Origin of the sequence: Actinoplanes sp. NPDC026619 (assembly GCF_040638295.1) — a bacterium.
In the GTDB taxonomy this organism is placed as follows: domain Bacteria; phylum Actinomycetota; class Actinomycetes; order Mycobacteriales; family Micromonosporaceae; genus Actinoplanes.
Window position 1 is genome coordinate 1 of the sequence record NZ_JBEZYA010000007.1, and the last position, 55,695, is coordinate 55,695.

Annotated in this window: 56 protein-coding genes, 2 tRNA genes and 1 other RNA gene (1 of these 59 only partly in view); 27 read left to right on the forward strand and 32 right to left on the reverse strand. The window is 68.9% G+C overall.

Annotated elements, in window-relative coordinates; genetic code table 11:
* Positions 1-87: 87 nt before the first annotated feature.
* Positions 88-678, reverse strand: coding sequence for an ATP-binding protein (locus AB0E90_RS16865; RefSeq protein ID WP_360405522.1), 591 nt, complete (start codon positions 676-678; stop codon positions 88-90).
* 459 nt (positions 679-1,137) lie between these two features.
* On the opposite strand from AB0E90_RS16865, the gene AB0E90_RS16870 reads away from it, so the two are divergent.
* Entirely contained in the window at positions 1,138-1,977 is an 840-nt protein-coding gene (locus AB0E90_RS16870; protein WP_360405525.1) for a phosphoribosylaminoimidazolesuccinocarboxamide synthase, read from the forward strand.
* Here AB0E90_RS16870 and AB0E90_RS16875 read toward each other — a convergent pair.
* Entirely contained in the window at positions 1,974-2,273 is a 300-nt protein-coding gene (locus tag AB0E90_RS16875) for a DUF3040 domain-containing protein (protein WP_360405527.1), read from the reverse strand. The two genes, AB0E90_RS16870 and AB0E90_RS16875, sit on opposite strands and share 4 nt — an antisense overlap.
* 157 nt (positions 2,274-2,430) lie before the next feature.
* Between AB0E90_RS16875 and AB0E90_RS16880 the strand changes: the two genes are divergently transcribed.
* Both AB0E90_RS16880 and AB0E90_RS16885 read left to right on the forward strand, forming a co-directional pair.
* Positions 2,431-3,174 (forward strand): ion transporter, encoded by a 744-nt coding sequence (locus tag AB0E90_RS16880; RefSeq protein WP_360405530.1) that lies wholly within the window; start codon positions 2,431-2,433, stop codon positions 3,172-3,174.
* 20 nt (positions 3,175-3,194) lie between these two features.
* Positions 3,195-5,405 carry an LLM class flavin-dependent oxidoreductase gene (locus tag AB0E90_RS16885; protein WP_360405533.1) on the forward strand — a complete coding sequence of 737 codons (2,211 nt, stop codon included), beginning with the start codon at positions 3,195-3,197 and terminating at the stop codon, positions 5,403-5,405.
* 163 nt (positions 5,406-5,568) lie between these two features.
* Here the strand turns inward: AB0E90_RS16885 and AB0E90_RS16890 are convergent, their stop codons facing one another.
* On the reverse strand, positions 5,569-5,757 hold the full coding sequence (locus AB0E90_RS16890) for a hypothetical protein (RefSeq protein ID WP_360405536.1): 189 nt from the start codon (positions 5,755-5,757) through the stop codon (positions 5,569-5,571).
* Positions 5,754-6,095 carry a hypothetical protein gene (locus tag AB0E90_RS16895; protein WP_360405539.1) on the reverse strand — a complete coding sequence of 114 codons (342 nt, stop codon included), beginning with the start codon at positions 6,093-6,095 and terminating at the stop codon, positions 5,754-5,756. Before AB0E90_RS16895 ends, AB0E90_RS16890 begins: the two co-directional genes overlap by 4 nt.
* Positions 6,096-6,420: 325 nt before the next feature.
* Between AB0E90_RS16895 and AB0E90_RS16900 the strand changes: the two genes are divergently transcribed.
* Positions 6,421-7,311, forward strand: a complete 891-nt coding sequence (locus AB0E90_RS16900) for a helix-turn-helix transcriptional regulator (RefSeq protein WP_360405542.1) — start codon at positions 6,421-6,423, stop codon at positions 7,309-7,311.
* Positions 7,312-7,389: 78 nt separating this feature from the next.
* Here the strand turns inward: AB0E90_RS16900 and AB0E90_RS16905 are convergent, their stop codons facing one another.
* A complete protein-coding gene (locus AB0E90_RS16905) occupies positions 7,390-7,623 on the reverse strand; it encodes a DUF397 domain-containing protein (protein WP_213010842.1) in 234 nt (77 codons plus the stop codon).
* Positions 7,624-7,884: 261 nt separating this feature from the next.
* Here AB0E90_RS16905 and AB0E90_RS16910 point away from each other — a divergent pair, with 261 nt between their 5' ends.
* The gene (locus AB0E90_RS16910) at positions 7,885-8,139 is read left to right on the forward strand and encodes a hypothetical protein (protein WP_360405546.1); all 255 of its coding nucleotides are present in this window, start codon (positions 7,885-7,887) and stop codon (positions 8,137-8,139) included.
* Between the two features lie 178 nt (positions 8,140-8,317).
* Positions 8,318-8,488, forward strand: a complete 171-nt coding sequence (locus tag AB0E90_RS16915) for a hypothetical protein (RefSeq protein ID WP_360405549.1) — start codon at positions 8,318-8,320, stop codon at positions 8,486-8,488.
* Between the two features lie 206 nt (positions 8,489-8,694).
* Here AB0E90_RS16915 and AB0E90_RS16920 read toward each other — a convergent pair whose 3' ends face one another.
* The 4 genes from AB0E90_RS16920 to AB0E90_RS16935 all read right to left on the reverse strand — a co-directional run bounded on the left by AB0E90_RS16920 (position 8,695) and on the right by AB0E90_RS16935 (position 13,323).
* Positions 8,695-9,504, reverse strand: a complete 810-nt coding sequence (locus AB0E90_RS16920; RefSeq protein WP_360405552.1) for an SAM-dependent methyltransferase — start codon at positions 9,502-9,504, stop codon at positions 8,695-8,697.
* Between the two features lie 125 nt (positions 9,505-9,629).
* Positions 9,630-11,192: a diguanylate cyclase gene (locus tag AB0E90_RS16925; protein WP_360405555.1), complete on the reverse strand. Its 1,563-nt coding sequence runs from the start codon at positions 11,190-11,192 to the stop codon at positions 9,630-9,632.
* Positions 11,193-11,338: 146 nt separating this feature from the next.
* Positions 11,339-12,895, reverse strand: coding sequence for an MDR family MFS transporter (locus tag AB0E90_RS16930; RefSeq protein WP_360405558.1), 1,557 nt, complete (start codon positions 12,893-12,895; stop codon positions 11,339-11,341).
* Positions 12,895-13,323, reverse strand: a complete 429-nt coding sequence (locus AB0E90_RS16935; RefSeq protein WP_360405561.1) for a MarR family transcriptional regulator — start codon at positions 13,321-13,323, stop codon at positions 12,895-12,897. Before AB0E90_RS16935 ends, AB0E90_RS16930 begins: the two co-directional genes overlap by 1 nt.
* Before the next feature lie 104 nt (positions 13,324-13,427).
* Here AB0E90_RS16935 and AB0E90_RS16940 point away from each other — a divergent pair, with 104 nt between their 5' ends.
* A complete protein-coding gene (locus AB0E90_RS16940; protein WP_360405564.1) occupies positions 13,428-14,027 on the forward strand; it encodes a helix-turn-helix domain-containing protein in 600 nt (199 codons plus the stop codon).
* Between the two features lie 95 nt (positions 14,028-14,122).
* Here the strand turns inward: AB0E90_RS16940 and AB0E90_RS16945 are convergent, their stop codons facing one another.
* Together AB0E90_RS16945 and AB0E90_RS16950 are read right to left on the reverse strand one after the other, a co-directional pair.
* Complete coding sequence (locus tag AB0E90_RS16945; RefSeq protein ID WP_360405567.1) at positions 14,123-15,559, reverse strand: cellulose binding domain-containing protein; 1,437 nt, start codon at positions 15,557-15,559, stop codon at positions 14,123-14,125.
* A gap of 87 nt (positions 15,560-15,646) precedes the next feature.
* Complete coding sequence (locus AB0E90_RS16950) at positions 15,647-16,234, reverse strand: helix-turn-helix domain-containing protein (RefSeq protein WP_360405570.1); 588 nt, start codon at positions 16,232-16,234, stop codon at positions 15,647-15,649.
* 91 nt (positions 16,235-16,325) lie between these two features.
* On the opposite strand from AB0E90_RS16950, the gene AB0E90_RS16955 reads away from it, so the two are divergent.
* Positions 16,326-17,069 carry a dienelactone hydrolase family protein gene (locus AB0E90_RS16955; RefSeq protein WP_360405573.1) on the forward strand — a complete coding sequence of 248 codons (744 nt, stop codon included), beginning with the start codon at positions 16,326-16,328 and terminating at the stop codon, positions 17,067-17,069.
* On the opposite strand, the gene AB0E90_RS16960 is transcribed toward AB0E90_RS16955, so the two are convergent.
* The 10 genes from AB0E90_RS16960 to AB0E90_RS17005 form a co-directional block, all read right to left on the reverse strand.
* Positions 17,066-17,428, reverse strand: coding sequence for a hypothetical protein (locus AB0E90_RS16960; RefSeq protein WP_360405576.1), 363 nt, complete (start codon positions 17,426-17,428; stop codon positions 17,066-17,068). The two genes, AB0E90_RS16955 and AB0E90_RS16960, sit on opposite strands and share 4 nt — an antisense overlap.
* 9 nt (positions 17,429-17,437) lie before the next feature.
* A complete protein-coding gene (locus AB0E90_RS16965) occupies positions 17,438-18,457 on the reverse strand; it encodes a UDP-N-acetylglucosamine 2-epimerase (RefSeq protein WP_360405579.1) in 1,020 nt (339 codons plus the stop codon).
* A 194-nt stretch (positions 18,458-18,651) separates the two neighbouring features.
* Positions 18,652-19,491: a hypothetical protein gene (locus AB0E90_RS16970; protein ID WP_360405582.1), complete on the reverse strand. Its 840-nt coding sequence runs from the start codon at positions 19,489-19,491 to the stop codon at positions 18,652-18,654.
* Between the two features lie 92 nt (positions 19,492-19,583).
* The gene (locus AB0E90_RS16975) at positions 19,584-20,210 is read right to left on the reverse strand and encodes an ATP/GTP-binding protein (protein ID WP_360405585.1); all 627 of its coding nucleotides are present in this window, start codon (positions 20,208-20,210) and stop codon (positions 19,584-19,586) included.
* Positions 20,188-20,649 (reverse strand): DUF742 domain-containing protein, encoded by a 462-nt coding sequence (locus AB0E90_RS16980; RefSeq protein ID WP_360405588.1) that lies wholly within the window; start codon positions 20,647-20,649, stop codon positions 20,188-20,190. Before AB0E90_RS16980 ends, AB0E90_RS16975 begins: the two co-directional genes overlap by 23 nt.
* Positions 20,646-21,113, reverse strand: coding sequence for a roadblock/LC7 domain-containing protein (locus tag AB0E90_RS16985; protein WP_360405591.1), 468 nt, complete (start codon positions 21,111-21,113; stop codon positions 20,646-20,648). The genes AB0E90_RS16980 and AB0E90_RS16985 overlap by 4 nt, the downstream gene beginning before the upstream one ends.
* Positions 21,110-24,049: an ATP-binding protein gene (locus AB0E90_RS16990; RefSeq protein WP_360405594.1), complete on the reverse strand. Its 2,940-nt coding sequence runs from the start codon at positions 24,047-24,049 to the stop codon at positions 21,110-21,112. The genes AB0E90_RS16985 and AB0E90_RS16990 overlap by 4 nt, the downstream gene beginning before the upstream one ends.
* Entirely contained in the window at positions 24,036-25,106 is a 1,071-nt protein-coding gene (locus AB0E90_RS16995) for a hypothetical protein (RefSeq protein ID WP_360405597.1), read from the reverse strand. The genes AB0E90_RS16990 and AB0E90_RS16995 overlap by 14 nt, the downstream gene beginning before the upstream one ends.
* A gap of 496 nt (positions 25,107-25,602) precedes the next feature.
* Entirely contained in the window at positions 25,603-27,273 is a 1,671-nt protein-coding gene (locus AB0E90_RS17000) for a DUF885 domain-containing protein (RefSeq protein ID WP_360405600.1), read from the reverse strand.
* A gap of 25 nt (positions 27,274-27,298) precedes the next feature.
* Positions 27,299-28,357 (reverse strand): PHP domain-containing protein, encoded by a 1,059-nt coding sequence (locus AB0E90_RS17005; protein ID WP_360405603.1) that lies wholly within the window; start codon positions 28,355-28,357, stop codon positions 27,299-27,301.
* A 31-nt stretch (positions 28,358-28,388) separates the two neighbouring features.
* Between AB0E90_RS17005 and mtnA the strand changes: the two genes are divergently transcribed.
* The gene (mtnA, locus tag AB0E90_RS17010) at positions 28,389-29,351 is read left to right on the forward strand and encodes an S-methyl-5-thioribose-1-phosphate isomerase (RefSeq protein WP_360405606.1); all 963 of its coding nucleotides are present in this window, start codon (positions 28,389-28,391) and stop codon (positions 29,349-29,351) included.
* Here mtnA and AB0E90_RS17015 read toward each other — a convergent pair.
* Entirely contained in the window at positions 29,348-29,920 is a 573-nt protein-coding gene (locus tag AB0E90_RS17015) for a DinB family protein (RefSeq protein WP_360405609.1), read from the reverse strand. The genes mtnA and AB0E90_RS17015 overlap by 4 nt on opposite strands.
* A gap of 37 nt (positions 29,921-29,957) precedes the next feature.
* Entirely contained in the window at positions 29,958-30,932 is a 975-nt protein-coding gene (locus tag AB0E90_RS17020; RefSeq protein ID WP_360405612.1) for a prephenate dehydrogenase/arogenate dehydrogenase family protein, read from the reverse strand.
* Between the two features lie 130 nt (positions 30,933-31,062).
* On the opposite strand from AB0E90_RS17020, the gene AB0E90_RS17025 reads away from it, so the two are divergent.
* A complete protein-coding gene (locus AB0E90_RS17025) occupies positions 31,063-32,196 on the forward strand; it encodes a PQQ-binding-like beta-propeller repeat protein (RefSeq protein WP_360405615.1) in 1,134 nt (377 codons plus the stop codon).
* A gap of 72 nt (positions 32,197-32,268) precedes the next feature.
* On the opposite strand, the gene AB0E90_RS17030 is transcribed toward AB0E90_RS17025, so the two are convergent.
* On the reverse strand, positions 32,269-33,000 hold the full coding sequence (locus AB0E90_RS17030; protein ID WP_360405618.1) for a M23 family metallopeptidase: 732 nt from the start codon (positions 32,998-33,000) through the stop codon (positions 32,269-32,271).
* 198 nt (positions 33,001-33,198) lie between these two features.
* Here AB0E90_RS17030 and AB0E90_RS17035 point away from each other — a divergent pair, with 198 nt between their 5' ends.
* From AB0E90_RS17035 to AB0E90_RS17050, 4 genes are all read left to right on the forward strand, one after another.
* Positions 33,199-33,486 carry a hypothetical protein gene (locus tag AB0E90_RS17035; RefSeq protein WP_360406538.1) on the forward strand — a complete coding sequence of 96 codons (288 nt, stop codon included), beginning with the start codon at positions 33,199-33,201 and terminating at the stop codon, positions 33,484-33,486.
* A 61-nt stretch (positions 33,487-33,547) separates the two neighbouring features.
* Entirely contained in the window at positions 33,548-33,754 is a 207-nt protein-coding gene (locus AB0E90_RS17040; protein ID WP_360405621.1) for a hypothetical protein, read from the forward strand.
* A 92-nt stretch (positions 33,755-33,846) separates the two neighbouring features.
* Positions 33,847-34,374, forward strand: coding sequence for a tRNA adenosine deaminase-associated protein (locus tag AB0E90_RS17045; protein ID WP_360405624.1), 528 nt, complete (start codon positions 33,847-33,849; stop codon positions 34,372-34,374).
* 32 nt (positions 34,375-34,406) lie between these two features.
* Positions 34,407-34,823 carry a nucleoside deaminase gene (locus tag AB0E90_RS17050; RefSeq protein WP_360406541.1) on the forward strand — a complete coding sequence of 139 codons (417 nt, stop codon included), beginning with the start codon at positions 34,407-34,409 and terminating at the stop codon, positions 34,821-34,823.
* 97 nt (positions 34,824-34,920) lie between these two features.
* Here AB0E90_RS17050 and deoD read toward each other — a convergent pair whose 3' ends face one another.
* The gene (gene deoD / locus AB0E90_RS17055; RefSeq protein WP_360405627.1) at positions 34,921-35,637 is read right to left on the reverse strand and encodes a purine-nucleoside phosphorylase; all 717 of its coding nucleotides are present in this window, start codon (positions 35,635-35,637) and stop codon (positions 34,921-34,923) included.
* Between the two features lie 195 nt (positions 35,638-35,832).
* On the opposite strand from deoD, the gene AB0E90_RS17060 reads away from it, so the two are divergent.
* Positions 35,833-35,919, forward strand: a tRNA-Ser gene (locus AB0E90_RS17060).
* A 723-nt stretch (positions 35,920-36,642) separates the two neighbouring features.
* Positions 36,643-36,984, forward strand: coding sequence for an STAS domain-containing protein (locus AB0E90_RS17065; protein ID WP_360405630.1), 342 nt, complete (start codon positions 36,643-36,645; stop codon positions 36,982-36,984).
* Between the two features lie 244 nt (positions 36,985-37,228).
* Here AB0E90_RS17065 and AB0E90_RS17070 read toward each other — a convergent pair whose 3' ends face one another.
* The 3 genes from AB0E90_RS17070 to AB0E90_RS17080 all read right to left on the reverse strand — a co-directional run bounded on the left by AB0E90_RS17070 (position 37,229) and on the right by AB0E90_RS17080 (position 38,051).
* Positions 37,229-37,582 carry a type II toxin-antitoxin system PemK/MazF family toxin gene (locus tag AB0E90_RS17070; protein WP_360405633.1) on the reverse strand — a complete coding sequence of 118 codons (354 nt, stop codon included), beginning with the start codon at positions 37,580-37,582 and terminating at the stop codon, positions 37,229-37,231.
* Positions 37,583-37,596: 14 nt separating this feature from the next.
* Complete coding sequence (locus AB0E90_RS17075; protein WP_360405636.1) at positions 37,597-37,803, reverse strand: hypothetical protein; 207 nt, start codon at positions 37,801-37,803, stop codon at positions 37,597-37,599.
* Positions 37,804-37,963: 160 nt separating this feature from the next.
* Positions 37,964-38,051, reverse strand: a tRNA-Ser gene (locus AB0E90_RS17080).
* Positions 38,052-38,132: 81 nt separating this feature from the next.
* Here AB0E90_RS17080 and ffs point away from each other — a divergent pair.
* The 9 genes from ffs (at position 38,133) to AB0E90_RS17125 (ending at position 49,294) form a co-directional block, all read left to right on the forward strand.
* An RNA gene (gene ffs, locus AB0E90_RS17085) (signal recognition particle sRNA small type) lies at positions 38,133-38,229 on the forward strand.
* A 54-nt stretch (positions 38,230-38,283) separates the two neighbouring features.
* On the forward strand, positions 38,284-41,679 hold the full coding sequence (locus AB0E90_RS17090; protein WP_360405639.1) for a DNA polymerase III subunit gamma and tau: 3,396 nt from the start codon (positions 38,284-38,286) through the stop codon (positions 41,677-41,679).
* 214 nt (positions 41,680-41,893) lie between these two features.
* On the forward strand, positions 41,894-42,202 hold the full coding sequence (locus AB0E90_RS17095) for a YbaB/EbfC family nucleoid-associated protein (protein WP_360406544.1): 309 nt from the start codon (positions 41,894-41,896) through the stop codon (positions 42,200-42,202).
* A gap of 4 nt (positions 42,203-42,206) precedes the next feature.
* Complete coding sequence (gene recR / locus AB0E90_RS17100; RefSeq protein ID WP_360405642.1) at positions 42,207-42,800, forward strand: recombination mediator RecR; 594 nt, start codon at positions 42,207-42,209, stop codon at positions 42,798-42,800.
* Positions 42,801-43,198: 398 nt separating this feature from the next.
* Positions 43,199-44,203 (forward strand): ABC transporter permease, encoded by a 1,005-nt coding sequence (locus tag AB0E90_RS17105; protein ID WP_360405645.1) that lies wholly within the window; start codon positions 43,199-43,201, stop codon positions 44,201-44,203.
* Positions 44,204-44,276: 73 nt separating this feature from the next.
* Positions 44,277-46,052: an ABC transporter substrate-binding protein gene (locus AB0E90_RS17110; protein WP_360405648.1), complete on the forward strand. Its 1,776-nt coding sequence runs from the start codon at positions 44,277-44,279 to the stop codon at positions 46,050-46,052.
* 110 nt (positions 46,053-46,162) lie between these two features.
* Entirely contained in the window at positions 46,163-47,164 is a 1,002-nt protein-coding gene (locus tag AB0E90_RS17115; RefSeq protein ID WP_360405651.1) for an ABC transporter permease, read from the forward strand.
* 13 nt (positions 47,165-47,177) lie between these two features.
* Positions 47,178-48,239, forward strand: coding sequence for an ABC transporter ATP-binding protein (locus AB0E90_RS17120; RefSeq protein ID WP_360405654.1), 1,062 nt, complete (start codon positions 47,178-47,180; stop codon positions 48,237-48,239).
* Between the two features lie 17 nt (positions 48,240-48,256).
* On the forward strand, positions 48,257-49,294 hold the full coding sequence (locus AB0E90_RS17125; RefSeq protein WP_360405657.1) for a dipeptide ABC transporter ATP-binding protein: 1,038 nt from the start codon (positions 48,257-48,259) through the stop codon (positions 49,292-49,294).
* Positions 49,295-49,736: 442 nt separating this feature from the next.
* On the opposite strand, the gene AB0E90_RS17130 is transcribed toward AB0E90_RS17125, so the two are convergent.
* The 4 genes from AB0E90_RS17130 to AB0E90_RS17145 form a co-directional block, all read right to left on the reverse strand.
* Entirely contained in the window at positions 49,737-50,294 is a 558-nt protein-coding gene (locus AB0E90_RS17130; protein WP_360405660.1) for a hypothetical protein, read from the reverse strand.
* Positions 50,288-50,962, reverse strand: a complete 675-nt coding sequence (locus tag AB0E90_RS17135; RefSeq protein ID WP_360405663.1) for an HNH endonuclease family protein — start codon at positions 50,960-50,962, stop codon at positions 50,288-50,290. Before AB0E90_RS17135 ends, AB0E90_RS17130 begins: the two co-directional genes overlap by 7 nt.
* Positions 50,963-51,065: 103 nt before the next feature.
* On the reverse strand, positions 51,066-52,790 hold the full coding sequence (gene leuA, locus AB0E90_RS17140) for a 2-isopropylmalate synthase (RefSeq protein ID WP_360405666.1): 1,725 nt from the start codon (positions 52,788-52,790) through the stop codon (positions 51,066-51,068).
* 185 nt (positions 52,791-52,975) lie between these two features.
* Positions 52,976-53,764 (reverse strand): hypothetical protein, encoded by a 789-nt coding sequence (locus tag AB0E90_RS17145; RefSeq protein ID WP_360405669.1) that lies wholly within the window; start codon positions 53,762-53,764, stop codon positions 52,976-52,978.
* Between the two features lie 197 nt (positions 53,765-53,961).
* Between AB0E90_RS17145 and AB0E90_RS17150 the strand changes: the two genes are divergently transcribed.
* Both AB0E90_RS17150 and AB0E90_RS17155 read left to right on the forward strand, forming a co-directional pair.
* Complete coding sequence (locus tag AB0E90_RS17150) at positions 53,962-55,227, forward strand: aspartate kinase (protein ID WP_360405672.1); 1,266 nt, start codon at positions 53,962-53,964, stop codon at positions 55,225-55,227.
* A 5-nt stretch (positions 55,228-55,232) separates the two neighbouring features.
* Positions 55,233-55,695, forward strand: partial view of an aspartate-semialdehyde dehydrogenase gene (locus AB0E90_RS17155; RefSeq protein WP_360405675.1) — the start only. The gene runs 590 nt beyond the window's last position; the window shows 463 of its 1,053 coding nt (coding positions 1-463); the start codon lies at positions 55,233-55,235; its stop codon lies beyond the right edge, outside the window.

Here is a 55,695-nt window from a genome sequence, read left to right on the forward strand (position 1 = left end):
CGCAACCAAACACGGCCTCAACCTCTACGACGCCCTCGTCCAACTCACGTCCGGCCGACCATGGATCCCCGCAATCAGCTGACCTGATTAGTTACGCGCCAGGTTGTGTCTGAGAGCTTCGGGATCGAGAGCGGTCGCGTGCTTCAAGTGACTGAGCGTGATGCAGGTTCCGTGGTCGTCGGTGTTGGGGATGGTCTGGACCGATCCGGGAAGGGTCAGCGTTCGCACATCGCCTGCGGGCGTCTTGAGTAGTTCGACGTCCAGCGTGACAGTGGTGTATGAACCCCCTCGCCAGGTGTCGACTCTCATGCGTTGAGCCAGACCGAAGCCGGCCAGCTTCCCGATGCCCTTGCGCCCCATCGGCTTTCGGCCGCCCATCTCTGCCTGCCCTGCCGCACGGCGATTGCGGCCGATAACGAGATAGTCGGATTGAAGGCCCTCGTCAGTCATCCCGGCGCCGTCGTCCCGCACCGTTATTTCGTCCTGTTGGCGGTTATATGTCCCGGGTTCCGGAAGGGTGATCTCGACTTCGGCGGCTCCGGCGTCCCACGCGTTCGCCACCAGCTCAGCGAGCGCGGCATCGCGCCGCTTGTACATCTGTACGCCTAGATGTTCAAGCGTTCGACCCATAACCGCGATACTGAAATCTTTCTCGACTGGTGCGCCACTCGACGTCATGCAGTGAGATTACTGGGCACGAAAGGTGTCCGCGGGAGTTGTATCGCCGAGCGGCCACTCTCAGCTTTGGCATCTACGGCCGAGATTTCGATACTGGGTACAAACGCACTCGTGAAGGACGCGAGAGGAGGTCCTTCGAAGATCAGCATTAATCTCGTCCACTGATTCTGTCCTGCGTCTGCGCCGAGTAGATCGGGTTCGACGAGCCCCAGATGGGCGGCGCTGAACGAGTCGCGAGTGCTCGACACCCCCTGCCGAGCGAGAGGCTGTGCGGTCAGGTGCGCCTGCCCTGCACGCGTCTCGGTCAGAACGATCTCGTACGGCCCGCGACAGCGCCCTTACTCACCGCGTCAGTGTGCCGCTTTGATCTCGTCCGCTTGGGGAGCCTTTCGGAACTCGTTCTTTGAGGTCGGCTAGCGTAAAGCAGCAGATTCGGCTGGGTTGGGCTAGGGGGATCACGTGGAGCTGTTGCACTCGGGGAAGGTTCGGGACGTCTACTCGGACGGCGATGACCTGGTGCTGGTCACCTCGGACCGGATCTCGATCTACGACGTCATCCTGCCTACCGCTATCCCGGACAAGGGGAAGATCCTCACTCAGCTCTCGCTCTGGTGGTTTGAGCAGCTCAGTGACGTCATCCCCAACCACGTCATCTCCAGCACCGACGTGCCGGCCGAGTGGCAGGGCCGCGCGATCCGCTGCGAGCGCCTAGACATGGTCATGGTCGAGTGCATTGCTCGCGGCTACCTCGCCGGCTCAGGTCTGAAGGAGTACGAGCGCGACGGCGCCGTCTCGGGCGTACAGCTGATCCCGGGGCTGATCGAGGGCTCCAAGCTCCCCGACCCGATCTACACCCCCACCACCAAGGCGCCGGTCGGCGAGGGTCACGACGAGTTCATGACCTTCGCCGAGGTCGAGGCCAAGGTCGGCAAGGACGAGGCGGAAGAGCTCCGCCGCGTCACCCTCGAGGTCTACCGCCGCGGCCAGGAGGTCGCGGCAACCAAGGGCATCATCATCGCGGACACCAAGATCGAGCTTGGGTACGCCAAGGACGGCACCCTCAAGCTCGGGGATGAGCTGCTCACGCCTGACTCGTCGCGCTTCTGGGCCGCTGACGAATGGGCGCCCGGCAGCACCCAGCGCTACCTCGACAAGCAGTTCCTGCGGGACTGGTCAGGGAAGCTGACGGACTGGGACCGCACCGATCCGGGGCCCGAGATCCCGGAGGACGTCGTCGAGGCCACCCGCAACCGCTACGTCGAGGTCTACGAGCGGCTCACCGGCGATAAGTGGAGCTAGTTCGAGACGCCGGGGCGGCGGCGCGGTGAGGGCCACAGGGTCTCGCTGGTGATGCCGCCTCGTCTCGACATCAGGTGTACGCCGTAGGCGACGCCCACGACGGCCAGCAGCAGGCCGGTCCAGCCGCCGAAGACGATGCACATCGGGGCCGTGGTCCACAGCAGAATTGCCAGCGCCACGTAGAAGTTGCGCTTGGGGCGGGCCAGTCGGTTGGTTCGGCGGGTGAACACCGGGTCGTCCTCGCGCAGTCTGTTCACCAGGCTGTCGAACATTGCCTTCTCGTTCGGCTCGAGCACGAGGGACCACCTCCAGCGACACATCCGCGACGGCCAATGGATTCCCGGCTGGTCGGCGGGAAAAACGCTGGCGTTCGCCATCTGCTGAATGAGTATCAACAGCATCAAAGCGCCGGACCGACCCCAAATACCCTGACATATCAGGCAAACTGCGGGTGTGAGCGAGCGACGCCTGCGCGCCTGGGAGCACGCGACCGCGTACCCGCTGACCGGTCTTTCCTTGCTCTTCATCGCGGTCTACGCCTGGCCGGTGCTGGACCCGGGGATGGATTCGACCTGGCGGAACGTCTGCCAGCTCGGCGATGTGCTGATCTGGGCGCTGTTCTGCATCGAATATCTGGTTCGTCTCCGTCTGGCCGGTAACAAGCACCGCTTCGTCCGCACTCATTGGTTCGACCTGGCGGTTCTGATCCTGCCGGTGCTCCGGCCGCTGCGAGCGTTGCGCCTGCTCAACGCGCTGCGGGTGCTCAACCGGCACGCGGTGGCGTGGACGCGGGGGCGGCTGGCGATCTACGTGATCTGCGCGACCGGCCTGATCGTCCTGATGGCGGCGCTGGCCGTGCTGGACGCGGAGCGCGGGCATCCCAACGGGCGGATCCAGACATATCCGGAAGCGCTGTGGTGGGCGGTCTGCACGATCACGACCGTTGGCTACGGCGATCTCTATCCGGAGACCACCGAAGGACGCCTGGTGGCGGTGGCCCTGATGGTCGGTGGTCTGGGCCTGATCGGGTTCACCACCGGAACGCTGGCCAGCTGGATGGTGGAGCGCCTCTCCGACGCCGATCGGCCGGCCGGCACAGCCACCCGCGCCGACATCGCCCTGCTCCTGCACGAGATTCGCAAGCTGCGGGCGGAGGTGGACACCCTCAAGTCCCGGCAGCCCACCGATGACCCCTGAACAAGATCTAGGCTCAGCTTGTGGATTATGGGCATCCGATCGAGTTCGGCACTTTTATCACTCCGGTCAACGACCCGCCGCAGGCCGCCGTGGAGCGGGCGCAGCTCAGCGAGCAGCTCGGCTTTGATCTCGTCACGTTCCAGGATCACCCCTACCAGGCCGGCTTCCTCGACACCTGGACGCTGCTGACCTGGGTGGCGGCGCAGACGTCGACGATCGCGATCTCCGGCAACGTGCTGAACGTGCCGATGCGGCCGGCGCCGGTGCTCGCGCGGGCGGCGGCGTCGCTTGATCTGCTGTCCGAGGGGCGGCTGGCGCTCGGGCTCGGGGCCGGCGCGTTCTGGGACGCGATGGTGGCGATGGGCTTTCCGCGGCGTACGCCGGCCGAGTCGGTCGATCAGCTTTCCGAGGCCATCGACGTGATCCGGGAGATTTGGCAGGCGGACAAGCGCGCCGCACTGCGGCTCGACGGCAAGTATTACCAGCTCAGCGGGGCCAAGCGTGGGCCGGCGCCGGCCCATGAGGTGCCGATCTGGCTGGGTGCCTACAAGCCGCGGATGCTGCGGCTCGTGGGCGCCAAGGCCGACGGCTGGCTGCCGTCGCTCGGCTACCTGAAGCCGGGGGACCTCGCCCGCGGCAACGCGATCATCGACGAGGCCGCGGCGGCCGCGGGGCGGGATCCGCGGGAGATCCGTCGGCTGTTGAACATTTCCGGTGAGGCGACGGTGGACGAGTTGCTGCCGATGATTCTCGAAGACGGCGTCAGCACCCTGATCATCGGCACCGACGACCCCAATGAGCTGGAGCGATTCGCCACCGAGGTGATTCCGGCGGTGCGTGCGGAGGTGGCCCGAGCGCGGTCGGCGGCCGGTATTTCGGCGGGGCCGGTGCGCAGCGCTGCCGCGTTGGCGGCACGCCGCGAAGGCATCGACTATGACGGGCTTCCCGGTTCACTGACGGCTGTCGAGCCAGGCGATTACGGGTACGCCAAGGTCCGCTCCACCTATATGCGCGGCGGGTCGCCGGGCCTGGTGATCAAGGCGCGCGACGTCGATCAGGTCGTCACCGCGCTCGCGTTCGCCCGGGAGCAGAAGGTGCCGCTGGCCGTGCGCAGCGGCGGCCACGGGATCAGCGGGCGGTCCACGAACGACGGCGGCATCGTGATCGACCTGTCCGAGATGCGCGACATCGCGGTCCTGTCGGAAGACGACCGGCTGGTGCGGGTCGAGGCGGGCGCACGCTGGAAGGATGTGGCGGCGGCGCTCGCCCCGCACGGGTGGGCGCTGTCGAGCGGCGACTACGGCGGTGTCGGGGTCGGCGGGCTGGCCACGGCCGGCGGCATCGGCTGGCTGGCCCGCGAGCACGGCCTCACCATCGACCACATGCGTGCCGCCGACCTGGTGCTGGCGGACGGGTCTCGGGTGCACGTGAGCGAGGCCGAGCACCCGGACCTGTTCTGGGCGGTGCGCGGAGCCGGCGCCAACTTCGGCATCGTCACCGCGTTCGAGTTCCAGGTCGACGAGGTGGAGAACGTCGGTTTCGGCCAGTTCGTCTTCGACGCGTCCGACACGGCGGGGCTGCTGGAGCGCTGGGGCGCCGCGATGGAGGCGGCCCCGCGCGACCTGACGACCAACCTCATCGTCGGCGCGCCGCGCCAAGGACAATCACTTGCCCAGGTGTACGGCGTGGTCAACTCGTCCACACCGGACACGATCATCGACCGGCTCACCCCGATCGCCCGGATCGCGCCGTTGCTCGACCAGCAGGTCCAGCTCGTGCCCTATGCCGGCGTGATGAACGTGCCGGATGCGCCGCACGACGGCCAGGGCGATCCGGTGGCTCGATCGGGGCTGATCGACCATTTGACCCCATCGTTCTGTGCCGCGGCTGCGGCCCTGGTCAACGGTGGTGCCGCCTACTTCTTCCAGATCCGGTCGGTGGGCGGCGCGGTCGCCGACGTGCCGGCGGATGCCACCGCATATTCGCACCGCGCGGCGAACTTCTCAGTGGTCGCATTCGGGGCATCAAGGTCGAGATTGGACGCTGCCTGGGGTGCGCTGGCCTCGCACTTCCGCGGTTTGTACCTTTCGTTCGAGACCGACCTGAGTCCCTCGAGGCTCGCCGACACCTGGCCACCTGCGACTTTGGCCAGGTTGCGGGCGTTGAAGAAGGAGTACGACCCGGCGAACGTGTTCCGCGACAACTTCAATATCGACCCTTTGGGTGATTAGCCTCAGCCGTGTGGCCGCCGGACCCCTAAAACGTCACGGTAAGTAACCGCTGTTCAGGTCTTCGCCGAGCAGGATTCACCCGATCGATGGTCGGCACGGCTGATTACGGACCGCAACGACAAAAGAGCCGGCGCAATCGCGCCGACTCGGGTTGTTTTGCGGGTCAGTGTGGGTGGGTGGAGGTCACCGGACGCTTGGGCCAGGCGGCGCCCGCGCCGCACCCCTCGCACGCCAGCTGGTCACCGCAGGAGGGGCACCAGTCGTTGGTGCGTCTCAGGTACCACCCCAGGGCCACGCCACCGAACAAGCTCAGGAGGCCGACGAGGGCCGCCACCGTTACCGCTCCGGTCATGCCGCGGAACCTCGCACGGGGAGACCGGCCGGCGTCATCCGGCGACCGACGACATTGCGGTCGCGGCGGTCGAGCGGATCGTCCGAGGAACGGGCGCTCACATAGGGAGCGGTGAACGTGTCGACCCCGGTGCCGCGGTGGGCGCCCGGTCGGTAGGTGACGGTCACTGCCCTCGGCGAGGCGGCCTCGATGACTCCGGCTCGCCAGCCGTCCCGGTAGACCCACACCCGGTCGGCCGGGTGGTAACTGTCGGCGGGGGCCACATCGGCGGGATCGCGCTGTGGCGGGGCGGTTGTCGGCGTGTTGGACGGAGGTGGGGACGCCGGTGCCGTGGACATCGAGATGGCCCTCCCAGGTCTCGGAGACTCGGTCGTCGGGTGGCAATGAGCACCACCAGGGACGCGCGTGCAGGCCGAGAAGCCGAACATCAGCACGCAGTGTCAACAGGTGATACGCGTGTGTCAGCTATCATCCTCGCCGACAGAGGCGTTCGCAAGGCCGGATGCACGTGCATTTGCAGCGCGCGGATGCGCCGGGCGTTACCCTCCGGAGATAAGCTGGTGCTGTTTCGTTGTGGACGATCTCCCCTTTAGGATGCTTGGGGCTGAGGCCGGGCAACCCAAAACCGGCCCGGCAGCCCCCAACAGTGATGCAAGGAGTCAGGTGAGCGCGGGTTCGCAGGAGGAGGCACCGGGCAGCGGCCCTACAGTGCTGCGCATCCTGCTCGGCGCCCAGCTCCGCCGCTTGCGGGAAGCCAAGGCGATCAGCAGGGAAGACGCGGGCTGGGAGATCCGGGCCTCGGGCTCGAAGATCAGCCGCATGGAGCTCGGGCGGGTCAGCTTCAAGGAGCGCGACGTCGCCGACCTGTTGACCCTCTACGGGGTCAACGACAGGGACGAGCGTGAGGCTCTGCTCGTGCTGGCCCGTCAGGCCAACAACCCGGGCTGGTGGCAGCAGTTCAGCGACATCCTGCCCGGCTGGTTCCAGTCCTATCTGGGCCTGGAGGCCGCGGCCTCGCTGCTGCGCACCTATGAGGTCCAGTTCGTCCCCGGTCTGCTGCAGACTCCGGAATACGCGCGGGCCGTCATCATGCTCGGCCACGCCGGCGTCACCCCGGAGGAGATGGACCGCCGCGTCGAGCTGCGCCGCCAGCGGCAGCAGATCCTCGACCGGCCGGACGCGCCCCAGCTGTGGGCGGTCATCGACGAGGCCGTGCTGCGCCGCCCGATCGGCGGCATCGACGTGATGAAGGCGCAGATCGAGTTCCTGATCGAGGCGGCCAAGAAGCCGAACGTGCGGCTGCAGATCATTCCCTTCCACGCGGGTGGCCACGCCGCCGCGGGCGGGCCGTTCGCGATCCTCCGCTTCCCCGAGCCGGAGCTGCCCGACGTGGTCTATGTCGAGCAGCTGACGAGCGCGATCTATCTGGACAAGCGCGAGGACGTCGACCAGTACGCGATGGCGATGGAGCGGGTCTGCATCGACGCCGAGCCGCCGAACCACACGCCGGAGATCCTCGGCAAGCTGCTGCACGAAGTCGGTCGCCCAGCCTGATCCACCCCAGGACAGCACTCGGGCCCGCCGGTCACGGCGGGCCCGAGCTTTTATGGCCTGTGCCTTGCGCAGGTCGAGTCAGGCGAGCAGGTTGTCGAAGTCGCCGTCGCGGACTCCACCGAGGAAGGCCTCGATCTCGGCCGGCGTGTAGATCAGGGCCGGGCCTTCCGGGTCCCGGGAGTTGCGCATGGCGACCTCGCCGGAAGGCAGCACCGCGCACTCGACGCAGTTGCCGCTGGGGTTGCTGCGCCGGCTCTTCTGCCAGGTGACACCGTCCAACTGGCCGGCGGGGATGCCGTTAACCGCGTTCATTTGAAGCTCCCTTGGTTTGCTCCGGTCGGGGATCGCCCGGAGGCACTGGTCTCTCGTGGCTACGGCCAGATCACGCGTTGTGCAAATGCACGTGCATTTGGCCTTGCGTACTCACGGGATTGTGAGCATGATAACGCACGTACCAAAACTTAGGGTGTCACTTAGGGTGACATCTTTAAGTGACGGGTCGGTCGCGGAAACGGCGTCTGCGGCCTCGAAGCGAGGCTCCCTGGCGGGGGCGTCCAGCGAGAGGTGACGAGCATGTCGATTCCCAATATCGGGCCGGAGCATGCCGACCAGGGCGACCCCGACGGGGTGGAAACCCACCGTAGGGGCAACCCGCCACTCGTCTACCGAGACGAGCCGCTGACCGACGACGTGGTGGCCGCCACAATGCGTGCCAGTGCCGTCACCCACCGTTTCGGCGGTGTCAGGTATGCCCTGGCCCGCCCCGATGCCACGGCGGTCGATCCGCGTCCGTCGGCCGAGGATGGTGATTCCGACGCGCGCGACTGACCTGGTCCGCTGTGCGCGAGGCCGACGTGCCGGGCACCTCCCCGGTCCGACGGTTTCCGCGCCGACGGCGCTGATCTTCCGCGGCGGCCGGCTCCTGCCGCGGCAGCCGCGCTGGCCCGCACATGAGTTCGCCGAGTCCGACTATCGCCACGGCACTGGCAGCCTTCGGTTACGCATCGTGCACATCGAGTGGGCAAGCTCGGTGGTTCGCGACGGCGTCACCTGGCTCGAGGCGGAGGGCGAGGAGCTCGATCCGGCCGGCCACCCGGCCGGGCGGCGCCAGATTCTTATCCGCGCGGAACGACTACCGGCTCCGCTGGCACGCAAGCGACCGCGATTGCGGGTGTGACTCCGTAACACCTCGCATGGCGCCCCCGACGGGGCGCCGCCCGACGGCCGGTCGGGCGGTCCGGTTCCCCCGTGCCAGGCCGCTCGACCGGTCCCCATGAAGCTTCGCCGGTCGGTCATCCAGTTCGGATGACCGAGGGGATTGGCCGACGAGGCTTTGCACCCATATAACTGGGGGTCAGGGGCCCGCTCGCCCCTGGCCCCCGCCTATGGCTTGCGAGCGACTCCGGCCCAGTAATAGGCGGCTTCCGGGTTCTCCACGGTCGAGTCCGGGCGCCAGCTCGACACCGGCACCAGGCCCGGCTCCAGCATCTCCCAGTCACCGAAGAAGCGGCGGACCGCTTCCTCGGAGCGGGCCACCAGTGTCATGCCGGCGCCGGTCGCGGTGTTGACCGCCTGCTCGACCTCGGCCGGCGCGAAATCGGCCGTCGGGTGGGTGATCGCCAGGCAGCTGCCGGACGGCATCGCGTCGCGCAGCGCGGCGACGAGTGCCCACGGGTCGTCCGAGTCGGCCAGCAACATCAGGATCGCGATCAGGGTGAGGCCGACCGGCTCGCCGAAGGTCAGCGTGTCCTTGAGCATCGGGTCGTCGAGGATCGACCGCGGGTCGCGGATGTCGGCCGAGATGTATTCGCTGCGGCCCTCCGGCTTGCTGACCATCAGGGCCCGGGCGTGCACCAGGACGATCGGGTCATTGTCCACATAGACCACCCGGGACGACGGCTCGATCCGCTGGGCGATCTCGTGCAGGTTGGGCCGGGTCGGGATGCCGGTGCCGATGTCGAGGAACTGCCGGATGCCCTCCTTGGCGACCAGATCACGGGCCACCCGGTGGACGAACTTGCGGTTTTCCCCGGCCATGTAGCGCATGCCGGGGATCGCTTTGATCATCGCCTCGCCGACCCCACGGTCGACCGCGAAATTGTCCTTGCCGCCGAGCCAGTAGTCGTAGATGCGGGCCGAGTGGGGGACGTTGATGTTGACCCCTGGCGGCGCAACCTCTTTGCCCTCACCCACAGCACGGCCCTCCTAGCCACTGACGGCGACCCTCGCCCGACCCGGGTGTGGGTTGACGTCCGTCAGTGTCGTAAAGGGTAGCGGTTCGGCTCGCTCGCCCGAAAACTACGGAGCGGAATCGTTGATCATGCGGCGGACGGTCGGCGGTTTCGACCGGAACCGGTTGCGGATGACACCACGCGGTCGCGTCCGCCGTGCTTGGCGGCGTACAAATGACGGTCCGCAATGGACAGAAGCGTCGCTTGCGTCGGTTTCGAGGTGTCGCCGACGGCGGCCACACCAATGCTCACGGTAACCGGAAGCCCGCAGGTAAGCGGTTTCCAATCGTGACTTTTGATCGCCTCGCGGAGCGCGTCGAGAGCCTCGGCCGCCCGGTCGGTCGGGGTTCCCGGGAGTGCCAGAAGGAACTCCTCGCCACCCATCCGCACCACGAAGCCGCCCGGCGCGATCTCCGCCAGGCCGTGCTCCAGCAGGCGCGCCACCTGCACCAGCACCCGGTCGCCGACGTCGTGCGACAGCCGGTCGTTGATCCGCTTGTAGTGGTCGAGGTCGACCATCGCCACGGTCAGCTCCGGATCCGACTCGATCAGGGCGGGCAACTGCTCGTTGAGGAAGCGGCGGTTGCGCAGGCCGGTCATCGGGTCGCGGCGGGCCTGCTCGCGGAACCGCTCCGCCTCCTGCCGGGCCTCGGCCGTCTCGAACATCGCCTGCCGGGTGCGTGCCTGCGCCTCCCGCTGGAGCGAATGCTGCCGGGTGTGCGCGGCGAAGAACTCCTTGTGCGCCGCGAACGCTTCGGCGAACTCGCCGCGGGCCGCGTACAACTCGGCTTGTTCTTGGTGAAGCCGGACCTGCACGTGGCCGAGCTCGCGCTCGGCGCAGAGGCGCCGGGAGGCGTTGAGGCTGCGCTGAGCGCGGCCGTACGCGCCGAGGCCGCGCTGCGCCCGGGCCAGGGTGAGCAGATACTCGGCCAGCGCGTCGGCGTCGTCCTGGTTGCCGTCGTGATGCCGGTCGAGGCAGGCCATCAGGGTGCGCTCGGCCTCGGCGTACTGCTCGTTCTCGATCTGGATGGCGCCGATCGTGTCGAGCAGGGCGGCGTCGAGCTGGAAACCGTGCTCGGCGGCGTGCAGTTGCAGCCGGGCGGCCACCTGCTGGGCCTGCTCGTGCTGGCCGGCCGCGAACTCGGCGTACGCGAAGTTGTTGAGCACCGCGAGTTGCAGGTCCGGCCGTTTCCGGCGGCGCGCCAGGTCGGCGGCCTGCCGGTAACGCAGCCGCGCGGCGTCCATCGAGCCGGCCAGGCTGAGCGCGTCGGCGAGCTTGGCCCGATGCCAGATCCGCATGTGGTCGGTGGCGGTGTCGTCGAGCAGCTCGACGCTGAGGATGGAGTGCTCGAGGCACTGGGCGACGTCACCGAGGTGCCGGTGGATGCCGGCCCAGACCAGGTGGGTGCGCGCGGTGAGCTGCCGGGCGTCGTGCTCGACCGCCCACTGGTGCACCTTCCAGATCCGCCCGGCCGCACCGGCCAGATCGCCGGCCCGCATGTGCAGGTTGGCCTGGCTCAGCCGGGCGCGCGCCACCAGCAGCTCGTCGCCGAGCTCGGCGGCCTGCCGCTCGATGTCGGCGGCCCGCTCGAGCATGGCGGTCGCGTCCCAGTTGATCTCGTCCTCGAGCTCCAGGAGGGCCGCAGACAATAACTCGCCGTCCAACCCGACACCCCTTCGTATGCGCTCCGTTCTGAAAGGCTAGCTCTGGGTGAGCGGAGATCCCCACGGATAGACACGTGATCCACGTCAAAGGCGGCGCCCCCGTCGAGGGGACGCCGCCTTTGTAGGGGCAATCAGCGGGCGAGGGCTTCGGCCGGGATCTGGGCCTCGTCCTCGGCGCTCGGGGTGGAGTTGGCGGCCTCGGCGAGGTCGACCGTCGAGCGCAGGGCGGTGGGCTTCATGAACAGGGCGGCCACCACGCCGATCACCGCGATGACGGCCGAGATCAGGAAGATGTGGCCGGTGGCGTCACCGTAGGCGGCGCGGACCACGTGCTGGGTGGCCTCGGGCAGGGCGCTGATGTTGAGGCTGCTGCTGCCCGAGCTGGAGGCGCCTCCGCCCAGGTTCGCGGTGACCCGGTGGGCCAGGACGGCACCCAGGACCGAGACGCCGATCGTGCCGCCCAGCGAGCGGAAGAACGCCACCGTCGAGCTGGCCGCGCCGATGTCCTTCAGCGCCACCGTGTTCTGCACCGAGAGCACCAGGTTCTGCATCGACATGCCGACTCCGATGCCGACCAGGGCCATCGCGATTCCGACGTACCAGAGCGGGGTTGTGTGGTCGAGGGTCGACAGGCCGGCGAAGCCGACCACGAGCGTCACGGTGCCGGCGACGATGTAGGGCTTGATCTTTCCGGTACGGCTGATGATGCGCCCGGCGATGGTGGAGGAGACGAGCACGCCGGCCATCAACGGGATGGTGAGCAGACCCGCCTGGGTGGGGCTGTAACCGCGGCCGATCTGGAAGTACTGGCCGAGGAAGACCGCGCCACCGAACATGGCCATGCCGACCGAGAGGCTGGCGATGATCGCGAGGGCGGTGCCGCGCTTCTTGACGATCTCCAGCGGGACCACCGGCTCGGCGACCCGGGACTCGACCCAGATGGCGGCGGCGATCAGGAGAAGGCCGGCGCCGACCATGGCGTACGTCTCCCAGGAGAGCCACGCGAACGAGCTGTCCACGAACGACACCCAGATCAGCAGGGTGCTGACGCCGGCCGCGATCAGGGACGCGCCCCAGTAGTCGATCTTCACGGAGGAACGGCGGATGACCGCGAGGTTCAGGGTCTTCTGCAGCACGACCAGGGCGATGATGGCGATCGGCACGCCGATGTAGAAGCACCAGCGCCAGCCGAGCCACGCGGTGTCGACGATGACGCCGCCGAGCAGCGGGCCGCCGACGGTGGCGACGGCCATGACGCCGCCGAGGTAGCCGTTGTACCGGCCGCGTTCGCGGGGCGGGATCATCGCGGCGATCGCGACCTGGACGAGCGCCTGCACGCCGCCCATGCCGAGGCCCTGGAAGGCGCGTGCCGCGATGAGCTGGGGCGCGGTCTGGGCGAGGCCGGCGACCATCGAGCCGAGCACGAACACGACGATCGAGATCTGGACGAGCAGTTTCTTGCTGAACAGGTCGGCGAGCTTGCCCCAGATCGGGGTGGACGCGGTCGCGGTGAGCAGGCTGGCGGTGACCACCCAGGTGTACTGGGTCTGGCTGCCGTCGAGCGCCCCGATGATCGTCGGCAGGGCGGTGGAGACGATGGTCGAGCTGGCCATCGCGACGAAGAGCACCAGCAGGAGCCCGGAGAGGGCCTCCATGATCTGGCGATGGGTCATGGGTTTGGCGCTCATCAAGCAGCCTCCAGCAAGTCGTGGGTGAAGCGGTGCAGAAGAGTCGAAAAGGTGCGCAGCTCGTCGGGCGTCCAGTCGGCCAGCGCCTCGGACATGCCGCGCTCGTAGTCGGTGAGCACGTGGTCGATGGCGGCGCGACCGGGGTCGGTGAGGGTCAGCACGCAAGCCCGGCCGTCGTTCGGGTCGGCCTCGCGGCCGACGAAGCCGGCTCGGTCCAGGGCGGCCACGGCGCGGCTGACGGTGGACGGGTCGAGGGCGCACTCGGTGGCGAGTTCGGTGACGTGTGAGCCGCGTCCGGCTGCGATGGCGGCGAGCACACCCAGCGTTCCGGCGGGAACGGCGACGACGGGGATGCGCTGTTTGAAGACGCGTACGGCTTTGAGCACGTCACGGAGTTCGGACAGCACCTCCCGGCGGGTCTCGATCATCAGGACCTCCTCGGGGTGGTTGTCACATACAACTATCGACGTTCGCTTCTCATTGCGCAATCTTTCTCATTGAGAAGCGAATCACACGCCGGTACGCTCAACTCATGAGCACGACGGCGGAGCCGGGGCTTCGCGAGCGCAAAAAGGCCGCCACTCGGCAGGCCCTGCACGAGTCGGCAGTCCGGCTCGCCATCGAACACGGCCTCGACCGGATCACGGTGGAGGCGATCGCCGACGACGCCGGTGTCTCCCGGCGCACGTTCTCGAACTATTTCGGCAGCAAAGAGGAAGCGCTGATGTACGGCGACTTCCAGCGGGTCCAGCGGCTGCTCGACGCGGTGCGGGCCCGGCCGGCCGGCGAGGCGCCCTGGGCGGCGCTCACCGCCATCGCCGCCGACTTCAACCGTGAGCTGGGCGCACTCGACCCGGAGCGGGTGGCACAGGGCCGGCTGATGCGCAGCCATCCGTCACTGCTCGCCGCCCAGAACCAGACCTTCGCCGCGGGCGAGCGTGAGCTCACCGCCGAGATCGCGCGCCGTCTGGCCGAGCCCGACCCCAGCGGGGTGCGCGCGCGGATGACCGCCGCCACGTTCCTGGTGGCGATGCGCGTCTCGGTGAACATGTGGCTCGACGCGCCGGCCGGCACGACGCTGTGGAGCATCGCCGAGGAAGCGCTGGCCACGGCCGGCCGCGGCCTGGCATAGGCCGTTTTCGAAACGGCATAGGGCAGAGAAAACGCGGCTCCGGGTTGGGGGACCCGGAGCCGCGTTTCCTTACCTTGTGGGGATGGAGAAATGTCCTAGCCGGTGAAGCCGGCGAAGATCTTGCTGAACTCGAGCGGCGTCTGGGTCACGTTGGTGCACTGGAACAGCGCGCCGCTGCAGGCGTTCTTGTCCCGGTTCAGCTCCCAGAACGAGACGAACCCGAGGTGGTTGGCGTTCGCGAAGGCGATCAGGTCCTTGGCGTCGCTCTGCAGGAACTTGCCCTGGTCGTCGTTCACGCCCAGCATCGGAGTCACGCCGACCATCTTGAAGGCGGCCGCGTCGCTGTTGCCGTACACCTGCTTGATCTGGTCCTTGGTGCTCTTGACCGCCTGGATCGCGAGATCGCCGTAGTCCTGGCCGGAGCGGCCGTAGTCCATCGCCATGATGTTGACCAGGTCGAGGCTGACGCCGGCGTCCTTGGCCGACTTGACCACGTTGACGCCGTCGGCGGTGAGGCCCTCGGGCAGCACCGGCAGGGTCAGCGAGATCTTCAGGCCCGGGTTGGCCTTCTGCAACGCGGCCAGCGCGGTCGAGCGACGGGCGATCGTGGTCGGGTCGGCCACCGCGGCGCCCTCGATGTCGAGGTCGATGTACTTCAGGCCGTACGCCGAGACGACCGCCTGGTACTCCGCCTGCAGCGCCGAGACGCTGGTGCAGGCCTGGGCCAGCTCGATGCCGGTGGCGCCGCCGAACGACACCTTCACGTCACCGCCGGCCGCACGGACCGCGGCGATCTGGTCGGCGAACTGCTTCTGCCGCGGGTCGAACGCGTTGAACCAGCTCGCCTTGCAGCCGACGCTGGTCACGAACGCCAGGCTGAAGGACTTGATGTTGCCGCCGCTGCCCAGCTGGGCGAGCGTGGTCGAGCCATTCGAGAGCAAACCCATGTCGACGTACGGGGCGACGAGCACGTTTCCGCCGGTGGATGGCGGGTTGGTGGTCGGCGGCGACGTCGTCGTGGGTGCCGTGGTCGGGGCCTTGGTGGTCGGCGCTGTCGTCGGCGCGGCGGTGGTCGGCCGCGTCGTGGTCGGCGCGGTAGTGGGAGTCGTCGCCCCACCTCCGCAGGACGCGCCGTTGATGGTGCAGGTGGTCGGGCTGCCACTGCCGGCCACGATGAAGCCGAACTCGACCTTGCCGCCGGCCGGGATGGTGACCGCCCAGCTCGGGTTCTTCGCGGTGACCGTGCTGCCCGAGACGGTGGCCGCGGTGTCCCAGAAGCTGCCCAGCTTCGCGCTCGACGGCAGTCCGAAGACGAGCGACCAGCCGTTGACGGCGGCGCCGGTGCCGTTGGTGATCGTGTACTTCGCCTGATAGCCCGAACCCCAGTCGCTGTCCTTGGCGAAGGATGCGCTGAGGACGCCCGCGGCCGAGGTGGTCGGGGTGGTGGCCGCGACGGCCGCGCCGACGCCACCGCCGACGGCGAGAACGGCCGCCGAGGCATAGATGGCGAGACGCAGACGGCTGCGTTGCATGGGTGACTCCGATCGCAAGGGGTGACGACGGGAGTCGATTCTCGGCCGGTGCGTAGTTAAAGGACCTTGACTAGACCTTAAACATCCTTAAATGACGGCCTTGTCTCCGCCCGGCCGTGGATTTTTCGCCTCCAGGCCGTTGAGGAGCAGGTCGAGCTGGCGCCGCCAGGCACCGGGCTGAGAGCGCTGGATCACCCCGGCGTTGGCCCGCATCAGGAGGCTGATGTCGCGGCGGCTGAAGTCGGGGCGCAGCACGCCGGCGCCGACTGCCCGCGCGATCACCTCGGAGGCGCCCCGCTGGGCGGCGGTGCGCAGCTCGGCCAGCCGCGGGTCGTCGTCGAAGCTCGTGCTGACCAGCAGCTCGGACAGGCCCCGATCGGTGGCCTGCAGCTCGAACAACCGGGTGAGGTAGCCGGCGAAGGCGTCCCACGGGTCCGGCTCGTGCAGGGCCAGCGTGGCGAGCTCGACGTACTCGGTCATCTGGCCGGCGAAGACCTCGGAGATCAGGTCACGCCGGGTGGGGAAGCGGCGGTAGAGGGTGGCGTTGCCGACTCCCGCCCGCCGGGCGATCTCGTCGAGCGACGCGTCCAGTCCCTGGTCGCCGAACACCTCCCGAGCCGCGGTCAGCAGCGCGGCACGGTTGCGTTCCGCATCCGCGCGCAAGCGTTGGGGCATGCGGGACAGGGTACCGACGGGACCGGGGATGCATCCCCGTTTGGTGTTAGGTTTTCCATGATCAACGATGATGCGGGCGCAGGAGGCGTAAATGCAGACCACGACAATGCAGGTCCCGACCGCGGACGGCGCGGCGGAGGCTTACCTCGTCAAGCCGGACGGCGACGGGCCGTTCCCCGGCGTGCTGTTCTTCATGGACGCGTTCGGCCTGCGGCCCCGGCTGGCGGAGATGGCCGAGCGGATCGCCGAGCGCGGCTACGCCGTACTGGTGCCGAATCTGTTCTATCGCAGCGCGTCCGGCCGGCTCGTCACACCGGAGGAGCTGGATGACCCGGAGAAGCGCGGCGCCGCCTTCGCCCGGCTCGGGCCGATGATGCAGGCGCTCACCGCCGAGCGGGTCGCCGCCGACACCGGCTCCTACCTCGACTTCTTCGCCGCTCAGCCGGGCGTCAGCGCCGAGCCGGTGGTGGCGGTCGGCTACTGCATGGGCGGCCGCAACGCGCTGCGGGCGATCGAGGCCCACCCGGACCGGATCAAGGCACTGGGCAGCTTCCACGCCGGGGGCGTCGTCACCGATGCGCCGGACAGCCCGCACCTGGCGGTCGGCAGCGTCACCGGCGAGCTGTACTTCGCGCACGCCGACAACGACAGCTCGATGAACGCCGACCAGATCAAGGCGCTCGAGTCCGCCCTCGAGGACGCCGGCGTCACCTACACCTCGGAGGTCTACGAGGGTGCGCCGCACGGCTTCACCATGAGCGACACCGCCATGCACCACCAGGAGGGCGAACAGCGGCACTGGACCGAACTGTTCGCCCTGCTGGAGCGGGTCTAGAGCTTCGGCTCCGCTTCGTAGAGGCCGGGGAAGTAGCGGTCGATCGAGGCCACGTCGTACACCTGGCGGACCTCGGTGATCCGGCCCTCCGCGACCGCCAGGAACTCGATCATCCGAGCCGTGCCGAACGGCGCCGCGAGGTCGTAGACGATCGCGGTGCCGTCCTCGGCACTCGTCTGCCCGGTCACCGTGATCGAGTCGGCGAAGGCGGCGATGCGGTGCTGCACCTGCAGCAGCTCCTCGTCGTCGACCGGGGCGTCGAGGTTCCACTCCACCTCGACGTCCGGAGCGAGCAGTTTGCGCACGGCGGCCGGGTCGTCACTGATCCACGACCGGGCCCAGAAGCCGACGACGTCCATGGGGCTCCTTCAGCTGCGCACGCCGGCCGGCGGCGCGGCGGGCATCGGGTCGGGGAATTGGCCGCGGCCAAGAATGGCGGCGGTGGCCTGGGCGGCGCGGACGGCGGCCAGGCCGTCGCCGTAGGGGCTGCCGAGCACCGACATCGAGTCCCGCCGCAGCCGGCTGTCCAGCAGCTCGGCGACCGCGTTGACGATCGTGTCGACGCTCGGTTCGACCTGCTTGGCGCTGCCGGCGTGCAGGGCCTCGGTGAGTCCGCGGCCCTCGCCCGGAACCAGCACCGGGACGCCGGCGGCCAGCGCCTCCTCGGCCAGGTCGACGTCGTCGGCGAGCACGATGTCGGCCGCGGCGATCAGGCGCACTCGATCCGGGGTGGACAGCTTGGCGCCGATCACGTCCAGGTCGAAGTAGCGGGCGGCCAGGTCGAGCATCGCCTCGCGTACCGGCCGGTCGTGCTCTTCGTCCACGCCGACCAGCACCACCCGGTTGGGGCGCGGGGTGCCCGCCGCCCGCAGCCGCTCGGCGAACATCCGGGCCGCGTCGACCGCGGTGCCGCCGGTGAGCAGGATGTCGCCGGCGACAACCGACTCGTCCAGCAGGTTCATCGCGGTCAGCGGTGATGCGGTCAGGTGCACGGTGGTGACCTGGGCGAGCAGCCGGCGGTCGGCGTCGGCCGCGTCGGACTCGGGCGATCCCGAGCGGCGCCCGGCGTCCAGGTGCAGCACCGGGATGCGCCGCCAGTACGCGGCGAGCCCAGCCGCGAGATTGTCGCCGCGCACCAGCACGGCGGCCGGCGTGCGCTCGGCCCACAGCTTGTCGTAGGCGGCCAGCGCGGCGGAGAGGCTGTCGGCGGTCGGCAACGTGACGTCCGAGGCCAGGCCGAGCGTGATGTAGGCGCGGGACACGTCGGTGCCGGATGCCAGCAGCACCGGGTCGAGCAGACCCTGGGTCCGCATGGCGGCGGCGACCGGGGCGAGGCGTACGGCTTCGGCGCAGGTGCCGGCGGCGAGGTGGACTGCGGGCAGCGACATGAATTCTCTCTCCGGACCAGCTCGGCAGGACGGCTGGAACGCTATGCAGTCACGGAGTGTGAATCAAGGCCGCATCACTTTATGTGGCCGAACGGCCGAACCCAGACACCTCAGACCGGTCATAACTGGCCAAGATCGGGCATTTGCTAACTACAGAACGTGGTGTCGGCAGGCGATGCCGACACTACGTAGCGTTAGGAAGGAGGGTTGTTGAGCAGCGTCGGATCGTCGCGTAACAGAGCGGCCAGTCGGCGGGCCGCCATCTCGGTCTCCTCCGGCCGTTCCACCTGCAGCGGGATCGGCTTTGGCAGCGGCGTCGGCATGCCACCACGTAGCGGCTGCTGCGGGATCCGGTCGGTGGCCAGCGACTCGGCGTGGATCCGGCGGGTCTGCTCCTGGGCCTGCGGCGGCACCGGCGGCGGCGGGGTGGCGGCGAACGGGTGCGGCGGGTATTCCGTCGGATTGCCCCCGCGTGAGGCCATGCCCATCTCACGCATGCGGGCACCCAGGTCGCGGGAGTTCTCGCCGAGGTCGTGCGCGGCCGGGTACGGAGGCTCGGCCGGCTCGAATGAGCCGTAACGGCGCTCGGCGGTGTCGGACTCGGCGTAGTACCTCTCGCCGTACCCGTAATCGGCCGGGCCGTAGCGGTTCTGGTCGTCGTGGCTCATGTGGTGGGCCGGGGCCGGCGACGCCGGCGGCGCGCTGTACGGGTCGACGACGACGAGCGGGTCTTCCAGATCGATGTCGAAATCGGCGTGCCGGGCAGCCGGCGCTGACTCGGTGGTGGCCACCGGGGTGTCCGCGGACACCTGAACCTGGCCATCGGCGAAGAAGAAATGCAGCAGCACGGGCTCACCGGAGCCCTCGGCGCCGACGGTCACGCCCAGGTGCGGATGACGAGCCACGACCGCGGCGATCGCCTCGACCAGCTCGGAAACCGCCGGCGACGGCCCGGAGGTCTCCCCGGCCGCGCGTCGGCGAAGCTCATCACGGCGCGCGAGCTTGTCGAGCGCGTCGTCCAACCCTCCTCGCACGTCACCGTCCTTCCTAAGCGGGTAGTCCTCCACCACTCTGCCCGCTGGATGGCCGATTTGAAAACCTCGATCTGAGCGACCCCGCGCACACCCTACGTGGACTTCGCACGTATGGCCTTGTCTAGAGCCTGGTCAAGGACTACAAGCAGGGCATCGCGTACGGATGCGCGGAACCGGGCATCGAAGGAGAGCACCGGAACGTCGTCGCGGACGGCCAGCGCCCAGCGCACCTCTTCGAGGTTGTAGTTCATCTGGCCATTGAAGGTGTTCACTCCGACCACGAACGGAAGACCGGCCCGCTCGAAGTAGTCCACCGCCGGATAGCAGTCGTCGATCCGGTTGGTATCTACCACAACCAGCGCACCCAGGGCGCCCTTGATGAGGTCGTCCCACATGAAGGCGAAGCGCGGCTGGCCGGGCGTACCGAAGATGTAGAGCTTCAGCGTCTGGTCGATGGTGAGGACACCGAAGTCCATGGCGATGGTCGTCGTGGTCTTGGTGACGGCTTGGCCGGGATCGTCGATGCCGACCGACGCCGCGGTCATTTCCGCCTCGGTGGTCAGCGGAGCGATCTCCGAGATGGCGCCCACGGTTGTCGTCTTTCCGACACCGAAGCCGCCGGCCACGATGATCTTCACGGGGACCGGGGCCTTCTTCGGCCGTTCGTTGCCGACCCGGGCGGTCCCGCGGATGCGGTCAGGTGATTGCTCGAAGTCCACGGATCACTCGCATGATGGTCTCAGGGTCGGGGGTGTCGTTGTCCAGCACGTGGACGTCCAGTTGGCCGGCGGCCCGCAGGTCGCCGACGAGGATGCGGGTCACGCCCAGGTGCAGGCGTAGCCGGGCGGAGATCTCCGCCACGGACAATGGGTCGCCGCAGAGCGCAACGATGGCGCGCATCTCCGGCGACAGCCGCATAGGTGCAGCGGCGTGGTTGACGGTCACCTGGGTTTCCATCCCGATTGCGGGATCGGCGCCGTCGGTGCGCCCGGACGTGATGACGAACGGGCGCAGTGTCGTGGTCTGCTCGTCGGCCGGCGACATGTCGCCACCGGGTGCGGGGCGGTAGCCGCCGGCCGCGTGCGGGCCAGACTGCAGGAAGGGCCGGACGCTCGGTCGAGCCGGTCGCGCCGGGTCGTCGGGGTCCGGATAGGTCATTGCTGAACGTTGTTTTTCAGTTCAGCGATCAGACGTGGGCTCAGCGCGCCACCGGCACGCGTCGCGAACAACGTCATCTCGTACGCGAGGGTGCCGAGGTTGGCCGACCGGTCCGCGATGACACCGAGCACCGAGCCGGCGCTGATCGCGGTGACGAGGAGGTATCCATCGGCCATGTCGATGATGACCCGGTTGAGCGCGCCCAGCCGGTACCAGCTCGCGGCACCACCGGAAAGGCTCGTCAGACCGGAGACGACCGCGGCCAGGCGCTCGGCGTTCGGCCGGTCCTTGATCGCCGACATCGCCATGAGCAGGCCGTCGGAGGAGACGGCGATGGCTTCGATCACGCCCGCGGTACCGGATGTGAACGAGTCCAGCAGCCAGTTGAAGGTCTTCGCCTCGGCGCTCAGCTGGGGCTGGCCGTAGTTCTGACCGTTGCCGGTTTCCGTGTAGGGGGAAGTCATCGCGGTTGTCCCTCGTGTTGTGGCTGAGTTTCATTCAGTGCGAGTGCGACTCCGTACTCGAACTGCTCCATGAGTGCTCGTGCGGCATCCGGATCTAGCGGAGGTGCCGGAGCGGGCGGAGGCGGCGTGTCTCGCGCGTCCCGCGGCAGGGTCGCACCCGGAACCCGACGGGCGAGGGGTGTGTGACCGGCCGACGGCGGGGCCGTCATGTCGGTCTCGGCGACGTCCCACTGGGCGCGGTTGACGCCGGCTTCGAAGGCGTCGAAGGCAGCGCGGGCGGCTACCGCATCGTTCGGGGACGGTGGCGCGGTAGGCAGTGGCGTGCCCGATTCGGTCGGCAACTGGTTGCCGGGAATCCTCCGGCGCAGCGGGGCGCCGGGGTTTTCCGCCGCCGGCTCAGTCGGCCCGGCCGGCTGATAGGGCTGCGCGTACGGCTCGGGCTGCGCATATGGCTCAGGCTGGGCGTACGCCTGGGGCTGCGCGTACGGGTGCGGCTGCTCGTAGGGGTGCGGCTGCTCGTAGGACGGCTGCTCATAAGACGGCTGCTCGTACGGGTACTGCTCGCCCGTCCGCTGATGCGGGATCAGCGGTGGAGCCGAGGCCGGCGAGTTGTTCCAGGTCGGCTGCGGAGCCTCGGTGGGCGCCTGGTTCCAGGCCGACGGACCGGCCGCGGGCAGCTCCGGCAGCGAGGCCGGCACCCGGCCGGCCACCGGCGCGCCCAGGTCGTACGGCGGCTGCGGGGCAACCGGCTGCTGGTAGACCGTCGGCGGCGACCAGACCGGCTCGGCGTCGTAGACCGGCTCGTCCACCGGCGGCGCGGTCAGCGCCGGACCGGTTGCGTACCCCGCCAGCGCCGGACCGGTCTCGGCCCGGGCCGGGGCCGCGAAGGCGTTCCACGACTGTCCGGACTCGAGCGTGCGGGTGGCCCGCTCGAGCACGTTCGGGTCGAACGGCAGCTGGCTGCCGGGCACCGAGGCACGAGCCGCGGAACCGGCGAGGACCGTGGAGAACTCGGTCGTGTGGTAGCCCGGCATCGGCGCCGGCTCGAACGGCGAGCCCGGCATCGTCATGCTCGGCACCCGGGAGATCAGGTGGCCCGGGTTCAGGTCGACCCAGACCGTGACGCCACCATCGGGGGTGTCGGTCAGGGTCACCTCGATGCCGTGCCGGCGGGCGAGCCGGCCGACCACGAAGAGACCGAGCACTTCGGTGGGGACCAGGTCGAGGCGCTCACGGCGGGTGAGCCGGGAGTTTTCCTCGGCCAGCCGCTCGGGCGTCATGCCGAGGCCGTTGTCGACGATCGCCAGGCGGGCGCCGCCACGCAGCTCGGTCGCCGAGATCAGCACCCGGGTGTGCGGCGGGGAGAACGCGGTGGCATTTTCCATCAGCTCGGCGAGCAGCAGGGTCAGGTCGGCCAGGACGGCCGGCATGACCACGATCTCCTCGGGCACTTCCACGTCGACGCGGGTGTAGTCCTCGATCTCACCGAGGGCGAGACGGACGACGTCGGAGAGGGGCAGCGGCGCCATGTGCTCGTTCGCGCCGGCCGCACCGGAGAGCACAACCAGCGAGGACGCGTTCCGGCCGAGACGGCTGGACATGTGGTCGAGGCGGTAGAGCTCGCCCAGCCGGTCGCTGTCGGTCTCCTTGCGCTCCAGGTTGTCGATCAGGGCGAGCTGGCGGCCGACCAGGTTCTGCGTACGCCGTCCGACGTGCCCGAACATCTGGGCGACGTTGCGGCGGCCGAGCACCTGGCGTTCCACCAGCCGGGCGGCGGTGGTCTGCACCCGGTCGAACGCGCGGGCCAGGTCGCCGATCTCGTCCTGGGCCTCGACGTCGACCGGGTCGAGGCGGATCGGGCGTACCGCCACCGTTTCCGCATCGTCGTCGGCGACGCGTTCGAGCTCGGCCTCGGCGGCGCGGGCGATCCGGTCGGCGGAGCCGGTGAGACGCCGCAGCGGCCGGGCGACCGCGCGGGCCATGAAGATGCTCAGCGCGATAACCAGGAGCAGCAGGAGGAACGAGCCGCCACCGATGAGGAAGGCGTCCCGGAGCGCCGAGTCCCGGTTGTTGGTCACGATGGTGTTCACGTCCGCGGCGACCCGCTTCTCCACGAAGCCACCGAGAACGAGCACCGAGCGCAGCGACGGGAACAGCGTCGCGATCTTGAGCTGGTTGACCGCGGTGGTCGGGTTGATCGCGGCGTCGGCGAGGAAGTCGGAGCCGACCCGGGCGGAGAACGCGTCCTGGGCGCCGAGGTACAGCTTGTACTGCGCATCGGTGAAGAACGCCTGGGCGTTCAGGATCACCTGCTGCAGCTGCACGAGCGTCGAGTAGAAGAGGCTGACGAAGCCGGCGTTCTTGGTGATCGTCGCGACGGTCAGGTAACCGGACGCCTGGCTGATCATGTCGTCGGTGCGCAGCGCCTGGTCGAGTGCGAAGACCTGGCGCCCGACGCTGGTGGTGAGGTCGGCGTTGGAGGAGAGCGCGAGCCCGTCGAACATCGGTGTGATCACGCTGGTGAACTCGGTGACCAGGTCGTTCGGCAGGATCGCCCGGTTGAGCACGTTGAGCCGGGTGTTGTCGAGCTTGGACGCGTTGCGCAGGGCGCGACGCAGTTCCTTGCTGACCGGCTGGTTGCCGCCGTCGCTGACCCGGGCGATCGCGTCGGTGGCCCGGGCGCTCTGCACGGCCAGCTCGGGCTGCTGGATCAGGCCGAACAGGAAGCCGATCGAGAGGAGACGTTCCTCCTGCAGCTCCTGCACGGCCGTGCTGACCCGGGTGGCGAGCTGCACCGCGTCGGAGGTCTTCTGCGCGTCCTGCGCGTCGCTGATGCGCGTGACGATGATCGGCACGCTCAGCGCCACGACGCCGAGAAGGGGTACGAGAACGAGAAGGGCAAGTTTGCCGAGGATTCGGAGTTTACCGAAGAGCACCGGATCGCTCCCGCCGTGTCGGGTCGTTGTCGCCGTAGGCCGGAGTGAGGTCGTACTGACCGCCGTAGGGGGCGGACGCGCGGTTCGCCGGGACGTCGCGGGTCGACTCGCCCAGGCCGGACGCCGGCACCGGCTCGCTGTCGCGACGCCGGCCGAGGATCGGCAGCACCAGGGCGGCGAGCACCAGCAGAACGGCCAGCAGGCCCATCGCCACGGCCTCGCCCCGCTTGTAGCTCAGTGAGCCGGACCGGTCGTCGAGGAGCTTGGCCATCTCCTTGAGCACGACGCCGGCCAGCGCGTTGAGCGAGGTCTGCAGCGCGGTCTGCGCGGTCGACATGGTCGCGACGTTCGGGATGCCACCCGGGTTGGCGCCACGGGTCATCGACTCGATGCCGCGGCGGAAGGAGTCGAGCGTGTTGACCAGGCCGCCGCTCAGCGTCGGGCTCTTGGTGTTGTCGACCGCGGCCTGCAGGCTGGAGGTGAGGTCGTCGACCGAGTCCTGCACGGCGATCACCTCTTGGCCGAACTGCAACGCGAGGGTGGCCTTGGCCGCTCCGGTGGCGGCCTGGAGAGCCTGTGCGTAGTCGGCCATCCGGCTCACCCGGACCACCGTGGTCGGCATGTCGATGGCGGCCGCCTGCTGCAGGTTCGACAGGTCGCTGTCCGGGTCGCGGTTGAGCTCGGAGTTGCGGCGGACGGCGCCGTAGAGCGCGAGGGCGAGGTCGGTCACCTCGATGTGCGCCGTGAGGATGGTGACGGGGCCGCCGGTGGCCTTGGGCAGCTTGGCGATCTTCGCTTGCAGATCGGTCCAGCGCTCCTTGGTCTTGAGGTCATCGCCGAGGCTCGCGTCGACGGCGGAGACCTTGGAAACGGCGGCCGCCAGCGAGTCCGGTGGGGCGGTGACGCCCTGCAGCGCCGAGGACTGCGACTCGGCGAGCGCGCTGACCAGCGGGGCGAGGGCGGTGATGTATTCGACGCCCTTCTTCTCGAGGTCAGTTTGGGAGCGCTGGTCCGAGTTCTGCTGCCAGACCCGTCCGAAGAGGACAGCGGTCGGCACAAGTACCAAAACCGTCAAAATCACCGCGAGAGCGGAACGTAAACGGGTTCGCCGGCTGTTCATTGCTTTCGTTCCTCCGCCATGCAACACGCGTGAGCCGTTGTGCCGGCTACTGTCCGTAGCCGGATAAGCGCACGGATCCGGGCCAATCTATCCGAGAAATCCTCACCTGGAGCCTTTCCAAGGGTCAGAGTTCGCTCGGCTGATCGGGGGATGCGGCCCCGGCCGTCGTGCGTTTGTAGCGCGCGTCTGAAACGACCCTCGGGGAGACCGAAGTCCCAGCACAGGGCGGTTCCACAGCCCGACTGCTTACCGCGGAGATGCTAACGGCATAGCGGGCGCTCGAAAAGATACGAGATTCGCTATAGGTAACGATTATGGCTCGAAACGCCATTCACTTAGGGTAGTCATCCGATTGCGGAACGCTCTATGCAAAGCAAAGCGAAAGACAAATCGGGCTTTTCCCCAGGTTAACGCAGGGAAAAGCCCGATTTGATCAGAGACGAGCGAGAGCCTTACGGAGGGGGTCGAGGCCGAGCGAACCGAGGTTGAGTGCGTCACGGTGGAACGACTTGAGATCGAAATCAGCGCCCTTGCGCTGTTTCGTCTCCTCCCGCGCCTGCATCCAGATCCGCTCGCCCACCTTGTACGACGGCGCCTGCCCCGGCCAGCCGAGGTAACGCTTCCACTCGAAGCGCAGCACCTTCTCGTCCATCCGGGTGTGCGCCCGCAGGAACTCCCAGCCCAGCTCCGGCGTCCAGCGCTCGCCCGGGTGGAAGCCGAACGGGTTGTCCCGCGGGATCTCCAGCTCCAGGTGCATGCCGATGTCGACGATGACCCGGGCCGCGCGCAGCGCCTGGCCGTCGAGCATGCCGAGCTGATCGCCCGGGTCTTGGAGATAGCCGAGCTCGTCCATCAGCCGCTCGGAATAGAGAGCCCAGCCCTCGCCGTGCCCCGAGCACCAGCAGAGCAGCCGCTGCCAGCGGTTGAGCCGGTCGGCCCGCAGCAGGGTCTGGCTGACCTGAAGGTGATGGCCGGGCACGCCCTCGTGGTAGACGGTGGTGACCTCGCGCCAGGTGGAGAACTCGTTGACGCCCTCGGGCACCGCCCACCACATCCGGCCGGGACGGGAGAAATCCTCGCTCGGGCCGGTGTAATAGATGCCGCCGTCGCTGGTCGGCGTCAGGCAGCACTCGATCTTGCGGGCCGGTTCCTCGATGTCGAAGTGGGTGCCGTTCAGGTCGGCGATCGCCTTGTCGGCCAGCGCCTGCATCCAGTCGCGGAACGCTTCCTTGCCCGGGATCCGGCGGGCCGGGTCGGCGTCGAGCACCTTGACGGCCTCGGCCACCGAGGCGCCCGAGCCGGCGATGGCGACGGCGCAGACATCCATCTCACGCTCGAGGCGGTCCAGCTCGGCGAAGCCCCAGAGGTACGTCTCCTGCAGGTCCACCTTCGCGCCCAGGAAGTTTTGCGACGCCAACTCGTAACGCTCGAGGCCGGCCGCCTCCTTCTCGCGGCCGCGCGGCGCCAGTTCCTCGCGCAGGAAGGTCGCGAAGCCGGCGGTGGCCGCGGTCGCCGCGTCGGCGCCCCGCTCCAACTCGGTGGCGAGCGCGCCCTGCGCGTCGAGCCGGCGGGCCAGCCCATGGAAGAAGTCGTCGCGGGTCGGGTCGGTCCACGCGTCGCACTGCTCGGCGACCGCCACCAGCTGCGCCCGGGCGCTCACCCGGCCGGCTTCGAGCTCCTCGCGCAGTGTCGTCTTGTACTGCTCGATGGCGGTGCCGAACGCGTTGAGCCGGGTCGCGATGTTGGAAACCGCCTCCTCGCCGTCGGTGGCCATCACGTCGAAGACGCCGCGCAGCCCGTGCAGGCCGCTGGTGATCACGCTGATCGCGCTCTTGGTGTAACCCGCGTCGTAGGTGGCCAGATCGAGCCCGAGGCGTTCCAGCATGGCGTCCTTGGCCACCTGCTCGGACTCGTGCTCCGGCTCGATGAGGTCGAGCTGGGTGATGGTGCGCCGAGTCAGCTCGGCCTGAGCCTCGAAGCCATCGGGAGATAGGTCGTCGGTCTTGTCGTCGTGACCGGCGATGCCCACGTAGGTCGCCCCGGTCGGGTTGAGCGTCGCCCAGTCCTCGACGTAACGCTCGGCGAGGTCGTCAATTTGTCCCACGAAGCGACACTACGGGACCGGGCGGTCACTTGTGTGCCGCGGTCCACTCCAACAGGCGCTCCGGCGACCAGGTGTTGACCACGCGGTCCACCGGCACTCCGCACAGCGCCGCCCGCTCGCAGCCGTTGCCCAGCCAGTCGAGCTGGCCGGGCGCGTGCGCATCGGTGTCGATGCTGAACAGGCAGCCGGCCTCGACCGCGACGGTGAGCATCCGCTTGGGCGGATCGAGCCGGTCCGGCCGCGAGTTGATCTCGATGGCCTTGCCGTGCTCGACCACCGCGGCCAGCACCTTGTCCAGGTCGAACGTGCTCGGCGGGCGGGTGCGGCCGGCCCGGTGGCCCTTGTCGCCCTCGCCCTGCGCGGGCACCTTGCGGCCGGTCATGTGGCCGAGGATGTCCAGGTGCGGGTTGGCGATCGCGGCCAGCATCCGCTTGGTCATCCGGGGCGACTCGTCGCGCAGCTTGCTGTGCACCGAGCCGACCACCACGTCGAGCCGGGCCAGCAACTCGTCCTCCTGGTCGAGCTGACCGTTTTCCAGAATGTCGACCTCGATGCCGGTGAGGATGCGGAAGCCGTCGGGCAGCGCGTCGTTGAGCTTCGCCACCTGGTCCAGCTGGCGGCGCAGCCGGGCCGGGCTCAGCCCGTTGGCCACCTTCAGCGTCGGCGAATGATCGGTGATCACCAGGTATTCGTGGCCCAGCTCGACCGCCGCGAGTGCCATCTCCTCGATCGGCGAACCGCCGTCGGAGGCATCCGTGTGGGAGTGGCAGTCGCCGCGCAGCGCGTCTCGCAGCACCGCGGCGGCGGCGGTCAGATCGGTGCCCGCGGTCGACGACACCCGGCGCAGATAGACCGGCTCCTCGCCGGCCAGCGACTCGGCGACGCACCGCGCGGTGACGTCGCCGACCCCGGACAGCTCGGCCAGGGTGCCGGCCGCGGCGCGGGCCGCCAGCTCCTCGGCCGGCAGCCCGGCGATCGTGGCCGCCGCCGACCGGAACGCGCGAACCCGATAGGTCGCCTCGTTCGCCCGCTCCAGATAGAAGGCGATGCGCCGCAGGTCCGCGACTGGATCACGAGAAGACATGCGCTCCAGACTAGGCGGTTACAGTCGGGCCGTGCGGACGATCGATTGGGTGGACGGGGCCGTCGAGATCATCGATCAGACGGTGCTTCCCAAGGAAGTGCGGATCCTGCGCCTGCACACGGTGCCGGCGCTGGTCACGGCGATTCAGTCGCTGGCGGTGCGCGGTGCGCCCGCGCTCGGCGTGGCCGGCGCGTTCGGGGTGGCGCTGGCCGCCCGGGTGCACGCCGACGACCCGGCGGCGCTGGCGGCGGCGGTGACCCGGATCGAGCACGCCCGCCCGACGGCGGTCAACCTCGCCCGTGGCGCCCGGCGCGCGGCGGCTCTGCTGCCGAACGGGCCGGACGCGGTGCTGGCCGAGGCCTGCCGGGTGCGCGACGAGGAGCTCGCCGCCTCGGAGGCGATGGCGAAGCGCGGCGCCGACCTGATGGTCGAGCTGTGCGGCCGGCAGCCGCGCCTGCTGACCCACTGCAACACCGGCGGGCTGGCCGCCGTCGAGCTCGGCACCGCCCTCGGCGTGGTGCGCGAACTGCACAAGCGGGGCGCGCTGGCCGGGGTGATCGCCAGCGAGACGCGACCGCTGCTGCAGGGCGCCCGGCTCACCGCGTGGGAGCTGGGGCGGTGGGGGATCGAGCACCGGGTGGCGGTCGACTCGGCGGGTCCGTTCCTGATGGCCCGGGGCGAGGTGGACGGCGTGATCCTCGGCGCCGACCGGATCTGCGCGAACGGCGACGTGATCAACAAGATCGGCACCTATTCGCACGCGCTCGGCGCTCGCCGGGCCGGCCTGCCGTTCGTGGTGGTCGCGCCGGAGTCGACGGTGGACCTGGAAACTCCGAGCGGCGATGTCGTGCCGATCGAGGACCGCGGTTCGGCCGAGGTCACGCCGTGGTCCGAGGCGGTCAACCCGGCGTTCGACGTCACGCCGCGCGACCTGGTCACCGCGATCGTCACCGACCGCCGGGTGATCCGCCTCGACAAGGGCAACCGCCCCTAGACCTCGGCCTTTTTCCAGGGCTTCAGCCACGGCGTCTCCGGCCAGCCTTCGGCCGCCGCCATCAGGGGGTACGCCGTGGCGCCGTCGATCGATTCACGGATGATGTCGGCGTGCCCGGCGTGCCGGGCCGTCTCCTGGATCAGGTGCAGCAGGATCCACCGCACGTTCCAGTGGGTCAGGTCCTTGCGGTTCCACGGCGCGTCGTCGACCGGGATCTCGTAATTCAGATCGCCCAGCTCGGTGACCGTCTTCTCGGTCTGCTCGGCGACCCGGTCGTAGCGCGCGAACACGTCGTCGATCGTCTCGCCGTCGGCGAGCTTGAAGTTCTCGGCGTACTTGGCGTAGTCGACCGCCGGGGGCTCGCGCCGGATCGTCGAGAGCCAGTTCTCCTCGGTGGAGGCGGAGTGCTTGATCAGGCCGCCGACGCTGAGCTCGCTCGCAGTGGGGCTGGCACGCAGCTGCTCCTCGCTCAGCCCGTACGCCGTCAGGCGGATCACGAAGCGCATCTGGGCGAGGAAGCCGAGCAGGCCTTCCTGCTCGTTGTTGACCGGGCCGACCTGAGCGGGCATGTCATCTCCTAGGTTCTTTCGCTTGTTACGAAGGAGCCTAGGAAGGATTGCGGCCACTTTCCGGCCGCATTGTCGAGACGGTGGCGCGATTTTCCGCCACCGCGGTGACCCAGCCGCCGGCCCGCCCGAGCGCGAGCAACTCGTCGACCCCGGCCGGATCCTCGGCCGCCTCACCAGGTCGTGGCGGCCACGCCCGCCGGGCGTCGCCGGCCTGCCGCAGGGCCGGGACCAGCGCGGCGACCGGGTCGGCGGCGGCCAGCTCGTCGAGTCGCAGCCCGAGATCGTCGATGACGGCGCCCAGGACATCGCTCACCGCGGGCGCGTTGCCGCCGCACATGGCGGCGATCAGCTCGGCCCGGGTGGCGGCCACCCGGGTGCCGTCCCGGAACGACCCGGCCCCCAGCGTCGCGGCCAGCGGGTTGCCGACCAGCCGGCGGGCGAGCGCGGCCGCGACCAGGTGCGGCACGTGGCTGACCTCGGCGACCGCCCGGTCGTGCTCGGCCGCTCGGGCCGGCACGACGCGCGCGCCCAGGGCGGTGAACAGCGTGGCCGCGGTCAGCCAGTCGGCCAGGTCGGTCTCCGGCTCGCCGGTCTCCGGCTCGCCGGTCTCCGGCTCGCTGGTCTCCAGGCAGAGCACCCAGGCGCACCCGTCGAACAGGGCGGGATCGGCGGCCGCGAAGCCGGAGGTCTCCTTGCCGGCCATCGGATGCCCGCCGACGAATCGCCGGATCCGGTGCTTGGCGGCGAGGTCGCGGACCGGCCCCTTCACCGACGTGACATCGGTGATCAGGCCGTCGTGCCCGGACAGCTCGGCGAACACCGCGGGCAGCACCGGCAGGGGCACGGCGAGAACGACCAGCTCCGCGCCGGTCACCGCCTCGGCGATCGAGCCGGCCGCGCCCGCGAGCTCCCGCGTGCCGGGGTCCGCGTCGTAGCCGGTCACCTCATGCCCGGCCGCCGCCAGCGCCTTGAGCAGCGATCCGCCGATGAGCCCCAGTCCGATGACCGCCACCTTCACTCCCGCACTCTCGCACAGCGCCCAAGATCAGCCGTTCGGACAGGGTGTAGATCAACCGTCCTACCTGCGGCTTCTGTCCGTTTCGCACTGAGTTGCGGGGCTCCGCGGGCAATACGGTTATCACGTGACTTACCGGGGGAAAACACTCAGCATCGGACTGGCAGCGCTCGCCCTCGCCGCCGGGGCCGCGCCCGCCCAGGCGCAGCCGTCCGACGCGATGCCCAGCTTCAACGGCACGGTCCTCACCATCGCCTACCGCGGGAACGTCGCCTATCTCGGCGGTGACTTCACCGCCGCGCTCGTGCGGGGCAAGCAGGTCTCCCGCGGTCACCTCGCCGCCGTCGACGCCCGCACCGGCGAGCTGCTGCCCTGGGCGCCCGGCGCCGACGGCCGGGTCAAGGCGCTCACGCTCAGCGGCGGCTCGGTCTTCCTGGCCGGCGACTTCGGCACCATCGGCGGAGCGAAGCGGGACAGCCTGGCCCGGGTCGACGCGATCACCGGCGCGGTGCACGCCACGTTCAAGCACGCGATCACCGGCCGCCCCTACGCGATCGCCGCCGCCGGCAACCGGCTCTACCTCGGGGGCACGATCAGCGCGGTGGACGGCCAGGCGCGCGGCCGGCTCGCCGCCTTCAATCTCACCACCGGCGCGCTCGACACGAAATGGCGGCCCACCGCCGACGATCAGGTCGAGACGGTCGCGGCCGGCCGCGGCCGGGTCTATGCCGGCGGCAAATTCCACAAGGTCAACGGCCTTTCCGGGTACGACCGGCTGGTCGCGCTCGATCCCGCGACGGCCGCCGTGGTGGCCGGTTTCAAACCCAAGCCCCCGGTGATCACGTACGCGCTGGCAGTCACCGCCGACGGCGTCTTCTCGGCTCACGGCGGGCACGGCGGCCGAGTCAGCCGCTACACCCGGGACGGACGGCTGCGCTGGTCGGCCACGTTCGACGGGGACGTGCACGCGATCACCGTGCTCGGCGACATCGTCTACGCCGGCGGGCATTTCGACCGGGCCTGCAGCATCACCGCGCGCACCGGCACCCAGTGCAGCTGTGTCAACGGCGCCGACAGCCGGCTCAAGCTCGCCGCGCTCGATGCCGGCGACGGGCACCTGCTCGACTGGACAGCGGACGCGAACGGCGTCGAGGGCGTCCTCGCCCTGGCCGGCAACCCCGAGCTGCACCGCCTCGCGGTGGGCGGCGCCTTCACCACCGTGGACGGCCGGACCCAGAAGCGGTTCGCCCAGTTCAGCTGAAGACTTTCTTCCCGGCAGGCGCGGGGCCGCATCTCTTGGGCGAGGATGCGGCCCCGCGCCCAATAAACCGCCCTACGCCTTGCAGTTGTGCGAGGTCTTCCAGGCCTGCACGGTCGCCACCGGGCTCTTCTGGCCGCTCTTGCGCCACGAGGTCAGGAACGTGTGCGGCCAGACCACGCCGCGGCGCACCTTCCAGTCGCCGACCTTCGCGCACGGCGGCGAGATGCCGTAGTGCAGGTGGCAGACGCCGCTCGCGTTGCCGGTGTGCCCGACCTTGCCGAGCTGCTGGCCGGCGGTGACCCGGACCCCGGCGCGGATGTTCGTCAGCACCTTGCTCAGGTGCGAGCCGTAATAACGGACGCCGTCGTCGCCCAGCAGTGACACCGACAGGCCACCGTTGTTCGGACCGTCGGCGGCGCCCTCCACATACACGTCCTTGAGGCTCACCTCGAGCACGACGCCGCTGGTCGTGGCCACGACCGTCTCGCCGCAGTCGGCGAAGATGTCGGTCGCCGGGTACTTCGAATGGGTCGTATGGAACGACACGTTCGACGCCTTCACCGGGAAGACGTACTTCACGTCGGCGTTGGTGGTCGTGGCGCTCTTGCTCGGGGTGACGCTCCGGCTCGAGGCCGCGGCCGAGGACGGCAGCGCCGGCGGGGGGATCTCCGACGACGGCGCCGGGGAGGCGGCGGGCGTCACGAACTGCGGGGTGGCGCCGGCCGAGGTGTCGCCGGGGGTGCCGCACGCGGTCAGGAGCAGCGCGGACGCGGTCAGACCGGCGAGGGTACGGATCAGACGCATCGGGGCATCCTGGCAGAAGCGGCCGCTAGCCGCTGTCCCGTTCCGTCGTGGCCGGGCCGACTAGGCTGCGAATGTTGATCCAGCCGAGACGGAGGTACGACCGTGGCCGAGCGGAACGACCCCTGGGCCGCGCCCGCCTACCCGCCGGCTGTTCCCGGGCGGGCCCCCTCCGGCCTCTTCCCCGGCCCGTCGCGGCCGGTGTTCCGCGAGCCGCACCCGGTCGGCGCGGCCGGGGTGATGGCCGGTCTGGGCTCGACGCTGCTCTGGTTCGGGCTCTTCGGCGGTCTCGCCCACGGCCTCGCGGCGTATGTGTGGTGGACGATTGTGGCAGCGATCACCGCGTGGATCGTGGCACTCGTCCTCACTCTTCTCGGTGACCGCGGGGTCGCCGTCGGGATCGCGCTCGCGAGCGGGGTCGGACTATCGATTGCCATGGCTTTCGTCGCGCACGAGTGGATCACGACGTACAACTGGCCGCTCTGGTAATCCCGGGCGATCGGTCCGAAATGTCGGCGACCCGACGTGCCCTGATCGTCGCCGTCCGAACTTGGCCTTGACGGACGTGCCGACGGTCGGCAATCTCGGTTTTATGGCCCCCTCACCGCCACGGCTCGATCCCGATCGCCGCCGTCGCCGTCTGGAGTTGCTCGCGGCCCTCGCCGATGCGAAAGCTCGGGAGTCCGCGCAACCGCAGCGCCTTCGTGGTGCCCGTCTTCGCGAGCTGATCGCCACGCGCCGTCGCCTGGCCAACTGACTTCCAACCCGATTGGGGGCGTGGCGCGCCGCGCCCGCCGTTCTTCCGGCTACCGTCACTCGCTGAAGACAAAAGTCGCGTGGGGGGAAATCTTGTCGACTTTCGCTGCCGCCGTCGGCCGTGGCAAGAACGGCTGGACTGCGTCCGAGCTGGACCTGACCGGCCTCGCTGACATCGACGAGGTGGTCGACGCGCTCCGCGACGTCGAGCCGGACGCCGATCTGGCGCTGCTCTTCGTCGAGAGTGACGACCAGTACCTCGCGATCCTCCGCCTCGACGAGGGTGAGGATCTGCGGGTGTTCGGCTCCGACTCGGCGTTCGCCGAGGAGTCGAGGATCGGATCGGTGCTGCTCGGTGAGATCGAGGCGCCGGCCCTGGAGATCGACGAGCTGACCGCCTCGTCGGACGCGGACGACGGCGAGGAGGAGGACGATCGCCCGTCCACCGACCCCGACGCCGACCCGGTCGGTGACGCGGAGCTGCTCGGCGACCTCGGGATCGCCGCTAACCGGCTGCTTGGCCTGTGCGGCAAGGAGGGCATGCTGCCCTCCGACGTGACCGCCGAGCTCTGCCAGAAGATCGGTTGCGGGGACGAGATGGAAGAGCTCCGAGAGGCGTGAGCCTGGTGTCGTCCCCCCGGCACGTCTCGTGGATGCGGCGGGCCCTCGAGGTGGCCTCGGCGTTCCCGGAGGACGTGCCGGTGGGGGCGGTCGTCTACGACTCCGGCGGGCGGGAGCTGGCCGCGGCCGGCAACGAGCGGGAGACCACCGGCGACCCGACCGGGCACGCGGAGATCATCGCGTTGCGGCGGGCGGCGGCGCTGGCCGGCAGTTGGCGGCTGGAGGGCTGCACGCTCGTCGTGACGCTGGAGCCCTGCACGATGTGTGCCGGCGCGCTGGTGCTGGCCCGGGTGTCGACGCTCGTGTTCGGGGCGTGGGAGCCGAAGACCGGCGCGGTCGGTTCGCTCTGGGACGTGGTGCGGGACCGTCGGCTCAATCACCGGCCGGAGGTCTACTCCGGGGTGCTCGAGGACGAGTGCGCCGCGTTACTCCGGAACTTCTTCCGTTAGAGCAGCCGGGTTCGGTGCTCGCTGCGGTTGGGGGAGCTGTCACGCGTACATCTGAGGGTGCCGCGGCGTCGCGAAGAGTGACGCCGCGGCAGAACGCTCAGGAAGCGCCGGTGATCGCGGTTTCCAGGCCGATCTTCACCATGTCGCCGAAGCCCTGCTCACGCTGGGCCGAGTCCATCTTCTCGCCGGTCTTGATGTGGTCGCTCACGGTGAGGATGGTCAGCGCCTTGGCGCCGTAGCGTGCGGCGATCGTGTAGATCGCGGCCGACTCCATCTCGACCGCGAGCACACCGTAGTCGGCCAGCGAGTCGTAGAGGTCGGGCCGGTCGGTGTAGAACGCGTCGGCGGCCAGGATCGGGCCCACCCGCAGGCTGGTGCCCTGGCGCTCGGCGACCTCGACGGCCGTGCGGAGCAGCTCGAAGTTCGCGACCGGCGCGTAGTCGATCAGGCCGTCGAAGCGGGACCGGTTCATGTTCGAGTCGGTCGCCGAGCCGATCGCCGCGATCACGTCGCCCAGCTGCAGGTCCATCGCGAGGGCGCCGCACGAGCCGATCCGGATGACCGACTTCACGCCGTACTCGTTGATCAGCTCGTGGGTGTAGATCGACGCGGACGGCATGCCCATGCCGGAACCCTGCACCGACACGCGAACGCCCTGGTAGGTGCCGGTGAAGCCGAGCATCCCGCGGACCTGGGTGTAGCACTTGGCGTCCTGCAGGAAGTTTTCGGCGATCCACTTCGCCCGCATCGGGTCGCCCGGCAGGAGCACCCGCTCGGCGATATCGCCCGGCTGCCCGCCGATGTGCACGCTCATGCCAGCTCCTCGCTTCGCTCCGAGCTGCCAAGAGCAAATTCCGCACCGTGCTTGCTGATTCGCTCGCTGCGCTCGCTCATGCCAGCTCCTCTGCTCGGTTGCTCATGCCGCCGATCCTGCCAGGTCAGGAGCGCTGGCCGGGGTTATGGGTGACCCGCCGCCGGGCAACCGCGCGCCTCCTGTAATCTACTTCGCGGTGGTGTGTCCGAGCGGCCTAAGGAGCACGCCTCGAAAGCGTGTGAGGGTGCAAGCCCTCCAAGGGTTCAAATCCCTTCACCACCGCATCAAGCCCGGCGGTTCCTCACGGAACCGCCGGGCTTTTTTGATGACGATTCGGGATCACTGTCGGTGGTTGAAGATCATTCAGCCGTACGGGTCGTCGGTGCTCGTCCGTTCGGCTGTTCCCCATGATCAGATGTCCTGCGCGTAACGCCGTCGTTTCGGCGTCAAGAGGCCTTGGTCATTAGCTGGACCGATTACCAGGCGTGACGACGAGGGGACTGCCCTAATACCTAGGGTGTCGCGCAAGTCACGGGGCCAAAAACCACCGGATCAGACAATGTGCTCTAACCGGCTGGCGAGAAGTTTTCACAAGATTGCCCTACGCCGATATCCGAAATCTGTCCTAGATTTGACACGTGAGAGTTGAGCATCACTGGTGGAATGGTGACGTCCGGGTCGCACGCCGTGACGTCTATGTCCGCACCGACGGCCAAGCCTGGGAGGTCGAAGCCCAGATGGGTGGACCCGAAGGGAAGTCGAAGGTGCAAACGTGTCCGGGCAAGGCCTCGGCTTTGATCCTGGCAGACGCGTGGCGTGGTCCACGCTGGAGTTGGCGCGAGATCTAGCGCCTTGGCCGGCTGCGCCGCTCGCCGTGACAACCATCGGCCAGCCGATATTTTCCGAACGGGCCGGACCTCTTTCGAGGTCCGGCCCGTTCGCGTAGGTCCGGATCGGACCGATTGTCCGGTAGCAATCAGTCGCGTGGATCTAGCGTTTTGTCCCATGCAGGCCACTGTCACCGACCACCGCTGCGATGTCGCGGTGCTGCATCTCAAGGGTGAGTTGGACTCCGAAACGTTCGAGAAGCTCCGCAGCACGCTGGCCGAGTTGCTGGAACGCCCCGTCCCCCGGATCGTCGTCGACCTGACCGACCTGAAGTTCTGCGACTCGGTCGGCTTGAGCGCTTTCATCACGAGTAAGCAGGTGATCACCGCACGCGGAGGCTGGCTGAGCTTCGCCGGCGCCAGCCCGTTCCTGGTGAGGCTCCTGGAAACCGTCGGCCTGAGCCGGTATTTCGCCATCTTCCGCGACGTGGACGACGCGATAGCCGCCGCTCAGCTCTGAGCACCCGTCACACACAGAAGGCCGGACCCGCGCGGGTCCGGCCTTCTGTGATGCAGCTGGCGGAGGATACGAGATTCGAACTCGTGACGGGTTTCCCCCAACACGCTTTCCAAGTCTGCTTCTCCCCGTACGCCGGCATCCGTGGCTGCTTGCGGCCGGCGTCTGAGCGGCCGACGGAACAGTCGTGGTCGCGGGCGGTTAAGCCCGAACGAGACGGAGATTGAGACAGATCGAGGTCGATGTTCTAAGAAGATCGACTCTTGCGTAGCCCCAAGTGCAGAGCCAAGGCGTCGCGTAGCGGCTCGTGCAAGGCCCCCGGGAGCCGGCCCAGGTGCCGACCGATGCGCGCTACATCGACGGCGCGGATCTGTTCGACCTGAACTTTCGACTCCGCGGTGAGGCCTGCCTCGCCCTGGTCAGAGGCGATCAGAACTTGGAACGGATAAACCTTGGTGACGTTGGAGGTGATCGGTGCAACGGTGACGACACCGCGACCGAATCGTTCCGCGGCTCGGTTGGCACCGTCGTTGCTCACGATCACCGCAGGTCTGGCCTTGTTCGCCTCGCTCCCGATGACAGGGTTCAGGTCGACCCACACGATGTCGCCCCACCTCACGAGGAGAGGCCGTCTGAAGTGGCGGTGTCCCATAGCTCTGCATCGGCTGAGTCGCTCCACTCGCTGAACGCCTCAGCGTATTGCTCGGCGAGTTGCCGGTCGCGTAGTAGGGCGACAGCCTCGTGGAGGGCGGCCGACCGGTTCATTCCCTGCTCGTCGAGGAACCTGACATCCTCCTCGGGCAGGCTGACACTTATCTTCATGTGCGGATCCTACCAGCGGTAGCATCAGGGTTGCCACCATCGATGGGTAGCAACAGGCCGATCGGGTAGTACGGGCCGGAGGGCTTCAAGGTTGGTCTTGCGGCTGAATCGAGCACACAGAAAAGGCCGGACGTGCCACGTCCGGCCCTGCCTGTGTCGCTGGCGGAGGATACGAGATTCGAACTCGTGAGGGGTTTCCCCCAACACGCTTTCCAAGCGTGCGCCCTAGGCCACTAGGCGAATCCTCCGTCGGCCAGAATACAGACTTCCCGGACGGGGTTGCGTGCGGGTCCGCGCGCGGCGGTGATCCGGGGTTCGGTAGGCTCCGGGGTAGCCCCTCGTGCGGCGTGTATCTCGTGAACCTCCCCAGGGCCGGAAGGCAGCAAGGATAAGCGGGCTCTGACGGGTGCACGGGGGGTCCTTTGTTTTGGTTCTTGTCGTACCCCCGACGGACAATGGCGCGGTCGTTGAGGAGGGGTAGTGGCACTCGCTCTGTACCGCAAATATCGTCCACGGACCTTTGCTGAGGTCATCGGGCAGGAGCACGTCACCGAGCCGTTGTCGCAGGCACTGCGCAGCGGCCGGTTGCATCACGCCTACCTGTTCTCCGGTCCACGCGGCTGTGGCAAGACGTCCAGCGCCCGCATCCTGGCCCGCTCGCTCAACTGCGAGCAGGGCCCCACGCCCGAGCCGTGCGGGGTGTGCGCCTCGTGCCGCTCGCTGATGAACGACGGCGCCGGCTCGATCGACGTCATCGAGATCGACGCGGCCTCGCACGGTGGCGTCGACGATGCCCGTGACCTGCGGGAAAAGGCGTTCTTCGCGCCCGCCAGCAGTCGTTACAAGATCTACGTCATCGACGAGGCGCACATGGTCTCGCCGGCCGGCTTCAACGCGCTGCTCAAGCTGGTCGAAGAGCCACCGGAATACGTGAAGTTCATCTTCGCCACCACCGAGCCGGAAAAGGTGCTCGGCACCATCCGCTCGCGCACCCACCACTACCCGTTCCGGCTGATCCCGCCGGCCACCCTCCGGCCGTACCTGCAACAGCTCACCGAGGCCGAGGGCGTCCACGTCGAGCCGGCGGTCTTCCCGCTGGTGGTGCGGGCCGGCGGTGGCTCGGCCCGAGACTCGCTGTCGGTTCTCGACCAGCTGATCGCGGGCGCCGGCCCCGACGGGGTGTCCTACGCGCGGGCGGTCGCCCTGCTCGGCGTCACCGACGTCGCCCTGCTCGACGAGATGTGCGACGCGCTGGCCGCCGGCGACGGTGCCGCCGCCTACCGCACGATCGACCGGGTCGCCGAGGCCGGCCACGATCCGCGCCGCTTCGCGTCCGACCTGCTCGAGCGCTTCCGCGATCTGATCATCCTGCAGCAGGTGCCCGACGCGGTCAGCAAGGGCCTGATCGACGGCCCGGCCGACCAGCTCGAGGGGATGAGCGCGCAGGCCGGCCGGCTCGGCCCGGCGACGCTGTCCCGCTGCGCCGACATCGTGCACAACGGCCTGGTCGAGATGCGCGGCACCACCGCGCCGCGGCTGCTGTTGGAGCTGGTCACGGCGCGGATGCTGCTGCCCGGGGCGGAAGACTCGACCGGGGCGCTGCTGCAGCGGCTGGAGCGCATGGAACGGCGGTTCGCGCAGGGCGGTGAGCCCCTTGCCGCCCGCGATGAGCCGGCGCCCGTTTCCGTCTCGCCCGTCTCTGGCGTGCCGGCCGAGGTGGCCGGTCCCGCGGCTGAGCCAGTTTCGGCCGGTGGCGGCGGGAAGGCGGCCGCCCTGGCGGCGGCCAGAGCCGCGGCAGGCGGCCGGAAGTCCGCGTCGAGCACGGGCGCCCGGCGTCCCGCGGCGCCATCGTCGGCTCCCGAGCCGTCGGCTCCCGAGCCGTCGGCTCCCACGTCGGCCGCTCCCGAGCCGTCGGCTCCCACGTCGGCCGCTCCCGCGCCGTCGGCACCCGCGTTGGCCGCGCCCGCGCCACCCGTCGCTCCTGCGCCGTCCGCCGCCGCTCAACCGGTGCCCGCACCGGAAGCGCCGGCCCCGATCGCGCCCGAGCCTTCCGAGGCGGTGACGGCGTCTCGACCCACTGCGCCTCCACCCGGGTCGGCTCAGGCGATCGCTGGGCCGCCCGGCCCGCCGGCGGAGACGGCTGAGTCGATGCTGCCCTCGTCGGAGCACGACTTCGACGACGAGCCGCCGTGGGACGACGAGCCCGAGTTCGAACCTGCCGCTGAGCAGACCCGGCCACTGCCGTCAGCCCGCCCGGCGCCCGATCCGGAGGCCGAGAGGCCGACGCCCGACTTGGCCGAGACTTCGCCGCACCGCGCGGCGGCGGGTCCGGAAGCCGAGACCTCGCCGCAGCGGCCGGTGCCCCCTCCGGAAGCCGAGACCTCGCCGCAGCGGCCGGTGCCCCCTCCGGAGGCTGAGACTTCGCCGCAGCGGCCGGCGCCGGTGCAGGCCCGGTCGTCGGAGATGGCCGGTCTGCTGCCGGACGCCCCGGAGGAGCCGGGTGCCGCCGCGGTCGCCGATGTTCCCGATCAGCCGGCGGTGGAAGAAGTGCGCTCGCGGTGGGCGGAGATCACCGCCGCGGTCAAGAAGCAGCCGAGTGGCAAGGCCCCCGGCGCGATGGCCGACAACGCCGTGGTCCGGGCGATCGAGGGCGACACGGTGGTGCTTCTCTTCCAGCACCAGGCCCACGCCGACCGGGTCGGCGAGTCGGCGGCGATGTTCGTCGACGCGCTCTACGAGGAGCACGGCTACCGGTGGCAGATCCGTTGTGAGGTGGGCGGGCCCGGCGGCGCGACTCCTCCGCGCGCTCCGGCCCGTCGCGAGGCGCCGCCGAACAGCGGCCGTCCCCCGTCGCGAAACGAGAACGTCCGCGAGACCGCGCGGGCCCAGGTGTCGACCGCGCCGCGAGCCGCCTCCGGCGCGCAGCAGTCGCAGGCAGCTGCCGCTCGGCCGCCGCAGGCTCGCCGCCAAGAAACAGAATCGCCCTCCGGTGGCGACGACGACTGGCCAGAGCCGGCCAAACCGGGTGGACTGACGACGGCACCGGCTCCGGTGACCCCGGAAGCGGTCGTCGACGACGAGGAAGACTGGCCGGAGGTCCACCCCGTCGGGGTCGCCGCCGCTGCGCCTCAGGCCGCTGCGCCTCAGGCCGCTGCGCCTCAGGCCGCTGCGCCTCAGGCCGCCGCGTCTGCGGCCCTTGTGCCTGGGGCCGCCGCGCCCGAGGCCCCCGCGCCGCCGCCGACGACGAGCGACGACTATCCGGGCGCCGGTGATGGCCGCCAGGCGCAGGCCGGCTCAATTGCGGTCGTTCCCGAGCCGTCCACCGACGATCGCCGTGGTGAACCCGCTGAAGCGGAACCCGCTGAAGCGGCTCCGGCCGCACCCAGCGGCGCCTCGGGTGGTTTCCCGGCCCAACCGCCTGCCCAAGCGCAGGGTGCGGGCTTGGCCGCTGCGCGGCAGGCCGCCGGTCGTCCGGCGGCCGGCTCGGCTCGTTCCGTACCGCCCGCCACGGCTTCGCCTGCTGCTTCCGGGGCGGGCGCCGCCGCGGCTGCTCGCGCTGCGGCCAATGCCACCGGCCGGGGCGGCGGCGGGCTGGCGGCCGCCCGGGCCGCTGCGGCGCGTCAACCGACAGGCCGCCCGGCTGCCGGAGCGGCGGCGGGGGCGACTAAAGCCTGGACGGATGGCTCGCCCACCGAGGAAGCGCCGTACGACCCGGAGTTCGACGGGCCGCCGAAGGCCGGCTTCGAGGGCTTCGACCCGGGTGACGAACCGCTGGACGACGTGATCGACGAGAAGACGGCCCGTGAAAGCAGCGAACAACAGGCCATGAGACTCCTGCAGGAAGTGCTCGGCGCGGAGAAGATCGGCGAGAGCTGACACGGCGGTCAGAGCGGGGGTGCCCCTCTGGCCGGCGCCGGGCCTGCGGCGGCTGAGCGGCCGCTGGGTGGCGTGTGGCCGATGGGGACACTGAGGCGGCTACGCTGGGCGGCGATCGGCGCGATTGGCGTTGGCCGCCGGGTGGGTAGACACGGCTGAAACCCGGTGACTTTGAGTTCGAGGAGTGGCAATGCGGCCCGGTGGACAGCCGAACATGCAGCAGATCATGAAGCAGGCCCAGAAGATGCAGCAGCAGGTGGCTCAGGCTCAGGCCGAGCTCGCCGAGGCCGAGCTGACCGGGAGCGCCGGCGGCGGCCTGGTCAGTGTGGTCATGACCGGGCTGGGCGAGGTCAAGTCCGTGCGCATCGACCCGAAGGCCATCGACCCGGACGACGTCGAGGCGCTGGAGGACCTGGTGCTTGCCGCCATCCGCAACGCGGCCGAGGCGCAGCGCGAGCTGACCGAGGCCAAGATGGGCCCGGCCACCGGTGGCCTCGGCGGCCTGACCCTGCCAGGGTTCTGACCCGGTGTACGAAGGTGCCATCCAGGACCTGATCGACGAGCTGGGGCGGCTCCCGGGCGTGGGCCCGAAGAGCGCCCAGCGGATCGCCTTCCACGTCCTCTCGGCCGACCCGGCCGACGTCAACCGGCTCGCCACCGCCCTGCGCAAGGTGAAGGAGCTGGTCCGCTTCTGCACGACCTGCTTCAACGTGGCCGAGTCGGAGCTGTGCCGGGTCTGCCGCGACACCCGCCGTTCGAACGACGTGCTCTGCGTGGTCGAGGAGCCCAAGGACGTGGTGGCGATCGAGCGGACCGGTGAGTTCCGCGGGCGCTATCACGTGCTCGGTGGGGCGATCAACCCGCTCGAGGGCATCGGGCCGGACAATCTGCGCATCCGTGAGCTGCTTCTGCGGATCGGGACCGGTGAGATCAAGGAGTTGATTCTCGCCACAGACCCGAACACGGAGGGTGAGGCGACGGCGACCTATCTCGCCCTGATGATCAAACCGATGGGGATCTCGGTCACCCGTTTGGCGAGTGGTCTACCAGTGGGCGGCGACCTGGAGTACGCCGATGAGATCACTCTCGGTCGAGCATTCGAGGGACGCCGCGCTATTTAGATCAACGCCGCGTAACCCAACTGTAACGGCACGCACGTGTTTTAGTCCGGATTAGCTAGATCCGATCCGTCTGACGCGGTAGTTTCCGTTTGGTCGGTGCCACAGGTCACAGCCGTATCACGAGGGAGACACGGAACTGACCGTGTGCGGTCCGTGAACTTGACCGAGGCACCGCATTAGGTGAATGTTCCTTGCGATGGCGGCACCCCCGCCGTCGAGTGCCTTCGTGGGGCGGACTCATCTGACCGCAACGACGAGGGTCGGCACTCGAGGCACGAGACAACCGATCGGTTGGCCGGATGCTGCGGGAGCCATCGCCTACGGCCGCCCTCGCTGGCGTGCTGCTGGGCTGTGAGCTGCCCGCTTTGCGCTGGTCACCGGGAGAGGACCGGCGCTAGATGTCGCTTGGCCCGGAGACGTCGCTCCATGATGAGTCGACGCCCACCGCCGACGCGGCTCAGGAGCGAGGCACGAGCGAAAAAGCGATCGCCGGGCGGTCGCTCAAGCAAATCGCTTGGCGGCGGCTGAAGAAAGACCGCGTTGCGGTCGGCGGCGGCGTCGTCATCCTCGTCCTGATCGTGATCGCGATCCTCGCCCCGTTGCTGATCAAGCTGCTCGGGCATCCGTTCGACGAGTACCACAACGACAAGGTCGATGCGACGCTGAGCCTGCCGATCGGCAAGCTGGGCGGCATCTCGAAGGATTTCATCCTCGGCGTGGAACCGGTCAACGGCCGGGACATCTTCAGCCGCATCGTCTACGGTGCGCAGACCACGCTGACCGTCGCCTTCCTGTCGGCCTTCCTGTCGACGATCCTCGGCGTGCTGTTCGGCATGAGCGCCGGCTTCCTCGGCGGCTGGGTCGACTCGATCATCAGCCGCATCATGGACTTCCTGCTGGCCTTCCCGCAGCTGCTGTTCTCGATCGCGCTGGTCTCGGTGCTGCCGCAGACGATGTTCGGCTTCAACAGTCGATGGTCGCGAACACTCGTGCTGATCGCGGTGATCGGGTTCTTCGGCTGGCCGTACATCGGCCGGATCGTTCGCGGTCAGACGCTCTCGCTGCGTGAGCGCGAGTTCGTGGAGGCGTCGCGGAGTCTGGGTGCGCGCTCGCCGCGGATCCTGTTCCGCGAGATGCTGCCGAACCTGGCGGCGCCGATCCTCGTCTACACGACGCTGATCATTCCGACCAACATCCTCACCGAGGCGGCGTTGAGCTTCCTCGGCGTCGGCATCCCGCCGCCCTTCCCGTCCTGGGGTGGCATGCTCTCGGACGCGCTTCAGTTCTATCGGTACGACCCAATGTTCATGATCATCCCAGGCGCGATGATCTTCATTACCGTGCTGGCGTTCAACCTGTTCGGCGACGGCCTGCGCGATGCACTCGATCCGAAGGCCCGCTGAGTAGTCGAAGCGGTTCCATCGCATGAATCTCGGCGACTCCCGCAGGTCGCCGTCCAAGAAGGTAGGAGTTTAGGTGGCAGGCAAGACGAAGGTGATGTTGGCCGCGACGGCCGCAATCACATTGGGACTGACCGCCGCATGCGGTGGCGGTTCCGACGACAACAAGAGCGATGACAGCTCGTCGAGCACCGGTGCGGCCTTCAACGCGGCGGCGACCAAGGTCGTCAACGCGAGCGACAAGAAGGGCGGCACCCTCAACCTGTGGAGCCCCCAGGACGCTGACTCTTTCGACCCGGCGATCTCGTACTACGCCTGGACGATCAACATGAACCGGCTCTACAGCCGGACCCTGATGACCTACACGCCGAAGCCCGGCGCTGACGGCCTTATCCTGACCCCGGACCTGGCCTCGGCCGCCCCGGAGGTCAGCGCGGACGGCAAGACCTACACCTTCAAGCTGAAGAGTGGCATCAAGTTCGACGATGGCACCGCGATCACCTCGAAGGACATCAAGTACGGCATCGAGCGCATCTTCGCGCAGGACGTCGTCCCCGGTGGTCCGCTGTACCTGACGGACGAACTGGACCAGGGCCAGAAGTACACGGGCCCGTACAAGGACACCGACCCGAACAAGCTGGGCCTGAAGACCGTCGAGACGCCGGACGACTCGACGATCGTCTTCCACCTGGCGAACGCGAACGCGAACTTCCCGTACGAGCTGGCCCTGCCGGGCGGCGCCCCGGTTCCGCAGAAGCGGGACACCGGCGCCAAGTACGGCCTGGCCCCGGCCTCCTCGGGCCCGTACAAGTTCGAGAGCATCGAGCCGGGCAAGGGCGCGACCCTGGTGCGCAACACCAACTGGGACGCGACGACCGACACGGTCCGCAAGGCTCTGCCGGACAAGATCACCCTCACGATCACCACGAACGCTGAGGACATGGACTCGCGCCTGCTCGCCGGCACGGCGGACATGGACGCGAGCCAGAGCGGTGTGGCCACCCAGGCGCGCACCCAGATCCTGACCGACGAGAAGCTCAAGGCGAACGCCGCGAACCCGAACAACGGCTTCATCCGGTACGCCGCGATCTCGCAGAACGTCGCGCCGTTCGACAACATCGAGTGCCGCAAGGCGGTCGTGTACGCCTCTGACCCGACCACGCTGCAGACCGCCCGTGGCGGCCCGGTGGCCGGTGGCGACATTGCGACCAACATGCTGCCCCCGAACATCCTCGGTGCCGACAAGAGCTACGACCCGTACGGTCGCGCGCAGGGCAAGCCGCAGGTGGACAAGGCCAAGGCGGCCCTGACCGCGTGTGGCAAGCCGACCGGCTTCGACACCAAGATCGCGGTCCGGAACAACAAGCCGGCCGAGATCGCGACCGCGACCGCCCTCCAGGCGGCGCTGAAGACCGTTGGCATCAACGCGTCGATCGAGCAGTACGACGGCTCGCAGATCGCCACCGTTGTCGGCTCGCCGAACAACGTGCACAAGAAGGGCTACGGCATCATGATCGCCGGCTGGGGTGCTGACTTCCCCACCGGCTACGGATACCTCGCCCCGCTGGCGTCGAGCAAGTTCCTCGCGGCGAACGGCAACTACAACCTTCCCGAGATCAAGGACCAGGCGATCGACGATCTGTTCGCCAAGGGCCTGGCCGAGAAGGACGCCACCGCGGCCGGCACGGACTACCAGGAAGCCAACAAGAAGGTCATGGACGGCTTCTACTACCTGCCGTTCGTGTTCGACAAGGCGCTCAACTACTACAACCCGCGGCTGACGAACGTGTACTTCCACTCCGGCCTGGCCATGGTGGACTTCGCGTCGCTCGGCGTCAGCGACGGCAAGTAATCCGCTCGCTGTAGCAACGGGTAAATCGAAGGGCAGGTGAAGGCCGCCCCCGCTGGGCGGGTGCCGAGTTCGCAAGAGCTCGGCGCCCGCCCGGTATCCGGCCGAAAGTCGTGGTGGCATACCTCATCCGGCGGCTGATCAATGCCGTCGTGACGCTGCTCGTGGTCACACTCGTGACTTTCGGCGTCTTCTTCCTAGTGCCAAAAGCCACCGGTAGTGATCCGGCGCTGTTGTACATCGGCAAGCAGGCCGACCCGATCGCGGTCGAGGGCATCCGGACGAAGCTCGGGCTCAACGACCCGATCATCGTGCAGTACTGGAAGTTCTTGAAGGGCATCGTGGCCGGCCGGGACTACTCCAACGGCCCGGACATCACGCACTGCTCGGCGCCCTGCCTCGGGTACACCTTCAAGACCAATCAGGAGGTGTGGCCGATTCTGATCCACGCCCTCCCGATCACCATCTCGCTCGCCATCGGCGCCGCCGTGATCTGGGTGCTGATGGGCGTGCTCTTCGGCGTGATCTCCGCGCTGCGGCGCGGCACCATCTGGGACCGCACGGTGATGACGATTGCGCTGGCCGGCGTGTCGCTGCCGATCTACTTCACCGGCCTGCTCGCGCTGAGCATCTTCGTCTACGGCTTGGGTTGGTTGCCGAACGCGGACTACACCCCGTTCTTCGACAATCCAGCCAAGTGGTTCACCGGGTTGCTGATGCCGTGGGTGACGCTGGCGTTCCTGTTCGCCGCCACCTATGCCCGATTGACCCGGGCCAACATGCTCGAGACCCTCGGTGAGGACTACATCCGCACCGCACGGGCCAAGGGCCTGAAGGAGCGCACGGTCATCGGCAAGCACGGCCTCCGATCCGGTCTGACCCCCCTGGTCACCGTCTTCGGCCTCGACCTGGGCGCGCTGCTCGGCGGCGCGATCCTCACCGAGGCGGTCTTCAACCTGCGCGGTCTCGGTTACTGGGCGCTGAACGGCATTCGCACCAACGACTTGCCGACCATCCTCGGTGTGACCCTGTTCGCCGCGTTCTTCATTGTCATCATGAACCTGATCGTCGACCTGCTCTACGGCGTCATCGACCCGCGCGTGCGGCTGGGCTGAGGGAGGAAACCGCATGTCCATCAGCTCCTCCATCGGCGCAAACCAGCGGCCATTCCTCGAGGTAAAAGACCTCACCATCCGTTTCGAGACCGACGACGGCATCGTCCAGGCGGTCTCCGGCTCGTCGTTCACGCTGGAGAAGGGCGAGACCCTCGGCATCGTGGGCGAGTCCGGCTCCGGCAAGAGCGTCACCTCGCTCGGCGTCCTCGGCCTGCACCGCACCCGCAGCAACGCCAAGGTCACCGGCGAGATCTGGCTCGACGACGAAGAGCTGATCACCGCCGCCGACGAGAAGGTTCGCCTGCTGCGCGGCGGCAAGATGGCGATGATCTTTCAGGACCCGCTGAGCGCCATGCACCCGTACTTCACCGTCGGGTCGCAGATCGTCGAGGCGTACCGGGTGCACCACCCCGGGACGAACAAGAAGGTGGCCCGCGAGCGGGCGATCGACATGCTCGCCCGGGTCGGCATCCCGCAGCCGGAGCGTCGCTTCAACGACTACGCCCACCAGTTCTCGGGCGGCATGCGGCAGCGCGCCATGATCGCGATGGCGCTGGTCAACGACCCGCAACTGCTGATCGCGGACGAGCCCACCACGGCGCTCGACGTGACCGTGCAGGCGCAGATCCTTGACCTGATCCGGGACCTGCAGGAGGAATTCGGCTCGGCGGTCATCATGATCACCCATGACCTGGGCGTGGTGGCCGAGCTGGCCGACGAGGTCCTGGTGATGTACGGCGGAAAGATCATCGAGAAGGGCCCGGCGCTCGACGTATTCCAGAACCCGCAGCACCCGTACACCTGGGGTCTGCTTGGTTCGATGCCGCGTCTGGACCGGGACGTCCGCGAGCGGCTGACGCCGGTCAAGGGCACCCCGCCGAGCCTGATCAATCTCCCGGACGGCTGTGCCTTCCACCCGCGGTGCCCCTACGCCGGGCGCAACGGCAACCGGTCCTTCACCGATGTGCCGCTGCTGCGCGACGCCGGGCTCGGCGGCGAACACCTGGTCGCCTGCCACCTGCCCCCGGAAGAGCGCACCAAGATCTTCCAGCAGGAAGTTCTGCCGAACCTCTGAGCGGAGGAAGGAAAACGATGAGCGAGAACCTGCTCGAGGTGTCGGGGCTGGAGAAGCACTTCCCGATCACGAAGGGTCTGTTCCGGCGGCAGGTCGGCGCCGTGCGTGCGGTCGACGGTATCGATCTGCAGGTGCGGGCGGGCGAGACACTGGGTCTGGTGGGTGAGTCCGGCTGTGGCAAGTCCACTACCGGCCGGCTGTTCACCCGCATCCTGGAGCCGACCGCCGGCAAGATCATTTTTGATGGCAAGGACATCAGCCACCGGTCCGTCTCGCAGCTGCGGCCGCTGCGCCGCGACATCCAGATGATCTTCCAGGACCCGTTCTCGTCGCTGAACCCGCGGCACACGGTCGGGTCGATCATCGCGGCGCCGCTGCAGATCCAGAGCATCCCCACCCCGCAGGGCACCAAGAAGGCCGTGCAGGAGCTGCTCGAACTGGTCGGGCTCAACCCCGAGCACTACAACCGCTATCCGCACGAGTTCTCCGGCGGCCAGCGCCAGCGCATCGGCATCGCCCGCGCGCTCGCCCTGCGGCCCAAGATGATCGTCGCGGACGAGCCGGTGTCGGCGCTCGACGTGTCGATCCAGGCCCAGGTCGTCAACCTGCTCGACGACCTGCAGCGCGAGTTCGACCTGACCTACGTCTTCATCGCGCACGACCTGTCGGTGGTCCGGCACATCTCGGACCGGGTCGCGGTCATGTACCTCGGCAAGGTCGTGGAGATCGCCGAACGGGACGAGCTCTACCGGAACCCGCGCCACCCGTACACCGTGGCGCTGATGTCGGCCGTCCCGGTGCCGGACCCGGCCCGGCGCGACCGCGCGCAGCGCGAACGCGTGCTCCTCACCGGCGACGTGCCCAGCCCGATCAACCCGCCGTCCGGTTGCCGCTTCCGCACCCGCTGCTGGAAGGCGCAGGACATCTGCGCCGCGGAAGAGCCGCCGCTGGTCACCCGCCTGGACGACCCCGAGTCGCACCAGACCGCGTGCCACTTCCCGGTCGTCGAGGACGAGTTGGTGGTCGGCCGGAAGCCCGCTTCGACACCGGCCTGACTCCGGTCCGGCGGCTTGCTTCAGCGCCGGCTCAATTCAAATCCAGCGATACGCGGAGCATCGCACTCGCCGGACCGGGCAGTCCCCGGCCCGACGGGTGCGCAAGCCCTCATGACCCCCACGCCAAGCGGCGCGCCTCCAGCCCGCAGCGATTCGCCCGGCCGGGCCAGCGCGGGTGTGGATCTAGGCGAGTTGCTGTGTGGAGGTCGCGCCAACTCGCCAAGATCGCTATTTCCGGTCCGGGTCGCGGCGAGTCGCATCCGCCGGGCCCGCGCGGGTGTGGATCTAGGCGAGTTGCTGTGCGGAGGTCGCGCCAACTCGCCAAGATCGCCATTTCCGGTCCGGGCCGCGGCGAGTCGCATCCACCGGGCCCGCGCGGGTGTGGATCTAGGCGAGTTACTGTGCGGAGGTCGCGCCAACTCGCCAAGATCGCCCTTCTGGATCAGCCTTCGGGGCGGTTCAGGATGCCTACCGCGACCTGGTGGATGGCGGCGGCGTCGGCCGGGTCTTTGATCTTGGTCTTGGCGCCGGTGACCACGTACCACTCGTCGGCTTCCTTGTATTGCACCCGCACAACGACGTCGTTGCCGCTGACCTCGGTCTTCAGCGTCAAATCGCCGGTGACCACGCCGACCTCATCGGTCATGACGCCGCCCTGACCCGCCGTGATGTCGGTCGTAAGCGCCGGCGCGGCGGTGGCGGTATCGGCTTTATCGGATTTGTCGCCCGCGGGGCCAGCGGCCGGCGTTGCCGCAGCGGGTGCGGCAGCGGGCGCGGCTTCGACCGGGGCGGCGGGGGCGGCTTCGACCGGGGCGGCGGGTGCCGCAGAGACCGGGGCCGCGGGCGCGGCGTTTGACGGCGCTGCGGGCGCGGCGTTGGGCGGGGCGGCTTTGGGCGGGGCGGCTTTGGGCGGGGCGGGTTTGGGCGGGGCGGCCGGCCGGATGGACGCGGCTGGCTCGGGCGGGGTGGAGCCGGTGGGAGCGGGGTCGCTCATCAGCACTTCTCCAGCATGTCGGCGAGGGCGGTCTTCTCCTTGGTGAGGATCGTGAGTTTCCACTTGGTCTTCACCGCGATCCAGTCTTCCGCATACTCGCACCACGCGCTGCTGTCGGTCGGCTTCCAGGTCGACGGATCCTGGTCGCCCTTGGACCGGTTGGACGACGCCGACACCGCGACCAGCTGCGGATCGTCGAGGTCGTTCGCGAACGCCTTGCGCTGATCGGTGGTCCACGCCGCGGCGCCGGAACGCCAGGCATTGGCCAGCGGCACCACGTGGTCGATGTCCACCTGGGCCGGCACGGTGATCGTCTTGCCGTCGTAGACGCTCTTCCAGGTGCCGGCGACCACGTTGCAGCCGGAGAACTTCACCTTGGTGCCGTCCCGCTTGAGCACCGAGTCACGGGTGTCGCAGTTGCTGCCGGTGCTGATCCAGTGCGGGAACTTCTCCCGGCTGTAGCCCGTCATCTTGCCGGCCGTGGCCACCTTCAGCTTGTCCAGCTGGGCTTTGGCACTGGCGGCCGAACCGGCCCCCGACCCGGATCCGGACGTGGTGGCGGTGTCGGTCGGGAACGGGCCGACATCAATTTTGACTTGGTCGCACGCGGTGGTGGCGAGGGTCAGGGCGGCGGCGGCGAGGAACAGGGTCCATCGAGGAGCATGAGGGGGCACCGCCTGAGCCTAAGGGCGCAGTGCCCGATGTGTCCGAGTCGATCACCCGTGGGTGGATCATCCCGCGCGCCGACGCGGCGGCGCGCGGGATGCCCTGAAAACCTCAGCGAGCGCGGTTGATCGCGCTGGTCACGGCCTTGATCGAGGCGCTCACGATGTTCGCGTCGATGCCGACACCCCACACTGTGCGGTCGCCGACCTCGACCTCGACGTACGCCGCGGCCTGCGCGTCGCCGCCCGCGGTCATCGCGTGCTCCTGGTAGTCCAGCACCCGGGCCTGCACCCCCAGCGGGGCCACGGCCTGCACGAACGCGTCGATCGGGCCGTTGCCGACCCCCAGCAGCGGACGCCGGACGCCGCGGTGGAAGACCTCCAGGTCGATCTCGACCTTGCCGTCCACGGTGGCCGTGCTGTAGCCCTCGATCTTGAAGGCCGCCGCCACCTGGTGCTCGATCAGGTATTCGGCCGCGAAGATGTCCCACATCTCCTGCGGCGAGACCTCGCCGCCCTCTTCGTCGGTGTGGTGCTGCACGACGCCGGAGAACTCGATCTGCAGGCGCCGCGGCATGTCGAGCTTGTGCTCTTCCTTCATGATGTACGCCACGCCGCCCTTGCCGGACTGCGAGTTGACCCGGATGACCGCCTCGTAGCTGCGGCCCAGGTCCTTCGGGTCGACCGGCAGGTAGGGAACGCCCCAGGTGAACGCGTCGATCTCGGTGCCGGCCGCGTCGGCGTCGGCCTGCAGCGCCGCGAAGCCCTTCTTGATCGCATCCTGGTGCGACCCGGAGAACGCGGTGTAGACCAGGTCACCCACGTACGGGTGACGCTCGTGCACCGGCAGCTGGTTGCAGTACTCGACCGTACGTTTGATCTCGTCGATCTGAGAGAAGTTGATCATTGGGTCGATGCCCTGCGAGAACAGGTTCAGGCCCAGGGTGACCAGGTCGACGTTGCCGGTGCGCTCGCCGTTGCCGAACAGGCAGCCCTCGATGCGGTCGGCACCGGCCAGCAGGCCCAGCTCGGCAGCGGCCACCGCGGTGCCCCGGTCGTTGTGCGGGTGCAGCGACAGCACCACCGACTCGCGGCGGGGCAGGTGGCGGTGCATCCACTCGATCGAGTCGGCGTAGACGTTCGGGGTGGCCATCTCGACCGTGGCCGGCAGATTGATGATCAGCGGCCGGTCCGGGGTCGGATCGATCACGTCGATGACGGCCGAGCAGACCTCCAGCGCGTACTCCAGCTCGGTGCCCGTGTAGGACTCCGGCGAGTATTCGTAGAAGATCTCGGTGTCCGGGGTGTGGATCTCGGCGTACTTCTGGCAGAACCGGGCGCCGCTGGTGGCGATGTCGGTGATGCCGTCCTTGTCCAGCCCGAAGACGACCCGCCGCTGCAGCACCGACGTCGAGTTGTAGAAGTGCACGATCGCCCGCTTGGCACCGCGCAGCGACTCGAAGGTGCGCTCGATCAGGTGTTCCCGGCACTGGGTCAGCACCTGGACGGTGACGTCGTCCGGGATCAGGTCCTGCTCGATCAGCTGGCGGATGAAGTCGTAGTCGGTCTGCGACGCCGCCGGGAAGCCGACCTCGATCTCCTTGTAGCCCATCTGTACCAGCAGCATGAACATGCGCTTCTTGCGCTCGGGGGACATCGGGTCGATCAGGGCCTGGTTGCCGTCACGCAGGTCGACCGCGCACCAGCGGGGCGCTACCTCGGTGACCTTCGCCGGCCACTGCCGGTCGGACAGGTCGACGGCGAACTGCTTCTGGTACGGCACGTAGCGCTCGAACGGCATGGCGCTAGGACGCTGAGTGTCGAAGGAGTTGGACATGTGGATGCTCCTGAAAGGGCGAGACCTGGGAGGCGGGCGCGCGTCAACTCCGCGACGAGGTGCCGGCCTGGGATGGGGCCTCGTCGCGGCAGCGAAGAAGGAGTGCCTGCCACATGTCAAAAATGACCCTACGTGATCAACTCGAACGTCGCTAACTCTACGCCCGGATCGTGGGAACGCCGGGGTCAGGCCGACGGCGCGAGGCTGGTGGGCAGCTGATTCGGGTCGGGCGGGGCGGGTGCGTCCAGGCCCATCGCCGGGCCGGGCGACTCGGGGCCGGGCAGCGGCACCGTGGCCGGGCCGGCCACCTGGCTGACCAGCTTGAGCACGCCGAAGCCGACCCGGGCCGCGGTCAGCACGCCGTCGTTGGCGTAGCAGTAGATGCCGACGTCGACCGGCGCCTTGATCGACGCGGCGATCGAGTCGACCGAATAACAGGTGCCCTGCGCGCCGGACAGTGGCTGGACCTCGGTCACCGAGAGCGCCGACTGCCGGTCGCGAAAGACCGGCAGCCAGAGCCGGAACAGCCGCTCCACCTGGGGCGAGTTGTCCTTCGGCACCTTCTTGCCGGCCGCCGCGACCTTCACGCAGCTGGGCGTGACCGGGTTGTTCGGCGAGGCGACCGTGCACTGATAGGTGCCGGCGGCGGTGGAGACGATCGACACGTCGGTGGTGCCGTCGTACATGCCGTCGCTCACATCGACACGCCAGGTGCCGTCGGCGGCGATGGTGGCGACCACGTTGTGCTGCCGGCCGTCGCCGTCGTCGTCGAGCGTGTAGAGAGCCGCGTACGCCTTGTCCTGGGCCTGTGCCGCCTTCGCGGCCAGGTCGGTGCGGGCGTCGAGCGCGTCGGCGTTGCCGGTCGGCGCGGCCGAGGTGGAGGGTGTGGGTGTCACGGCGGGCTCGCCGCCGCAGGCCGCCACGCCACCCAACATCAGCAGGGCGGCGGCGGCAGGCAGCAGGCGGGTGCGCACCGAGACATTCTCGCCTCCGCGGGCCGAACCGGGCGGTGTCGGGCGTCTGGCGTGTCGCGGCCGGGTTTGTCGGCAGCCAGGGCAGCCAGGGGCCGAATCCTGGGATCGGCTGTCGGTGTGCCGCCCGGGCGCGGCTAGTGTGGTGGCGATTGTCCTGGCCGGCGGTTTTCCGAAGACGTCAAAGGAATGGTTACCCCGTGGCACTGGTGGTGCAGAAGTACGGTGGCTCGTCCGTTGCCACCGCCGAGCGCATCAAGCGGGTGGCGGAGCGCATCGTGGCCGCCCGCAAGGGTGGCGACGACGTGGTGGTCGTGGTGTCGGCGATGGGTGACACCACCGATGAGCTGCTCGACCTGGCCAACCAGGTGAGTCCGCTGCCGCCGGGTCGCGAGCTCGACATGCTGCTGACCGCCGGCGAGCGCATCTCGATGGCACTGCTCGCGATGGCGATCCACAACCTCGGCTACGAGGCCCGGTCCTACACCGGCTCGCAGGCCGGCGTGCTGACCACCTCGACGCACGGCAAGGCGCGGATCATCGACGTGACGCCCGGCCGGCTGCGCTCGGCGCTGGACGAGGGCGCGATCTGCATCGTGGCCGGTTTCCAGGGCGTCTCGCAGGACACCAAGGACATCACCACGCTGGGCCGCGGCGGCTCGGACACGACGGCGGTCGCCCTGGCGGCGGCGCTGCACGCCGACGTCTGCGAGATCTACACCGACGTCGACGGCGTCTTCACCGCCGACCCGCGGATCGTTCCCGACGCGAAGCACATCAAGCAGATCACGTACGAGGAGATGCTCGAGCTCGCCGCCGGTGGGGCGAAGGTGCTGATGTTGCGATGCGTGGAGTACGCCCGCCGCTTCAACGTGCCGATCCACGTACGCTCTTCGTATTCCAACAAGCCCGGCACGATGGTCACCGGATCGATGGAGGACCCTTCTGTGGAACAAGCGCTGATCACCGGGGTCGCCCACGAGCGGAGCGAGGCCAAGATCACGATCGTCGGTGTGCCCGACGAGCCCGGCGCCGCCGGCCACATCTTCAACACGGTGGCCCAGGCCGAGATCAACATCGACATGATCGTGCAGAACGTCTCGACCGAGGGCACCGGTCGCACCGACATCTCCTTCACTCTGCCGAAGGCTGACGGCCCCACCGCGATGGCCGCCCTCGACAAGATCAAGGAAAAGATCAATTTCAAGAGCCTGCTCTTCGATGACCACGTCGGCAAGGTGTCGCTGATCGGCGCGGGCATGCGCTCGCACCCCGGTGTGGCCGCCTCGTTCTTCGCCTGCATCGGCGAGGCCGGCGTCAACATCGAGATGATCTCGACCTCGGAGATCCGCGTCTCCGTGGTCTGCCGCGACACCGACCTCGACACCGCCGTGCGCGCCGTGCACGACCAGTTCGAGCTCGGTGGCAACGAGGAAGCGGTGGTGTACGCGGGCACCGGCCGGTAAGGCCGATGGCGCAGCCGACGCTCGCCGTCGTCGGAGCCACCGGCTCCGTCGGCACCGTGATGCTCGAACTGCTTTCCTCCCGGCGCAACGTCTGGGGGGAGATCCGGCTGCTCGCCTCCAGCCGCTCGGCCGGCAAGCAACTGAGCTGCCGCGGCGAACAGCTGACCGTGCGGGAGCTGACTCCGGAGGCGTTCGACGGCGTCGACGTGGCCATGTTCGACGTGCCCGATGACGTGTCGCTCGAGTGGGCGCCGATCGCGGCCGCCCGCGGCGTGACCGTGGTGGACAACTCGGCCGCGTTCCGGATGGAACCGGACGTGCCTCTGGTGGTCCCCGAGGTCAACAAGGAAGCGGTGCGCGACCGGCCCCGCAGCATCGTCTCCAACGCCAACTGCACGGTGATGGCGATGATCATGGCGATCGCCCCGCTGCACCGCGAGTTCGGTCTGCGCGAGCTGGTGCTCGCTT

Coding starts and splice junctions, on each gene's coding strand:
- AB0E90_RS16865 (WP_360405522.1), bottom strand. CDS start 678: ATGACGTCGAGTGGCGCACCAGTCGAGAAAGATTTCAGTATCGCGGTT.
- AB0E90_RS16890 (WP_360405536.1), bottom strand. CDS start 5,757: ATGACCGGAGCGGTAACGGTGGCGGCCCTCGTCGGCCTCCTGAGCTTG.
- AB0E90_RS16895 (WP_360405539.1), bottom strand. CDS start 6,095: ATGTCCACGGCACCGGCGTCCCCACCTCCGTCCAACACGCCGACAACC.
- AB0E90_RS16905 (WP_213010842.1), bottom strand. CDS start 7,623: ATGAACGCGGTTAACGGCATCCCCGCCGGCCAGTTGGACGGTGTCACC.
- AB0E90_RS16910 (WP_360405546.1), top strand. CDS start 7,885: ATGTCGATTCCCAATATCGGGCCGGAGCATGCCGACCAGGGCGACCCC.
- AB0E90_RS16930 (WP_360405558.1), bottom strand. CDS start 12,895: ATGAGCGCCAAACCCATGACCCATCGCCAGATCATGGAGGCCCTCTCC.
- AB0E90_RS16935 (WP_360405561.1), bottom strand. CDS start 13,323: ATGATCGAGACCCGCCGGGAGGTGCTGTCCGAACTCCGTGACGTGCTC.
- AB0E90_RS16940 (WP_360405564.1), top strand. CDS start 13,428: ATGAGCACGACGGCGGAGCCGGGGCTTCGCGAGCGCAAAAAGGCCGCC.
- AB0E90_RS16945 (WP_360405567.1), bottom strand. CDS start 15,559: ATGCAACGCAGCCGTCTGCGTCTCGCCATCTATGCCTCGGCGGCCGTT.
- AB0E90_RS16950 (WP_360405570.1), bottom strand. CDS start 16,234: ATGCCCCAACGCTTGCGCGCGGATGCGGAACGCAACCGTGCCGCGCTG.
- AB0E90_RS16955 (WP_360405573.1), top strand. CDS start 16,326: ATGCAGACCACGACAATGCAGGTCCCGACCGCGGACGGCGCGGCGGAG.
- AB0E90_RS16960 (WP_360405576.1), bottom strand. CDS start 17,428: ATGGACGTCGTCGGCTTCTGGGCCCGGTCGTGGATCAGTGACGACCCG.
- AB0E90_RS16965 (WP_360405579.1), bottom strand. CDS start 18,457: ATGTCGCTGCCCGCAGTCCACCTCGCCGCCGGCACCTGCGCCGAAGCC.
- AB0E90_RS16980 (WP_360405588.1), bottom strand. CDS start 20,649: ATGACCTATCCGGACCCCGACGACCCGGCGCGACCGGCTCGACCGAGC.
- AB0E90_RS16985 (WP_360405591.1), bottom strand. CDS start 21,113: ATGACTTCCCCCTACACGGAAACCGGCAACGGTCAGAACTACGGCCAG.
- AB0E90_RS17005 (WP_360405603.1), bottom strand. CDS start 28,357: ATGTCTTCTCGTGATCCAGTCGCGGACCTGCGGCGCATCGCCTTCTAT.
- AB0E90_RS17015 (WP_360405609.1), bottom strand. CDS start 29,920: ATGCCCGCTCAGGTCGGCCCGGTCAACAACGAGCAGGAAGGCCTGCTC.
- AB0E90_RS17030 (WP_360405618.1), bottom strand. CDS start 33,000: ATGCGTCTGATCCGTACCCTCGCCGGTCTGACCGCGTCCGCGCTGCTC.
- AB0E90_RS17050 (WP_360406541.1), top strand. CDS start 34,407: ATGCGGCGGGCCCTCGAGGTGGCCTCGGCGTTCCCGGAGGACGTGCCG.
- deoD (WP_360405627.1), bottom strand. CDS start 35,637: ATGAGCGTGCACATCGGCGGGCAGCCGGGCGATATCGCCGAGCGGGTG.
- AB0E90_RS17065 (WP_360405630.1), top strand. CDS start 36,643: ATGCAGGCCACTGTCACCGACCACCGCTGCGATGTCGCGGTGCTGCAT.
- AB0E90_RS17075 (WP_360405636.1), bottom strand. CDS start 37,803: ATGAAGATAAGTGTCAGCCTGCCCGAGGAGGATGTCAGGTTCCTCGAC.
- AB0E90_RS17095 (WP_360406544.1), top strand. CDS start 41,894: ATGCAGCAGATCATGAAGCAGGCCCAGAAGATGCAGCAGCAGGTGGCT.
- AB0E90_RS17105 (WP_360405645.1), top strand. CDS start 43,199: ATGTCGCTTGGCCCGGAGACGTCGCTCCATGATGAGTCGACGCCCACC.
- AB0E90_RS17120 (WP_360405654.1), top strand. CDS start 47,178: ATGTCCATCAGCTCCTCCATCGGCGCAAACCAGCGGCCATTCCTCGAG.
- AB0E90_RS17125 (WP_360405657.1), top strand. CDS start 48,257: ATGAGCGAGAACCTGCTCGAGGTGTCGGGGCTGGAGAAGCACTTCCCG.
- leuA (WP_360405666.1), bottom strand. CDS start 52,790: ATGTCCAACTCCTTCGACACTCAGCGTCCTAGCGCCATGCCGTTCGAG.